Origin of the sequence: Pseudalkalibacillus hwajinpoensis (assembly GCF_039851965.1) — a bacterium.
Taxonomy (GTDB): Bacteria; Bacillota; Bacilli; order Bacillales; family Guptibacillaceae; genus Guptibacillus; species Guptibacillus hwajinpoensis_E.
The window spans coordinates 3629304-3686974 of sequence record NZ_CP156674.1 but is presented as its reverse complement, the minus strand read 5'-3'; the positions used below and the strand labels follow the sequence as shown (position 1 = coordinate 3686974).

Annotated in this window: 62 protein-coding genes and 1 riboswitch (2 of these 63 cut by a window edge); of the genes, 10 read left to right on the top strand and 52 right to left on the bottom strand. The window is 40.7% G+C overall.

Going from position 1 to position 57671, the window contains the following annotated elements; all coding sequences use genetic code 11:
- A protein-coding gene (gene metH, locus ABFG93_RS19005) for a methionine synthase (RefSeq protein ID WP_347549587.1) crosses the window boundary here: on the top strand, nt 1-206 show its 3' end. 3238 nt of this gene lie to the left of the window's left edge; 206 of the gene's 3444 nt are visible here — the last part of the coding sequence; the start codon falls outside the window, past its left edge; its stop codon occupies nt 204-206.
- 470 nt (nt 207-676) lie between these two features.
- Here metH and ABFG93_RS19000 read toward each other — a convergent pair whose 3' ends face one another.
- The 10 genes from ABFG93_RS19000 to ABFG93_RS18955 all read right to left on the bottom strand — a co-directional run bounded on the left by ABFG93_RS19000 (nt 677) and on the right by ABFG93_RS18955 (nt 8573).
- On the bottom strand, nt 677-1246 hold the full coding sequence (locus tag ABFG93_RS19000) for an NAD(P)-dependent oxidoreductase (protein WP_347549586.1): 570 nt from the start codon (nt 1244-1246) through the stop codon (nt 677-679).
- On the bottom strand, nt 1243-1986 hold the full coding sequence (locus ABFG93_RS18995) for a sirohydrochlorin chelatase (RefSeq protein WP_347549585.1): 744 nt from the start codon (nt 1984-1986) through the stop codon (nt 1243-1245). Before ABFG93_RS18995 ends, ABFG93_RS19000 begins: the two co-directional genes overlap by 4 nt.
- A 12-nt stretch (nt 1987-1998) precedes the next feature.
- On the bottom strand, nt 1999-2784 hold the full coding sequence (gene cobA, locus ABFG93_RS18990) for a uroporphyrinogen-III C-methyltransferase (RefSeq protein ID WP_347549584.1): 786 nt from the start codon (nt 2782-2784) through the stop codon (nt 1999-2001).
- A 40-nt stretch (nt 2785-2824) separates the two neighbouring features.
- On the bottom strand, nt 2825-3436 hold the full coding sequence (gene cysC / locus ABFG93_RS18985) for an adenylyl-sulfate kinase (RefSeq protein ID WP_347549583.1): 612 nt from the start codon (nt 3434-3436) through the stop codon (nt 2825-2827).
- Nucleotides 3437-3447: 11 nt separating this feature from the next.
- Nucleotides 3448-4596 (bottom strand): sulfate adenylyltransferase, encoded by a 1149-nt coding sequence (sat, locus tag ABFG93_RS18980; RefSeq protein ID WP_347549582.1) that lies wholly within the window; start codon nt 4594-4596, stop codon nt 3448-3450.
- 28 nt (nt 4597-4624) lie between these two features.
- A complete protein-coding gene (locus ABFG93_RS18975) occupies nt 4625-5689 on the bottom strand; it encodes an inorganic phosphate transporter (RefSeq protein WP_347549581.1) in 1065 nt (354 codons plus the stop codon).
- Nucleotides 5690-5694: 5 nt separating this feature from the next.
- Entirely contained in the window at nt 5695-6417 is a 723-nt protein-coding gene (locus ABFG93_RS18970; RefSeq protein WP_347549580.1) for a phosphoadenylyl-sulfate reductase, read from the bottom strand.
- An 84-nt stretch (nt 6418-6501) separates the two neighbouring features.
- Nucleotides 6502-6648, bottom strand: coding sequence for a YezD family protein (locus ABFG93_RS18965; protein WP_347549579.1), 147 nt, complete (start codon nt 6646-6648; stop codon nt 6502-6504).
- A gap of 97 nt (nt 6649-6745) precedes the next feature.
- Nucleotides 6746-6850, bottom strand: a riboswitch (SAM riboswitch).
- Between the two features lie 120 nt (nt 6851-6970).
- Nucleotides 6971-7627, bottom strand: coding sequence for an NfeD family protein (locus tag ABFG93_RS18960; RefSeq protein WP_347549578.1), 657 nt, complete (start codon nt 7625-7627; stop codon nt 6971-6973).
- Nucleotides 7628-7697: 70 nt separating this feature from the next.
- Nucleotides 7698-8573 (bottom strand): DUF1002 domain-containing protein, encoded by an 876-nt coding sequence (locus tag ABFG93_RS18955; protein ID WP_347549577.1) that lies wholly within the window; start codon nt 8571-8573, stop codon nt 7698-7700.
- A 171-nt stretch (nt 8574-8744) separates the two neighbouring features.
- Between ABFG93_RS18955 and ABFG93_RS18950 the strand changes: the two genes are divergently transcribed.
- Together ABFG93_RS18950 and ispG are read left to right on the top strand one after the other, a co-directional pair.
- Nucleotides 8745-9098, top strand: coding sequence for a hypothetical protein (locus ABFG93_RS18950; RefSeq protein WP_347549576.1), 354 nt, complete (start codon nt 8745-8747; stop codon nt 9096-9098).
- Nucleotides 9099-9239: 141 nt separating this feature from the next.
- Nucleotides 9240-10358, top strand: a complete 1119-nt coding sequence (gene ispG / locus ABFG93_RS18945) for a flavodoxin-dependent (E)-4-hydroxy-3-methylbut-2-enyl-diphosphate synthase (protein ID WP_347549575.1) — start codon at nt 9240-9242, stop codon at nt 10356-10358.
- A 54-nt stretch (nt 10359-10412) separates the two neighbouring features.
- Here the strand turns inward: ispG and ABFG93_RS18940 are convergent, their stop codons facing one another.
- On the bottom strand, nt 10413-10814 hold the full coding sequence (locus tag ABFG93_RS18940) for a DUF4190 domain-containing protein (RefSeq protein ID WP_347549574.1): 402 nt from the start codon (nt 10812-10814) through the stop codon (nt 10413-10415).
- A gap of 159 nt (nt 10815-10973) precedes the next feature.
- Here ABFG93_RS18940 and ABFG93_RS18935 point away from each other — a divergent pair, with 159 nt between their 5' ends.
- Nucleotides 10974-11552: a hypothetical protein gene (locus ABFG93_RS18935; RefSeq protein WP_347549573.1), complete on the top strand. Its 579-nt coding sequence runs from the start codon at nt 10974-10976 to the stop codon at nt 11550-11552.
- A gap of 24 nt (nt 11553-11576) precedes the next feature.
- Here the strand turns inward: ABFG93_RS18935 and ABFG93_RS18930 are convergent, their stop codons facing one another.
- The 3 genes from ABFG93_RS18930 to ABFG93_RS18920 are packed head-to-tail and all read right to left on the bottom strand — an operon-like array spanning nt 11577 to nt 13627.
- Nucleotides 11577-11993, bottom strand: a complete 417-nt coding sequence (locus ABFG93_RS18930; RefSeq protein WP_347549572.1) for a Fur family transcriptional regulator — start codon at nt 11991-11993, stop codon at nt 11577-11579.
- Nucleotides 11994-12010: 17 nt separating this feature from the next.
- Nucleotides 12011-12850 carry a metal ABC transporter permease gene (locus tag ABFG93_RS18925; RefSeq protein WP_347549571.1) on the bottom strand — a complete coding sequence of 280 codons (840 nt, stop codon included), beginning with the start codon at nt 12848-12850 and terminating at the stop codon, nt 12011-12013.
- Nucleotides 12851-13627, bottom strand: a complete 777-nt coding sequence (locus ABFG93_RS18920) for a metal ABC transporter ATP-binding protein (RefSeq protein WP_347549570.1) — start codon at nt 13625-13627, stop codon at nt 12851-12853.
- A gap of 156 nt (nt 13628-13783) precedes the next feature.
- Between ABFG93_RS18920 and ABFG93_RS18915 the strand changes: the two genes are divergently transcribed.
- A complete protein-coding gene (locus tag ABFG93_RS18915) occupies nt 13784-15319 on the top strand; it encodes a Ppx/GppA family phosphatase (RefSeq protein ID WP_347549569.1) in 1536 nt (511 codons plus the stop codon).
- A gap of 94 nt (nt 15320-15413) precedes the next feature.
- A complete protein-coding gene (locus tag ABFG93_RS18910) occupies nt 15414-17516 on the top strand; it encodes an RNA degradosome polyphosphate kinase (RefSeq protein WP_347549568.1) in 2103 nt (700 codons plus the stop codon).
- A 176-nt stretch (nt 17517-17692) separates the two neighbouring features.
- Here the strand turns inward: ABFG93_RS18910 and ABFG93_RS18905 are convergent, their stop codons facing one another.
- Together ABFG93_RS18905 and ABFG93_RS18900 are read right to left on the bottom strand one after the other, a co-directional pair.
- A complete protein-coding gene (locus ABFG93_RS18905) occupies nt 17693-18286 on the bottom strand; it encodes a lytic transglycosylase domain-containing protein (protein ID WP_347549567.1) in 594 nt (197 codons plus the stop codon).
- Between the two features lie 290 nt (nt 18287-18576).
- Nucleotides 18577-19443 carry a YitT family protein gene (locus tag ABFG93_RS18900; protein WP_347549566.1) on the bottom strand — a complete coding sequence of 289 codons (867 nt, stop codon included), beginning with the start codon at nt 19441-19443 and terminating at the stop codon, nt 18577-18579.
- 146 nt (nt 19444-19589) lie between these two features.
- On the opposite strand from ABFG93_RS18900, the gene ABFG93_RS18895 reads away from it, so the two are divergent.
- Complete coding sequence (locus tag ABFG93_RS18895) at nt 19590-19850, top strand: DUF2624 family protein (protein ID WP_347549565.1); 261 nt, start codon at nt 19590-19592, stop codon at nt 19848-19850.
- A gap of 25 nt (nt 19851-19875) precedes the next feature.
- Here the strand turns inward: ABFG93_RS18895 and ABFG93_RS18890 are convergent, their stop codons facing one another.
- Both ABFG93_RS18890 and ABFG93_RS18885 read right to left on the bottom strand, forming a co-directional pair.
- The gene (locus ABFG93_RS18890; protein ID WP_347552893.1) at nt 19876-20769 is read right to left on the bottom strand and encodes a deoxyribonuclease IV; all 894 of its coding nucleotides are present in this window, start codon (nt 20767-20769) and stop codon (nt 19876-19878) included.
- A 94-nt stretch (nt 20770-20863) separates the two neighbouring features.
- Nucleotides 20864-22141: a DEAD/DEAH box helicase gene (locus ABFG93_RS18885; protein WP_347549564.1), complete on the bottom strand. Its 1278-nt coding sequence runs from the start codon at nt 22139-22141 to the stop codon at nt 20864-20866.
- Nucleotides 22142-22331: 190 nt separating this feature from the next.
- On the opposite strand from ABFG93_RS18885, the gene vrrA reads away from it, so the two are divergent.
- Together vrrA and ABFG93_RS18875 are read left to right on the top strand one after the other, a co-directional pair.
- Nucleotides 22332-22934, top strand: a complete 603-nt coding sequence (vrrA, locus tag ABFG93_RS18880; RefSeq protein WP_347549563.1) for a VrrA/YqfQ family protein — start codon at nt 22332-22334, stop codon at nt 22932-22934.
- Nucleotides 22935-23027: 93 nt separating this feature from the next.
- On the top strand, nt 23028-23972 hold the full coding sequence (locus tag ABFG93_RS18875) for a 4-hydroxy-3-methylbut-2-enyl diphosphate reductase (protein ID WP_347549562.1): 945 nt from the start codon (nt 23028-23030) through the stop codon (nt 23970-23972).
- Between the two features lie 33 nt (nt 23973-24005).
- On the opposite strand, the gene ABFG93_RS18870 is transcribed toward ABFG93_RS18875, so the two are convergent.
- The 25 genes from ABFG93_RS18870 to rpsU form a co-directional block, all read right to left on the bottom strand.
- On the bottom strand, nt 24006-25127 hold the full coding sequence (locus ABFG93_RS18870) for a Nif3-like dinuclear metal center hexameric protein (protein ID WP_347549561.1): 1122 nt from the start codon (nt 25125-25127) through the stop codon (nt 24006-24008).
- Complete coding sequence (locus tag ABFG93_RS18865; protein WP_347549560.1) at nt 25124-25834, bottom strand: tRNA (adenine(22)-N(1))-methyltransferase; 711 nt, start codon at nt 25832-25834, stop codon at nt 25124-25126. Before ABFG93_RS18865 ends, ABFG93_RS18870 begins: the two co-directional genes overlap by 4 nt.
- A 142-nt stretch (nt 25835-25976) precedes the next feature.
- A complete protein-coding gene (cccA, locus tag ABFG93_RS18860; RefSeq protein WP_347549559.1) occupies nt 25977-26339 on the bottom strand; it encodes a cytochrome c550 in 363 nt (120 codons plus the stop codon).
- Nucleotides 26340-26707: 368 nt separating this feature from the next.
- On the bottom strand, nt 26708-28357 hold the full coding sequence (locus ABFG93_RS18855; protein WP_347549558.1) for an AMP-binding protein: 1650 nt from the start codon (nt 28355-28357) through the stop codon (nt 26708-26710).
- Nucleotides 28358-28405: 48 nt separating this feature from the next.
- On the bottom strand, nt 28406-29545 hold the full coding sequence (locus ABFG93_RS18850; protein WP_347549557.1) for an acyl-CoA dehydrogenase family protein: 1140 nt from the start codon (nt 29543-29545) through the stop codon (nt 28406-28408).
- 371 nt (nt 29546-29916) lie between these two features.
- Nucleotides 29917-31032: an RNA polymerase sigma factor RpoD gene (gene rpoD / locus ABFG93_RS18845; protein ID WP_224593706.1), complete on the bottom strand. Its 1116-nt coding sequence runs from the start codon at nt 31030-31032 to the stop codon at nt 29917-29919.
- A 47-nt stretch (nt 31033-31079) separates the two neighbouring features.
- Nucleotides 31080-32894: a DNA primase gene (gene dnaG / locus ABFG93_RS18840; protein ID WP_347549556.1), complete on the bottom strand. Its 1815-nt coding sequence runs from the start codon at nt 32892-32894 to the stop codon at nt 31080-31082.
- A 19-nt stretch (nt 32895-32913) separates the two neighbouring features.
- Nucleotides 32914-33405 (bottom strand): YaiI/YqxD family protein, encoded by a 492-nt coding sequence (locus ABFG93_RS18835; RefSeq protein ID WP_347549555.1) that lies wholly within the window; start codon nt 33403-33405, stop codon nt 32914-32916.
- Between the two features lie 259 nt (nt 33406-33664).
- Nucleotides 33665-34489, bottom strand: coding sequence for a pyruvate, water dikinase regulatory protein (locus ABFG93_RS18830; RefSeq protein WP_347549554.1), 825 nt, complete (start codon nt 34487-34489; stop codon nt 33665-33667).
- Between the two features lie 14 nt (nt 34490-34503).
- On the bottom strand, nt 34504-35145 hold the full coding sequence (locus ABFG93_RS18825) for a helix-turn-helix transcriptional regulator (protein WP_347552892.1): 642 nt from the start codon (nt 35143-35145) through the stop codon (nt 34504-34506).
- A gap of 173 nt (nt 35146-35318) precedes the next feature.
- The gene (gene recO, locus ABFG93_RS18820; RefSeq protein ID WP_347549553.1) at nt 35319-36068 is read right to left on the bottom strand and encodes a DNA repair protein RecO; all 750 of its coding nucleotides are present in this window, start codon (nt 36066-36068) and stop codon (nt 35319-35321) included.
- Nucleotides 36069-36110: 42 nt separating this feature from the next.
- Nucleotides 36111-36248, bottom strand: coding sequence for a YqzL family protein (locus ABFG93_RS18815; RefSeq protein WP_347549552.1), 138 nt, complete (start codon nt 36246-36248; stop codon nt 36111-36113).
- A 99-nt stretch (nt 36249-36347) separates the two neighbouring features.
- Nucleotides 36348-37256, bottom strand: coding sequence for a GTPase Era (gene era, locus ABFG93_RS18810; RefSeq protein ID WP_347549551.1), 909 nt, complete (start codon nt 37254-37256; stop codon nt 36348-36350).
- Entirely contained in the window at nt 37249-37647 is a 399-nt protein-coding gene (locus ABFG93_RS18805) for a cytidine deaminase (RefSeq protein WP_347549550.1), read from the bottom strand. The genes era and ABFG93_RS18805 overlap by 8 nt, the downstream gene beginning before the upstream one ends.
- A gap of 12 nt (nt 37648-37659) precedes the next feature.
- Nucleotides 37660-38049 carry a diacylglycerol kinase family protein gene (locus ABFG93_RS18800; RefSeq protein ID WP_347549549.1) on the bottom strand — a complete coding sequence of 130 codons (390 nt, stop codon included), beginning with the start codon at nt 38047-38049 and terminating at the stop codon, nt 37660-37662.
- A complete protein-coding gene (gene ybeY / locus ABFG93_RS18795; RefSeq protein WP_347549548.1) occupies nt 38033-38506 on the bottom strand; it encodes an rRNA maturation RNase YbeY in 474 nt (157 codons plus the stop codon). The genes ABFG93_RS18800 and ybeY overlap by 17 nt, the downstream gene beginning before the upstream one ends.
- A complete protein-coding gene (locus ABFG93_RS18790; RefSeq protein WP_347549547.1) occupies nt 38503-40629 on the bottom strand; it encodes an HD family phosphohydrolase in 2127 nt (708 codons plus the stop codon). Before ABFG93_RS18790 ends, ybeY begins: the two co-directional genes overlap by 4 nt.
- Nucleotides 40630-40777: 148 nt before the next feature.
- A complete protein-coding gene (locus ABFG93_RS18785) occupies nt 40778-41740 on the bottom strand; it encodes a PhoH family protein (RefSeq protein WP_347549546.1) in 963 nt (320 codons plus the stop codon).
- 6 nt (nt 41741-41746) lie between these two features.
- Complete coding sequence (gene yqfD, locus ABFG93_RS18780; protein WP_347549545.1) at nt 41747-42934, bottom strand: sporulation protein YqfD; 1188 nt, start codon at nt 42932-42934, stop codon at nt 41747-41749.
- A 46-nt stretch (nt 42935-42980) separates the two neighbouring features.
- A complete protein-coding gene (gene yqfC / locus ABFG93_RS18775) occupies nt 42981-43271 on the bottom strand; it encodes a sporulation protein YqfC (RefSeq protein WP_347549544.1) in 291 nt (96 codons plus the stop codon).
- 187 nt (nt 43272-43458) lie between these two features.
- Nucleotides 43459-43902 (bottom strand): hypothetical protein, encoded by a 444-nt coding sequence (locus tag ABFG93_RS18770; RefSeq protein ID WP_347549543.1) that lies wholly within the window; start codon nt 43900-43902, stop codon nt 43459-43461.
- Nucleotides 43903-43928: 26 nt separating this feature from the next.
- Entirely contained in the window at nt 43929-44918 is a 990-nt protein-coding gene (gene floA / locus ABFG93_RS18765; RefSeq protein ID WP_347549542.1) for a flotillin-like protein FloA, read from the bottom strand.
- A gap of 26 nt (nt 44919-44944) precedes the next feature.
- A complete protein-coding gene (locus ABFG93_RS18760; protein WP_347552891.1) occupies nt 44945-46228 on the bottom strand; it encodes an NfeD family protein in 1284 nt (427 codons plus the stop codon).
- A 351-nt stretch (nt 46229-46579) separates the two neighbouring features.
- The gene (locus tag ABFG93_RS18755; RefSeq protein WP_347549541.1) at nt 46580-47023 is read right to left on the bottom strand and encodes a GatB/YqeY domain-containing protein; all 444 of its coding nucleotides are present in this window, start codon (nt 47021-47023) and stop codon (nt 46580-46582) included.
- Between the two features lie 17 nt (nt 47024-47040).
- Nucleotides 47041-47217 (bottom strand): 30S ribosomal protein S21, encoded by a 177-nt coding sequence (gene rpsU / locus ABFG93_RS18750; protein WP_048312787.1) that lies wholly within the window; start codon nt 47215-47217, stop codon nt 47041-47043.
- Nucleotides 47218-47409: 192 nt separating this feature from the next.
- Between rpsU and ABFG93_RS18745 the strand changes: the two genes are divergently transcribed.
- Complete coding sequence (locus tag ABFG93_RS18745) at nt 47410-48345, top strand: Na/Pi symporter (protein ID WP_347549540.1); 936 nt, start codon at nt 47410-47412, stop codon at nt 48343-48345.
- Between the two features lie 39 nt (nt 48346-48384).
- Here ABFG93_RS18745 and deoC read toward each other — a convergent pair whose 3' ends face one another.
- From deoC to hemW, 9 genes are all read right to left on the bottom strand, one after another.
- The gene (gene deoC, locus ABFG93_RS18740; RefSeq protein ID WP_347549539.1) at nt 48385-49056 is read right to left on the bottom strand and encodes a deoxyribose-phosphate aldolase; all 672 of its coding nucleotides are present in this window, start codon (nt 49054-49056) and stop codon (nt 48385-48387) included.
- Nucleotides 49057-49109: 53 nt separating this feature from the next.
- A complete protein-coding gene (gene mtaB / locus ABFG93_RS18735) occupies nt 49110-50465 on the bottom strand; it encodes a tRNA (N(6)-L-threonylcarbamoyladenosine(37)-C(2))-methylthiotransferase MtaB (RefSeq protein ID WP_347549538.1) in 1356 nt (451 codons plus the stop codon).
- Nucleotides 50466-50469: 4 nt separating this feature from the next.
- Nucleotides 50470-51222: a 16S rRNA (uracil(1498)-N(3))-methyltransferase gene (locus ABFG93_RS18730; RefSeq protein WP_347549537.1), complete on the bottom strand. Its 753-nt coding sequence runs from the start codon at nt 51220-51222 to the stop codon at nt 50470-50472.
- Nucleotides 51223-51234: 12 nt separating this feature from the next.
- On the bottom strand, nt 51235-52179 hold the full coding sequence (gene prmA / locus ABFG93_RS18725) for a 50S ribosomal protein L11 methyltransferase (RefSeq protein WP_347549536.1): 945 nt from the start codon (nt 52177-52179) through the stop codon (nt 51235-51237).
- A 95-nt stretch (nt 52180-52274) separates the two neighbouring features.
- Nucleotides 52275-53384, bottom strand: coding sequence for a molecular chaperone DnaJ (dnaJ, locus tag ABFG93_RS18720; protein ID WP_347549535.1), 1110 nt, complete (start codon nt 53382-53384; stop codon nt 52275-52277).
- 255 nt (nt 53385-53639) lie between these two features.
- On the bottom strand, nt 53640-55478 hold the full coding sequence (dnaK, locus tag ABFG93_RS18715; RefSeq protein ID WP_347549534.1) for a molecular chaperone DnaK: 1839 nt from the start codon (nt 55476-55478) through the stop codon (nt 53640-53642).
- A gap of 31 nt (nt 55479-55509) precedes the next feature.
- The gene (gene grpE, locus ABFG93_RS18710) at nt 55510-56082 is read right to left on the bottom strand and encodes a nucleotide exchange factor GrpE (RefSeq protein WP_347549533.1); all 573 of its coding nucleotides are present in this window, start codon (nt 56080-56082) and stop codon (nt 55510-55512) included.
- 93 nt (nt 56083-56175) lie between these two features.
- Nucleotides 56176-57216: a heat-inducible transcriptional repressor HrcA gene (hrcA, locus tag ABFG93_RS18705; protein WP_347549532.1), complete on the bottom strand. Its 1041-nt coding sequence runs from the start codon at nt 57214-57216 to the stop codon at nt 56176-56178.
- Between the two features lie 133 nt (nt 57217-57349).
- On the bottom strand, nt 57350-57671 hold the 3' end of the coding sequence (gene hemW, locus ABFG93_RS18700; RefSeq protein ID WP_347549531.1) for a radical SAM family heme chaperone HemW. The gene runs 821 nt beyond the window's last position; the window shows 322 of its 1143 coding nt (coding positions 822-1143); its start codon lies off the right edge, out of view — the gene reads right to left on this strand; its stop codon occupies nt 57350-57352.

Below are 57671 nucleotides of genomic sequence, written 5' to 3'. Positions count from 1 at the left end.
GATTTTCAGCGAAATATCAGGGGCAGCGTTTTTCGTTCGGATATCCAGCGTGTCCGGAACTCGACGATCAGAAAAAGTTATTTGAGCTCATTCACCCTGAAGAAATAGGGGTTGAATTAACAGACGGATGTATGATGGAGCCTGAAGCTTCCGTTACAGCAATGGTGTTCGCCCATCCAGAAGGAAGGTATTTTAACGTCTTATAAGTGACAAAGGAGGATCATTCGAAAGTTCGAATGATCCTCCTTCCTCTATTAAGGTCTAACGGGTATATTCACATCATCAACATTAATGTTCCCCAATACCCTCCAACACCTCCCAACCCATAAGAGTACCTGATTCAAAGTCGTGGTAAACGAGTTTTTCTTGATTTGGGTCATAATTTACTTCATTAAAGAACGATGACCCATCCCACACATTTAAACCCATTTTGCAACTAGTAAATGAATCGTCTTGTTGTTGAACAGGCATCAAACGAATGATGATTAATAATGCGAAAGAGACATTTCTACTTACTGATCATAGCAAAATCGGAAAATCAATTTTGCTAACGTAGCTGATATTAAAGAAATAGACACCTGTATTATTGATCAACAGGTGCCTTCAACTTTTCACGAACAGATGGTTCAATATGGCGTTAAATGTCATTATGTCCAACAGAGAACTAATGCGTAAACTATGATTCTAGAAATTCCTTTTCGAGGGCTTTTTCTAGAATCTTTTTCCGTTTATTCTCCTTTAGGTTCATTTGCTTTACTATTACCCTTAGCTGATAAAGCCTTTCTACATAATCTCTGTAAGTATAATCATACTTCATTGCAAGCTCGTCTCTAATTTTCTTAGCAAGAAGAGGACTGGCACCACCTGTTGAGACAGAAATATTGAGTCTTCCCTGTCTAAGAGTAGCCGGAAGTGAAACATTACCAGCTCCGGACTCGTGCGAAGCATTTACGAGCTGATTCTCACCGGCGTGCTTCACAACGAAATCGTTCACTTTGCTTGAGTCAGCAGTCGTAATGATTAGAAAAGCATCTTTTAAATCATCAGCTGTTACTTCACGCTCAATAAGAGTGATGTGATGGTCACTTGCAATGTCTCTTATATCTTTGTCAATAGATGGACTGACGACTGTAAGGAGTGCACCACAGCCTAATAAGCTGCTGATTTTCCTTTTAGCAATTTTTCCACCACCAACAATCAGAACACGTTTACATGTTAAATTTAGCGTTACTGGAAATTCGCTCATTGTCTACTCCCGATTTGAACCGTTTCAGCAACTCGTTCTATCAACACTTCTTTTAGATAAGGATGGTAGCCCAGGTAATCGCATAAGACAACTTCTTCATCGACATTTAATGCAGAGATTTTCTGTTCCATTTCGCCCATTAAAACACCAGTAAATAAAAGGTAGGGAAGAACAAATACCTGACTGTTCCCACTCGAGAGAGCAAGTTCTAATCCTTCCTCAAAAGACGGATTGGCTGCTGCCAGGAAACAAACCGACACGTTCTTAAATGGCATTCTATCATTAAGCATTCCTGCCACCCGTTTCATCTCCTGTTTGATTTCGGGGTCACTACTTCCTCTGCCTACAAGAAGAGCCAATGCATCAGACTGGAGCGTTACATTCGTTTCCTGAACACGATCTGATAGAACATTTATCACTTTTTCATGGACGCCAAAGGGATCGCCGACTTGAAATGCCACGTCTGGAAAGGCCTTTTGCGCTTGCTTGATCTGATCTGGTATATCTTTTTTCACATGAGTCGCTGCTAGCAATAACACAGGGATAACGGAAATTTTTGTAGCTCCCAGTCGAACACACGCCTCAATTCCCTGTCGAATTGTAGGCTCTGATAGTTCAAGAAAACACGTTTCTTGAATAGGAAAAGGTATATCAGATTTGCATTTTTCCACAAAATCCACAGCTTGATTTCTACCTTTTTCAACACGACTACCATGACAAATATAAAGGACGGCTTGCATGAACGACCCCTCCTACAAAGCACTAACTGCGATGGATGGCTTCTGCTTCTCCTCAGATAATTTCTCAAACCAGCTGAGTTTTGACCGCAGGTTTACAACCTCCCCAACCACAATCATACTTGGATTTTGAATTCTTGCTTTCTCCACTTCTTCTGTTATACTCTCAAGCGTTCCTGTAACGGTTTGTTGTGTCTGGGTGGTTCCCCAATGAATGAGAGCAACCGGTGTATCTTTCTTTTTACCGTACTTTCTGAGCATTGAACAAATATAAGGCAAATTCTTCACACCCATGTAAATAGCAAGAGTGTCTATTCCTTTTGCAAGACTTTCCCACCTTAATTCTTCTTCCTCACCCTCTTTACGATGCCCGGTAACAAATGCGAATGTTGAGCTTAGCTCCCTGTGCGTAACCGGGATACCAGCATATGCTGAAGCAGCTATTCCTGAAGTAATGCCAGGTACAATTTCAAAGGGAATTCCATGATTAGCAAGGGCCTCTGCCTCTTCACCGCCCCTACCATAAACAAAGGGGTCGCCACCCTTCAACCTTGTGACGACTTTTCCTTTTAACGCATGCTTTACTAGAAAGCGATTAATCGTTTCCTGTTTGAGGGTGTGATAGTTTGGTAATTTTCCGCAATAAATTAATTCTACATCCTCTTTCGCATAGTCCAAAAGATCTTTATTAATTAAGCGGTCATACAAAATGACATCCGCCTTCTCGATACATTTTAACCCCTTTACAGTAATCAGATCAATATCCCCTGGTCCTGCCCCAACTAAATAAACTTTCCCCATCCTATATCCTCCTCTAATCATTATATCAATCACCCTATGGTTAGCTTTTTTTTGAAATCAGCTCTTTCTCAACTAAATAATCCACTAATTTCTCTGCACATACATCAGGTGTATCATGATAAGAATCAATGACTATTTCAGGATGTAATGGTTCTTCATAAGGTGAGGAGACCCCTGTAAAGTTCGGAATCTCACCACTTCTTGCTTTTTTATATAGTCCTTTAGGGTCTCTTTGCTCACATTCATTTATTGGGCATTTCACATATACTTCGATAAATTCGTCTTCTCCTAGTAATTCACGCACCATTTGGCGATCACTTCGAAATGGAGAAATAAAGGCTGTTATTGCAAATTGTCCGCTATCAACGAACAACTTAGACACCTCACCAATACGTCTTATATTCTCTTTTCGGTCTTCCTCATTAAAACCTAGACCTTTATTAAGCCCTTGTCGGATATTGTCTCCGTCAAGCACATAACTTTGAACACCTAATTCATGTAGCTTAAGTGAAACAGCGTTTGCGATTGTTGATTTACCAGAACCTGATAACCCTGTAAAGAAGAGCACAGCACTCTGATGTTTGTTCTGTTCCCTGCGTAATTCTTTTGTTACAACCGTATCGTGCCATGTTAGATTTTGATTCGCACTCATTGATATGCCTCCTATGCCTTTACTGTATTTTCGCTCATACCTCTAATCAATACTTCTACCACTTCAGGACGGCTAAATGTTTCTGGTGGCTGCTCACCATTTCTAAGGAGAGCACGAACCTTTGTACCTGAAAGAATAACGTGATGTTCTTTCCCATGTGGGCACGTTTTTGCCGAAGCCATGCTGCCACATTTCTCACAATAGAAACTGTGTTCAAAGAATAGCGGAGTAATTCCTAACTCTTCCTTCGTAAATCGATTAAAGATCTTCTGTGCATCGTAAGTTCCGTAGTAATCGCCTACACCAGCATGATCTCTTCCTACTATGAAGTGAGTGCAACCGAAATTCTTCCGAACAATCGCATGGAAGATCGCTTCTCTTGGTCCGGCATAGCGCATAGCGGCTGGAAATACCCCTAGATGAACACGATCAGCTGGATAGTATTTTTCAAGTAGTACTTCATAACTTTCCATTCGAATTTCTGCAGGGATATCATCTGATTTTGTTTCACCTACAAGCGGATTTAGAAAGAGCCCATCAACCGTTTCAAGAGCGGTTTTTTGAATATATTCATGTGCGCGGTGAACTGGATTTCGTGTTTGAAAACCTACTACCGTTTTCCACCCCTGTTTCTGAAAGTACTCCCTGGTTTCTGAAGGATCGAAATGGTATTTATTGAATTGACCTTTGTCACTTCTTCTAAGTAGCTCAATCGCCCCCCCAATATAAACATCGGGTCTTTCATAGACTTTTTTCACTCCCGGATGCGCCTCGTCTTCTGTCAAATAGACATGACGGGCTTCTACTTTCTTATCAGGTGAATAGATTGACTCAACTTGAATAGTTCCATAAACAAGACCATTATTCGTTAGCTTTACTTTTTCTCCGATTGTAAGATCATCGGCTACACCGCTATTCACCGGCAATGTGATTGGAATACTCCATGGCAATCCATTTTCGAGCTTAAGATCATGAACAACAGACTCATAATCATTTTCATTTAAAAAACCCTGTAGTGGACTATAAGCACCAGTCCCAATCAGCTCGAGGTCACTTAATGCTGTCTTATCGAGCTCTATTTCATTTCTAATTCCGGCTACTTCTGCATCTGGTTTATAAAGGTTAATCAAATTACCACCATGTGGATTAATTGTTGTCATATAAATCCCTCCAATTGTTTAGTAAACGTTACATGCTTCCTTCATCCTGAACCGCTTGTTTCTGCGTTCGAATCGTTTTTATTAGACTGCCCGACCCAATCGTTGCAAGAATAACACTGCCAATTGCAATTAATGTGTATAAGTCACTTTCTAGAAATAATTTAATCATGCTATACGAAATCACTAATGAAAAAACTGGTGAAACTACCCAGACTTTCAACATTCGTGTAATGACATCTTTTTGCCAGAGTTGAAACCCATCTTTTGCAGTTCCGATTCCAATAATAGATGAAGTTGTAATCTGTGTGAGCGGAACTGGAATACCAAAGAGCGATGCACCGATTACAAGACCAGCACTTGTACTCGACACGGCAAAACCCTCCCCAAGTGAGAAGCTGGTTATCCGATAACCATTTGTTTCAATAACCCTGCTGCCGAAAACAAGCGCTCCAAGCGCAACAAACGCTCCGCCTAACAATGCTCCAGTTGATAGTGAGAGTAGCCCCGCTCCTACAAGAGGTCCTACTGCGTTTGCAACGTTGTTCATTCCTGCAGAGAAAGCCTCCAGAAATCCTGCTACAATAAGTAGTACCCCCAATACACGTTGCCAGCCTGGAGTCACTTTTCTCCGCCTTTTAAGAATTAATACGAGCTTTCCAGCGAGGAGCGCCATTACAAAGGCGACAACCGGTATTACCAGCCAGAGTAGCATAATAACAATGATGTTTGAGAAATAAAGTGCGCGATAGGCAATCCCAACACCGACAACTGCACCTACTGTGACTTCACTTGTAGATAACGGAATGCCCATCATATTCGCTAAAAACAGCGCTGTTGTCGCCGCTATAAAGATAATAAGGATTACTTTAACACTTAGAATCGAAGAAGGAATAATCCCGCTCCCTATCGTTTTAATAACGTCTCCTCCACCAAAGGCTGCCCCTGCAAGAATTCCTATCGCACATATAGATAAGGCTGTCGTTCTCCGTTTAATAGCACCTGCTCCATAAGCTACCCCCATGGAAGCAGCCGCCCCGCTTGCCCCGATATTCATGGCAAAAAACATAGCAACGATAATAACAAGAATGCTCATGAGCGTCACCTATTTGAAGCAGAATCAAGGTGCAATCCACATTCCGTTTTCTCCTGATTTGCCCATCGTCCCGACCTGGAGTCACTTCCTTCTAGCACTTTAGCTGTACAAACCTCACATCCAATGCTCGGGTACCCTTGATCATGTAATTGGTTATAAGGTAAATCATTCTCATACACGTAACGCCAGATCTCTTTCCAGGTCCAATGAATAAGTGGACAAACTTTAATAGCTTCAAATTTAGAATCTTTATTCAAGAATTCAGTCGATTGTCTCAAGGGAGATTGCTCTCTTCTAAGGCCTGAAATCCAGGCGCTAACTCCCTGTAATTCTTCATTCAAAGGAATAATTTTTCTAAGATTACAGCACTGAGAAGGATTACGCTCCCACAGTGCCTCACCATATGTCTTTGCTTGTTCATCAACTGATTGCTCTGGTTTCTTTAATTTGATCCGTAGATTTGGGTATCTTGCTTTCACCTGCTCAATGAGTTCATATGTCTCATCGAAATGTAGACCCGTATCAAGGAAGACGATTTCAGCCTTCTCATTTACTTGTGAAATTAAATCAATCAATACAACGCCTTCCACCCCAAAACTACAGGCATAGACAATATCGTCTTGATACGTAGCATAAGCCCAATCAAGGACCTCAAGTGCTCCTTTAGTTTTTGAGTTACTGTCAAAAAAAGGAATTTCCCCTGACCAATTTTCATATAACCATTCCATACCAAAACCTCCTTTTGAAACATATAAAAAGACGATTCTAACGAGTATCGTTAGAACCGCCTCTAGTTTTTCTAGTCAGCGCTTTTAGTAAATCCGTTCCTTCTCCTGTCTCTCAAGCTGTATGACTTTTCCATCCTGTACAACCAGAGTAATGGATCCATACTTAAGTGTACTGAGCATCTTCTCAATTCGCTCGGCAACATCTTTAAAATTCTGTTTCTCATTTTTCATTTAGAAACCCCCCTTAATTACATTTGATGAGTAGGAGAGGCTTAATAACTAAAAAAGCCTTCCCAAATTGGAAAGACAGATCAGGTTACCTTGATTCACCTTATCTTCCAAAATGGACTCCATTTTGCTGGAAGTAGCACCTTGCCTGGTGGCAGGTTGCTGGACGTCATCGGGCCAGTCCCTCGGTCTCTCTTGATAAGTTATTTTCTAAATCTTAACTATTATCTAACAATATGTCAACCCTAGTTTAGAGATCGGGATAAACGGATTAGAAAAAGTTAATAATTTAAGCCTCGGATCCATGACCCGAGGCCTATATCCATTAGACTGGATGTCTTTTACTTTTCTCTTTTTGTTCTTCGATTACAATGCGTGTTCCATCAACAGATGTAATTACAACCTGGACATTTGAATCGATCCAGCTTCCTGCTGAGATAGCACTATATTTATTCTCATTCAATTGAATTGTACCGCTCGGTCTGAATGGAGTAATCGTCGTAGCGGTTTTACCAATTAATTCTTTGTACCCCTCATTCATAGAATTATACCCCATATCACTGCTCAATCGGTCCTTCAACGTCATTTTAGTCCACATTGAACGCGCTGGAAAAACACGTAGAAATAGAAAAGAAGCAGCCGTACCCATCAAAAAGCCACTCGAAACAAGCAGACCGTATAGAAAAGATGGAGAGGGAATCGCGACAGCCGTGACCATCATTAATAAACCGATTAACCCAAAAGTTCCATCATTCAATAGCTTTCCATCGAGAATGACTAAAGCGAGACCAACCGCAAAAACAAGCCCCATCCATAGCATGGAAGGTAATGACGTGAGATGGAAACTAAAGTAGAACGTTAACATGAGAATCCCAATGACACCAAAAATCCCTTTTACACGAACAAGCAATTCACCAAACAAAAAAAGTACGCTAAGCAGTACGACTAGAAAACCTATAGCTGGCAACGATAGAATTTCCATCTTCGCTCCCTCCTTTTTCCTTCTCTCCTTATACGATTACAAGCAGGAAAAGTTTCAGTTCAATGTCACTTTACGATTTAAATACCCCTTTTATACCATCAATAAGCGCGATAAAGAAATCAATAATTTTTTGAATAAATGATTGTGTTTCTTCTTTATTCAAGAATTCATCAAGGTTTTCCCTTGCGTTCTCTAACTGACCTTTCATTTGATCCCAATCGATGTCAAGATTCTTCATTCGATTAAATAATGCCACTAGTCCATCAAGCTCCTCCCCGGTTAATTCAATGCCAGAGTCACTTGCAATTTGTTTGATTCGTTCCCTAAGATCTTCTTCCGTTTCAGGGGGATTAGTGGCGATATCATCTTTAATCTTTGTCATTAATTCTGTTGCTTTATCAGCACCGATACTATCACTTAATTTCGCAGTTGTTACAAGCTCCTCATTTGCTACCTGCTTTTGTTCTTCAGGAATCACTTCATCCGAGCTTAGCTCATACGCTTTAATCAATCCTGTAAGGGCAGCTGTTCCTGAAACTTCAGTAGGAGCCGTTACATAGATATCTGCATCCTTCACACCTGCTGTAATCAAAGCATTGGCATACATATCATCAGTTACCCAATTAATGTTATTTGTTTCTACGCTTAAACCAGCATCTTTCTTTGCAATTGTAATAGAAGAAGACGATAAAGCGCGTGTTCCGATTAATGCTTTACTTATATAATCTCCAAGATATTGATGTTCTTCTTCATTGGTTACAGGTACTGTCATTACATCTTTTGGAGCTTCCATTTCCTCTAACAGTTTTTGCTTCTGATCTTCTGTCAAATCCTCACCTAGAGTGACGATGACATCACCTACAGCAGCATCTGCATATGCAACAATTGGCAGGATAGACACCACCAACAACATAGACAAGAAAAACGGCATAACTTTTTTAAACATAGTTTGATCTCCTTTTTTCTCTTTAAGTCGTCCTGATAGAGAAACTTTCGTTGCCTCTCCATCTCTTTGCTATTTTACTCGACACGCACTGGAAAGAAAAGATAATTTCACAGGAGGCACAGGAGGTTTGTGTCATATTCTAGATGGACAAGCATACAGTAGAATTAAAATATGATTCAAGGAAGAGCGGTGAATGATATGCGCAAGCTACTAACTGTAGCACTTTTTCTGCTTGTCCTTCATACGACTTACTACGATTTAACGACCGGTACTCTTGCCACTTATGACGTTTCTAACGATATCGAGGCACCACCTGAAGAAAATGCTAAGACACCTTATGTGATACATAATACTAAGGCCGGGGATACAGTACTCTCATTAGTCGAAAAAGAAAATGGAACGATCCCTGTCTCAATAGATACAATCGTGCATGATTTCGAAACATTAAACAAAATCCCACCTACTCAAATTCAAATTGGGCAACAATATAAAATCCCTACCTATACCGATACGTCCTCACAGTGATTATTTCTTGTCAATAGCCTTCCAATGTTGCTACAATGGGATAGTATTAAAGAAGAGTTCAATTCCCTCGTTCGGGAACATATACAAAGCGATCTAAATCATGAGGCATGCAATCCTACATGTAAAAGGAGCGATTTTCGCATGAATGAAATTACTCACCGTAGTAAAACGAGACCGGTTAAAGTAGGTCCATTAACAATAGGCGGTAACAACGAAGTTATTATTCAAAGTATGACAACAACAAAGACACACGATGTGGAAGCTACTGTAGCTGAAATTAATCGTCTGGAAGAAGCAGGATGTCAGATCGTACGCGTAGCATGTCCAGATGATCGAGCAGCAGATGCTATTCCAGAAATTAAGAAACGGATTAACATTCCACTCGTTGTTGATATTCACTTCAATTATAAGCTAGCTTTAAAAGCAATTGAAGGCGGCGCTGATAAAATCAGAATTAACCCTGGTAACATTGGCCGTCGCGAGAAAGTTGAAGCTGTTGTAAAAGCTGCTAAGGAAAAAGGCATCCCGATTCGAATTGGTGTAAATGCCGGTTCACTTGAAAGAAAAATCCTTGAAAAGTACGGTTATCCAACTGCTGAAGGGATGCTCGAGAGTGCACTGCACCACATCAAGATTCTTGAAGACCTTGATTTCTACGATATTATCGTATCAATGAAGGCTTCCGATGTTAACCTCGCTACAGAAGCATATGAACTTGCGGCGCGTTCTTTCGACTACCCGCTTCACCTTGGTATTACTGAATCAGGTACTCTTTTTGCTGGTACTGTTAAGAGTGCCGCAGGTCTTGGAGTAATTCTCTCTAAAGGGATCGGGAATACTGCACGTATATCACTTAGTGCTGATCCAGTTGAAGAAGTTAAGGTTGCACGAGAGCTTCTTAAATCATTCGGTCTTGCAGCAAATGCAGCGACATTAATTTCCTGTCCAACATGTGGACGAATTGAAATTGATCTTATTTCAATCGCTAATGAAGTGGAAGAATACATTTCTACCATTAAAGCCCCAATTAAGGTTGCTGTTCTAGGCTGTGCAGTAAACGGACCTGGTGAAGCACGGGAAGCAGATATAGGGATTGCTGGTGCACGTGGAGAAGGACTATTGTTCCGCCATGGCGAAATTATTCGGAAGGTTCCGGAAGAAACTATGGTAGAAGAGCTGAAAAAAGAAGTCGATAAAATTGCTGAAGAGCATTATAAAAAGATGGAAGAAGAAAAGGCAAATGCAGAAGCAAATGCCTGATCTAGTTGAAAAGCCTGACATCCAGTGGATGTCAGGCTTTTTCACACTCTTCAGCTAAAAGAACGGGGCGAAGAATAAGCTGATGATCATTGAAGCGGCACCGACACCGATCGCCCATGAGCCGAGCGTGGTCAATCCCTTTCTCCTCGCAACAAATCCTACGATAATTCCCGCTGCTCCAAAAATAACGGGAAGAATAAACAATGATAGTACCGATAGAGCCAGAGCAACCACACCAACTCCGACACCGGTCTTTTCCTGTTCCTTACTTTTAGCTTCTAAATGCTCTTGACGCTCCTCAGATGTTGGACGTTCATTTTCAGGCGACTGCAAATAAGGACGGTCCAATACACCGGGGGCTACTTCAGCCGCAGCTTCTTCCAGGTATTCCTCTTCACTGCGTACTTCACGTTCCTCCGTAAGATCCAGTTCCTTATCATGTCTGTCTTCTGTCATATACATCCCTCACTTTACTTGTTGTGGAGCATGCTTAGTATTCGTTAATAAGCTAAAGAATATGTTTTTGACGGCAGTAAGATACTACCAGTTTCCACTTTAGCATGTACCTGAATATGATATGATAAAGGAAGAGCAAACTATAAAAGGGGTTTTATTATGCCAATACAAAGACTCGGCCTGGATATTGATGGGACCGTGACTAGTCCACAAACATTTCTTCCCTACTTAAATTCTTCTTTCAATCGAAAGCTATCGCTTCCTGATATTACCCAATATAATCTAGCCAACCTTCTTAATATTTCACAAACAGAGTTTTTTGAGTGGCTCAAGAAGAATGAAGAGAGCATTTATGCAAATGCCCTGTTAGCTGAGGATGCCCACCCCACTCTTGAAGATTGGAAAAGCGATTACGAACTTTTCTACATTAGTGCAAGGGGCAATCATTTACTGGATACAACTAAAAACTGGTTTACACTAAATAAAGTGCCTTACCATCACATCGAGTTAATTGGAAAGCACGATAAAATTGATGCTATTATCGAGCACAATGTTGACGTGTTTTTTGAAGATAAGCATGATAATGCCTGCGCCATTGCAGAAGAGTGTAACATCCCCGTCATTTTATTTGATACCCCTTATAATCAGGGACCCGTCCCAGCGAGAGTTGAACGCTTAAACAACTGGTCAGAAGCTAAAAGCTGGATCCATTTCTATACCAAAAACGGAAGAGCATAACGCTCTTCCGTTTTTGGTTTCATTTTAATGGAACTGACACTCTCCGCATTTACCATATACTTCAAACTTATGGCCCGTAACCTGAAATTCAGAATCACTAACCGGAATATCTTCCATCGGACATGATTCAATTTGACGTGTTTTTCCGCAGTCCAGACAGATGATATGGTGATGGTGACTCGTTGTTGAACAACTTAATCGATAGCGCTTCTCTCCATCCCATTCTGTTTCTTCTAGAATGGTCAGCTCCCTAAAAAGTGTTAAATTGCGGTAAATCGTATCAACACTCATGCCTGGATAGCTTTTTTGCATGTGAATCAAAACATCTCTTGCTGAAAGATATCTCTTCTCTTTAGCAAAAAGCGTCACAAGATCCTCGCGCTTCTCGGTATACTTAAACCCTTCGTCTTTTAATATTCGCAATGCTGTAGATACATTCACGCTTCCACCTCATTATATTAAGATTTCCTTTGCTTTAATTGTTTAAATAAAAGAACGGCTACAAGGATTAGCGCAGATAACAGTACAATTGTGCCACCTGGCGCAATATCGAGATAATAAGCTAGAACCAATCCACCAAGAACGGCTACCTCACCAAATAAAATGGAAAACCCGATTGTTTGTTTAAACCCTCGCGCTATTCGAATACTTGCAGCAACAGGAATTGTCATCAAAGCAGAAACAAGCAACACACCAACGATTTGCATGGAAACGGCAATCACAAAAGCGACGAGTAATATGAAGATGAAGTGAATCAGCTTCCCTCTAATGCCTGAAACGATCGCTTGCTCTTCATCAAATGATAGAAAAAATAATTCCTTGTAAAGAATAGTGACTACCAATATAACAACCACCGTGATAACAGCTACCGTTAATAAATCTCCACGACTAATCGCAATAACACTTCCAAACAAATAATTAAAAAGGTCTGAATTAAACCCATCAGCAAGGGATAGGAAGACGACACTCAAACCAATCCCACCCGAAAGTGTAATCGGAATAGCAAGTTCTTCAAAATGCTTGTAGACTTTTCGAAGCTGCTCAATGAATAAAGACCCAACAGCAGAAAAGCCCATTCCCATGTAAACCGGGTTTATTCCCTGCCAGAAGGTAACATACTTTCCAAGGAGGAGACTTGCTGCAATCCCAGCAAGAGTAATATGAGAAAGTGCATCAGCAATTAGAGCCTGCCTCCTCACCACAATAAACACACCAAGTAGTGGCGCGATAATGCCAATTAATATTCCAGCCATAAAGGCATTCTGTAAAAACTCAAATTTCCATAAAGCCTGAATCATTTATAATCCTCCATGACCATGATCGTGATTTAAAACATGAACATGATGCCCATAAAATCCTGACAGTTCATGATCATTAAACTGTTCGAATTCCTTCGTTTCCCCATGGAAATGGAGTGTCCTGTTTAAGCAGGCTACATGTGACACCTTATCCGTAATCGTTCCGATATCGTGTGTAACAAGGAGCAGCGTTATTCCATTTTCCCTGTTAAGCTTCCCTAGAAGCTGGTAGAAGTCACTTGTTGAATTTGCATCAACACCTACGGTGGGTTCGTCTAAAATCAGAATTTCCGGATTACTAACAAGCGCTCTTGCAATAAATACTCGTTGTTGCTGTCCGCCTGAAAGCTCACCAATATTACTTGATGCAAAATCCGTCATTCCTACAAGCTTTAGCGCATCCATGACAGCTTTTCGATCACTCGCCTTCATAAATCTGAATAGCCCGAGTTTACTTGTTAACCCCATTGACACGACTTCAAACACAGAAGCTGGAAAGCCTGAATTGAAGCTATTGGCTTTCTGAGAAACATAACCAATCTTACTCCAGTCATGAAACTTATTGATTTTTTTACCAAAAATATGCACATGTCCTTTTTGAGGCTTAAGAAGACCAAAAATGATTTTAATTAAAGTGGATTTCCCAGAACCGTTTGGTCCTACAAGCCCCACAAAAGCCCCTTTCGGAATAGAAAAAGTGATATCTTCAAGAACATAACTATCTCCATAATGAAAGGAGATAGTTTGAAGATCTATGATATTGTTCGAATTTGTCATAATTAAAACCCGCCATTTATTAAGAATGATTACGATTTACAGTATATAGTATACCCTATATCGTCGCAATTTGTAAATTTCCTTATCATGTTTCCTTACCCTCCTTCTTTTCGTGTATAATTAAAAGAAAATTTCGACTCAGAAAGGATTTTCATCGTGTCACAACAACCATACTATGCCGTGATTGATATAGGTTCCAATACGATCCGACTTGTTATTTATAAAATGAATGCTTACCATGTATTATTTGAAGAGCAAAACTTAAAATACACTGCTCGACTTCGATCATACTTGGATAAAGACAATACAATAAATAAAGAAGGAATTAACCAAATTTTAACAACACTGCATCTGTTTCAAACCGTAACACGTTCTTATGAACTTAGTTCTATTAATGTCATTGCAACTGCAGCCATTAGGCAGGCTAAGAACAGAGATGAGATTGTGAAAATGGTGGAAAAAGAAACCGACTATCACATGACGGTTTTAAGTGAAAAAGAAGAAGCCTACTACGGTTACTTATCCGTTATTCAATCGACGAATCTTGAGGAAGGTTATACCATTGACATTGGTGGCGGAAGTACGGAAATTACATACATGGAAAATCGCAAAATAAAGCATTATCATAGCTTTCCTTTTGGAGCTCTCACTCTTCAGCAGGAGTTCATCCATAATGATAAACCTACGACTCTAGAATTAGAGAAACTGAATAAATTCGTATGCGACCAATTCAGGGAAATTCCCTGGATTAAAAAGCGTAATCTGCGTGTAGTCGGAATTGGAGGAAGCGCACGTAATCTTTCTCAAATCCATCAGAAACAATGTCAATACCCACTTTCTGGCATACACCATTATGAATTCCCCTCTGAAGAAATCCTTGGAGTTATAAATCAACTTAAAGAGCACCCTTTAAGTAGTCGAAAAAAAGTAGAGGGATTATCGAAGGAACGCGCAGACATTATTATCCCGGCTATTCAAGCGATATTTTCATTTACTCACTATGTAAAAGCTCCTTCATTCTTGATGTGCCGTAAAGGGTTACGGGAAGGATATATTTACGAAACGCTCATTTCCAATCAAGTTACAGATCGCTTCCCAAATATTACAGAAAAAAATATTGAAGCTTTATCGGTCAAATACAACATTAACAACATGAGGATAGCCTCACTCAAAAAAACGGCCTTCTTGCTTGCTGAACAGTTTAATAGCGCTGGTTATTTAACCCTTACTGGATGGCAGAACTTTTTACAGCAAGCAGCACAATTAAATTACCTTGGTGATCATATTGAAAGCGAATCTGTCAGTCAGCATACGTTTTACATTCTATCCAATACCGCTCTAAATGGTATGAACCATAAAAATCGAATCATTCTTGCTCTACTTGCATCGTTTAAAAACAAATCAACCTTTAAAGATTTTGTGTCGCCTTACGTTACATGGTTTACGGATCATGAATTAGAACAATTTGAGAAACTGGGTGCGATACTGAAATTTTCGTATTTCTTGAATACGACGAACCGAAACGTCGTTGACCAGGTTAAGCTAATGAACTCAAAGCATGAAAATAAATTCACTTTGAAAGTGATGTGTCATAAGGATTTTGTCTTCGAAAAGGAAAAATGCGAAAAACATGTCAAGCATCTGGAAAGAGCCTATGGTATAGAAATAGAGCTTGATTTCCAGAACATTTAGACATTCTTTACAATTTCATTACACTCACAAACCCACACCATAAATACTTTTTTGATAGAATAAAGATAAGCGTTCTAAAAAGGTAGGTATGTCTATGGAAAAGTCACAAAATAACCTCAACCAAATAAATATTGAATCATCTGCTTACTATAACAACCGAGAACTAAGCTGGCTTGGCTTTAATAAAAGAGTTCTTGAAGAAGCAATCGATACACGTAATCCATTACTAGAACGATTAAAGTTTCTTGCAATTTTCAGCTCAAACCTGGACGAATTTTTCATGGTAAGGGTCGCCGGGTTGACGGATCAAGTTGCTGCTGGGTTTAACAAGCCTGAAAACAAAGCAGGTTTGACCCCTAAAGAACAGCTTTCCGAAATCTTTCGTATTAATCATGAGCTAGTTAATCGTCAGTACGAGACATTCACGCATGGACTGTTCCCCTCTCTTAAGGAAGAGAACATCCATTTACTTAAAATACAGAACCTTTCAGTAGAGCAACTTTCATTTGTAACGAATCACTTTGAAAATCAAATATATCCTAGCCTTACGCCGATGGCAATCGATGCTTATCGACCGTTCCCTGTCATACCGAATAAAGCCTTAAATCTTGCTGTCATGCTTGAGAAAGAACGAGAAAGTAATTCAGAGAATTACCTTGCGATTGTACGAATTCCGCCTGCACTTGATCGTTTTATTGAACTTCCATCCAATGATGGGAACCGCTGTTTTATTCTACTTGAGGATGTAATTAGCCAAAATTGCCACAAACTTTTCGAAGGTTATCGTGTGATTTCTACATCACAATTTCGCATCACACGAAATGCAGACCTTCCGATTCACGAAGAAGGTGCTCGAGATCTACTTGAAGTCATAGAGGAAGAATTAAAGAAACGGAAGTGGGGATCAGCGGTACGGCTGGAAATTCGTCGCGACTGGAATGACAAGGAAGCAACGAAGTTTTTAATTGATAATTTGGAACTGCACGAAAAAGATGTCTATGTGGTTGATGGCCCAATTGACCTCACATTCCTTTTCGGTTTTTATAAAACGCTAAGTCCGTCACATGAACACCTTTTATTTCCTAAATTACTTCCAAAAACCCCTAGAGATTTGAACAATGATCAACCGATTTTCTCTACACTTTTAAAGAAAGATGTGTTACTTCATCATCCTTTTGAATCCTTTGATCCAATAGTGGAATTTATTACTCAAGCATCGAATGATCCAAAAGTACTCGCAATTAAACAAACACTATACAGAGTTAGTGACGATTCTCCCATTATTAACGCGTTAGCGAAGGCTTCAGAAAACGGAAAGCTTGTTACCGTTCTTGTTGAATTAAAGGCTCGCTTTGATGAGGAGAATAACATTCAGTGGGCAAAACAACTCGAAAAATCAGGAGTTAACGTCATCTATGGCATGACTTCTTTAAAAACCCATAGCAAAATTACTCTCGTCGTACGGAAAGAACGGAACGTTATTCAACGCTTCGTCCATCTTGGTACAGGCAATTACAATGATGCCACTGCAAAAGTTTATACGGATATGGGGCTTATAACTTCCAACCAAAAACTTGGTATAGACGCAACAAATTTCTTTAATTACTTGAGTGGATATCGCACGAAGCCAGATTGGTACTACTTCTCAATCTCACCAGGAGAAATTAAAGATTCTTTTATTCACTTGATTGAAACAGAAATTGAGCATCATAAAAAAACAGGTAGAGGACGTATCATTGCCAAAATGAATTCATTAACGGATAAAGACTTAATCGTACAGTTCTACAGAGCTTCACAGGCAGGTGTAACGATTGATCTAATCGTTAGAGGCATTTGCTGTCTTCGTCCTGGTATTGAAGGGATCAGTAGCAATATTCGCGTTAGAAGTATTGTTGGCGAGTTTCTGGAGCATACGCGTATCTTCTACTTCCACCACAGTGGTGAAGAAAATATGTATCTTTCATCAGCTGACATGATGACAAGAAACATGGATAAACGGATTGAAATTCTCTTTCCTATTCTTCAGCCGAACCTAAAAAGAAAAATCAAAGCCACTCTTGACCTTATCCTAAGAGATAATGTTAAAGCTCGAGAGCAGGATTCGGACGGCATTTATCATTACGTCGAAAAGAAGAAGAGCGACGGATTAATCAATAGTCAGGAAAAATTGATACAAAACCCTTTCTCTAATTTATAACGTGATGCTTCTATCAACAGAATTTACTACCGTTTAAGAGCTGAGTCAATATTCCGATTTCTAGTTGGAGCACCACGTACAGATACTAGGATTACAAAACCCCCGCTGGTCTCCTATAACCAGTGGGGGTTTCTTTACGCTTCTGACTAAGAAGCGAAGGTGCTATTTAGCGGCAATTACATCTCATGAAGACTCGCCATCTCCTGAATTTCTTCTGAATAGCTGCTTTTTGGCGTACCTTCTCGTGATACATAAGTCTGCAGGCCACCAATACCGCGATTGTAAGCTGTCAGAGCTTCATCCCAGTTATCATACTTGTTATAGAGAAAATCAAGGTATGTGACTGAGAGCGTCATTGAGAAATAGGGGTCAAATAACTTTTCCTCAGAATAATCAATACCTGCCATATCTGCGATCCAGGGTGCTGTATTTTTCATAAACTGAGCCATACCATAAGCATGTCCATATTTTGTTTCCGGACCGATTAGATCTGGATTAAACGTATTACCTGTCTCTACTTTAAGAAGTTCATACGCAATGGCTGGATCAATATTTACTTTCATCGACTGATAGGAAAGGAAAAGTCCCCATTTCTTTTTGAACTTTCCTTCGCTGTCCTTATAGAATTGTTCCGAGTAGGCTTTCGCTTTCTTCCATTCTTCTACACTCACTGAACCGGCATCCAATGAGTAACCTGTCTTTTTTTCTAATTTAGTTAACGCTGTCTGTGTTTTCACCTGATCATCGATAGGTGATGTTTTATGATCCAAATCCCCTACTCTAGTTTCTGCATCAGCCACCTGCTCAGTAAATAAATGAGATTGAACGAGAATTACTGCTAGAACAAGTGTTAGAACAATAGCTGAGAGTACTGATAGCGATTTTTTAAGATTGTTTTGAATAAAATTGATAATCTTGCACTCCTTTTCAACTGGTATTTATGAAGCTGGAGAGCACCAGTTAAGAATATACCCTATCATGTTATTCTAAAACCTTTTTACTATTTTGCTCACTATTTACCTTTTGGATCTAAGAAAAAAGGCCCCCTGAATCAGGGAGTCTAATGAATTGGGGACTTAAACTTTGCACCCCTTGTTTCTTGTGTATTCATGATCGTAATGAATGCTTGAGTGTCTATATCATAAATAACACTTTTCAGTTTTGTAACTTCAAGACGAGTAATGACGACGTAGATGACCTCTTTCTCTTCATCCGTATAACCACCTTTTCCTACAAGCTTTGTTGTTCCTCTTCCTAGGCGATCAAGAATCGCGTCAGAGATTTCTTCATAATGATCAGATACAATGAGAACGGCTTTCGTCTCATCCAGCCCCTGGATCACCGTATCAATCGTTTTAAAAGCAATATAATAAGCCATCACCGAATACATAGCATTTTCCCAGCTAAAAACAAAGCCAGCCCATGTAAAAATAAAAATATTAGTAAACATTACGAATTCTCCGATGGAAAATGGAATTTTCTTAGTTAAGAGGATACCCAGTATTTCAGTTCCGTCCATCGACCCACCGTGGCGGATAACTAGCCCGACACCAAGACCTAATGTCAGACCACCAAACACTGTTCCTAGAATGGGCTCTGTCGTAAATGGAGCAGTGTGATGTAGCTTAGTTTCAAAGGCAGCTAGGCCAATAATGCCAAATAAGGTTGAAAAAGCAAATGTTTTTCCAATTTGTTTGTACCCGTAATACATAAAAGGAATGTTTAGAACAATGACGAGAACCGCAAAATTAAATGGGGTAAGATGATCTAGAATTAGTGAAACACCAATAATACCACCATCGATTAACTGATTTGGCACCAAAAATAGTTCAATAGCTGCTGCAGCTAGAAAAGCCCCAATCATAATCATTAACAGCCTGTAAATCAGGTGCGTCTTACTTTCTTTTCGATGTTGTTTTTTTTGCATGAAGCCCCCCTAGGCAAGATGGAATAGTTAACTAATATTATATAGAAAGTTCAACCATCTATAAAGGCGTCAACTCTATTAACATGAATTTCGAACACCTCAGTGAACAATGTGCATAGTATGAGATAGGCAAAGGAGGCATCGTCATGAATCCAATACAGCTTCAACTGGTTAACTTTAAATTAAACCGTATCACAACTGAGGAATTGCTTCAGCTTTCTACTCAATATGGCATCACACTAACTGAAAAGGATGCTAAGAAAATCATTCAAATATTGAAGCAAGAAAATATTGATATTTCTAATCAGGAACAAAGAAAGCGGATTTTGATGAAAATTAGTCGTGAAGTAAGCCCGAGCGTAGCCTCAAAAGTAAACAAGTTGATTCTTTCATTTCTTAATGCGTAAAAAAAACCGCGATTGCGGTTTTTTGTTAGATTGCTGTGAGTTTGTTTTTGAGATCTTCGTCGAATTTCTGATTGCGGAGCATTTCGATTTCTAGCTTGTAAGGTGCTTTCTTGTTTTTCTTATCTTCACCTACATATGGCGTTTCCAGAATTTTAGGAATTTCCTTCAACTGGTCATGGTGAATCACTTTATTCAACGCGTCAAATCCAATATAGCCAAATCCGATATTCTCGTGGCGGTCTTTCGAAGCACCACATTCGTTTTTACTATCATTCACGTGGAGAACTTTTAATCGATCAATACCAACAATTCGGTCAAATTGATCGAGAACGCCATCAAAATCATTAACAATGTCATATCCTGCATCATGGGTATGACACGTATCAAAACAAACAGAAAGCTTTTCGTTGTGTGTCACACCATCAATAATTTGGGCAAGTTCTTCGAAACTTCTTCCGCATTCAGAACCTTTACCCGCCATTGTTTCAAGTGCAATTTGAACTTCCTGCTCCGCTGTAAGAACCTCATTAAGCCCTTCGATAATTTTCTTAATTCCCTGTTCAGCTCCTGCTCCTACATGAGCTCCTGGATGTAAGACGATTTGGCGTGCACCAAGGGCATGAGTACGCTCAATTTCAGATCTCAGAAAATCAACGCCCAATTGAAACGTCTCTGGTTTCGTTGTGTTACCGATATTTATAATATAAGGAGCATGGACAACAATATCCTTCATACCATGTTCTTTCATATGTGCCGTCCCTTTTTCAATATTAAGCTTTTCAATTGCTTTTCTTCTTGTATTCTGTGGTGCTCCTGTATAAATCATAAAGGTTGTAGCGTCATATGAAGCAGCTTCTTCACTAGCACCAAGGAGCATCTTATCTCCACTCATTGAAACGTGCGATCCTATTTTTAACATTCTATTCATTCCTTTCCTATCCCACTCATGATAGCACAGGCGCTTTATCAAGGTAAATCAAATAAAAGTCCTCTTTATAAAGAGGACTTAAACCTTACTTTCTTCCACGCTTTTGTTGAATTCGATCACGTTCCTGCTGCATTTTCTTTTTGTATCCCGGTTTTACTTTTTTCGGTTTCGGTACGAATACTTCCGGCTTTGAAGAAGTTGGTTTCTTACGAGGAGTTACTGGCTTTGCTTCAACCCACTCCCCATTCTTCACTTCTTTGTATTCAATTTGAATCCCTTTCGCAGCTAGCTTCTGAACAGCCTCTTGATCGGAAGGTTCAGCAAGTGTATAAGCAATCCCGTCCAGACCTGCGCGAGCCGTACGGCCGACCCGGTGAATATAGAAATCCAGATCTTTCGGAAGCTCAAAGTTAATCACGTGAGATACACCCTTGATATCAATTCCTCTTGATGCAAGGTCAGTTGCTACGACGTACTGGCATTCCGCCTGTTGGATTTTCTTCATAATTTGTTTCCGCTGGCGTGCCTGAACAGCACCGTGCAAACGCTCAACGTTGTGACCATTCTCAATTAGAAAATCAGCCACTTCATCCGCCGTTTGTTTCGTGTTAGTAAAAACAAGCGCTAGATAAGGGTTAATTGCTTTCGTTACATTGAGAAGCAGCTCTTTCTTCTCGCGGTATTTTGCAGGGATGAAAATATTTTCTACTTTATCCGCAGTTACCTGTTCCGCATTAACTTCAACGAATTTCGGATTGTCCATGTATTTCTTCAAAAACGGCTGCAGGCTTTTAGGAATAGTTGCTGAAAAGACTAGCATTTGTAAATCTTTCGCCATTCTTGAAGCAATATAATCAACATCTTCAATAAAGCCCATATCAAGCATTTGATCAGCTTCATCGACCACGAGCATCGTAGCAGGAAATACGCTAAGTGCCTGCTCTTCAACAAGATCCTTAATTCGTCCAGGTGTGCCGATGACAATATGAGGCGTGTTTTTCATTCTGCTAATCATTCGTTTACGGTCCGTTCCACCAACGGCTTTTTTGATTGAAATAGTTTCTTCCTCAGGCAGCCCTGCAATTAGCTTGAGTGCTTCCGTATAAATTTGATCTGCAAGCTCTCTAGTTGGAGCCGTAATAACAGCCTGACACTCGTTTTTACCCTGGTCGATTCTATGAATCAACGGTAATAAAAAGGCAAGAGTCTTACCAGAGCCCGTTTGGGACTGTCCAATGGCACTGTCACCGTTTCGAATTGCCGGTACTAAACGTTCTTGTATCTCAGTAGGTCTTGAGAATTTTTGTGCTTTAAGAGCTTCAATTAAAAAAGGCTTAAGCCCTAATCTATCAAAATGTTTCATTTTTGTTCCTCCATCCATTAATCCACCTTATATTATAGCCCAATTTACCTAAAAGCGCCATACGTCAAAAAAGACCATTCTCTATCTTTAATGCCCAATATGAGAAGTTCTCACACCTTCGATTTTTTTAGCATATTGTAAATAGTAACGACAGCATAAAAGGGTCAAGTTATGGAAAGGAGGGCATCACATGAACCAATTTCCTCCCTCCCCTCAAGGCGGACCTGGTCCTGGAATGGGATTTCCATTCTCAGGCGGAGGATTCCCTGGACCTGGGCCTGGCTTTTCACAGCCGCCACAGACAGGGACAGGTGGACTGCTATCTAGAATTTTAGGAGGTGGAGGGGCTTCACCAACACTTCCATCGCCTCCAGGCTCTTTCCCTGCACTGCAACCTGGAGTTACACCCGGGCAGACTGGAGGAATGTTATCCAGACTACTCCCGGGCGCTGGTCAGGGTGGAATGGATATGATGGGTATGATTCAAAACGTCCAAAAAGTCATGCAAGCTGTTGATACAATCAAGCCGATGGTCCAGCAATACGGACCAATGGTCAAGCAACTTCCTGAAATGATCGCGCTTTTCAAAGAGTATCAAAAATCCTCTAGCAATTCTGATGAAGATGAAGATGAAGATGATGCTGAGAAATCGGATGAAGGAACAGCCAAGGTGAAGAAAAATACAGCTAAGAAAAAAAGTCCGAAACCTCCGACAGGTTCATCGCAAAAAAACAAAAAGAACGCATCAACTGAACAACATGCAAGAAAATCGACACCAAAACTCTACGTTTAGACGACTCGATTCATTGAGTTATCACGTTAACTCCTTTATAATTGTGATAGATCAGTTATACAACAATCCATTTTTGGATTGAGGAGGTACTCGATGAACGTAACTAAAATATCACCTAGAGGCTACTGCTATGGCGTTGTTGATGCTATGGTCATTGCACGAAATGCAGCTCTTGATAAAACATTACCGCGACCGATATTCATACTTGGAATGATCGTTCATAATAAACACGTTACTGATGCTTTTGAAGATGACGGCATCATCACACTTGATGGGCCTAATCGGATGGAGATCTTAAAAAATGTCGATTCTGGTACAGTCATTTTTACAGCACATGGCGTTTCACCTCAAGTGCGTGAACTTGCAGAGAAAAAGGGTCTAACCGTTTTGGATGCGACCTGTCCCGATGTGACTGTTACACATGATTTAATTCGTGAAAAACAAAAAGAAGGTTACCATGTTATTTATATAGGAAAAAAAGGTCATCCCGAACCTGAGGGCGCAATGGGGATTGCTCCAGATATAGTCCATCTAGTCGAGAAACCTGAAGAAGTAGATGAGCTTTCAATCGATTCAGAACGTATCATTATCACTAACCAAACGACTATGAGCCAGTGGGATGTTCAGGAAATTATGGAACGCGCGATGGAGCGTTATCCTCACGCTGTTATTCATAATGAAATTTGTAATGCTACACAGGTACGCCAGGAAGCTGTCGCTCAGCAAGCTGGTGACACTGATCTTGTTCTAGTCGTAGGAGATCCTAAAAGTAATAATTCCAACCGTCTTGCACAAGTTTCGATCGATGTGGCAGGAACCCCGGCATATCGAATCGCGGATGTTTCAGAAATTGAGCTAGAATGGTTGCATGGTGTTGAAACCATAGGTGTAACAGCAGGTGCTTCTACCCCGACGCCAATTACGAAAGAAGTCATTCGTTTCCTTGATCAATATGATCCAGAAAATGAAGATACATGGACTCGTGAACGAAATGTTCCGGCTTCTAAAATACTTCCTAAAGTGAAAGTGAAAAAATAACGAAAACCCCACCTTTCCGGTGGGGTTTTGTCATTATCTAAACTGAAACGGATCTGTTATCTCCTGAGAGGCGATAATTTCAATTGTGTAATTTTTCTTGTTAATGAACGAAAGTAACTTCTTTCGAACACCTTCGATCATAATTTTTTCGATATTATGACCGGCGTCGATGATTTGTAATCCTTCCATCATAGCATCATGAGCAACGTGATAATATATATCACCAGAAACAAAAACATCTGCCCCACTAAAGCGGGCCGCATTAATAAATTTGTTCCCATCCCCACCTAGAACAGCTACTTTTTTAATGGTAGAGCTTAAATCGCCAACGATACGTACGCCGCTAGCTCCCAGCTTGTCTTTAACAAAATCAGCAAATGCATCTAGTTTCATACCGTTTTCCAAGTAACCTACTTTACCTAGACCAAGCTTTTCAGGTTCGTTATCTAATGAATAGAGATCATATGCTACTTCTTCATAAGGATGGGCTTTCATTACTGCACGAAGTACCTTTGGCTGTTGCTCTGCAAGAAAGATACTCTCTATTTTCACTTCTTCAACTGTCTCAAGCTTGCCCTGTTCTCCAAGAAACGGATTTGTTTCTTCTGCTGGTTTGAATCTTCCAGTGCCTTCAGAGCTAAAGGTGCAATCACTATAATCCCCAATAGAGCCAGCACCAGCATTTGTCAGTGCTTCCCTCACTTCTTTCTGATGTGTTCTCGGGACATATACCGCAATTTTCTTATAGTGGTTCTTTACTGTGTCAACGAGCACTTCCGTATCTACGAGACCAAGTGCTTCTGCAAGCATATCATTTACACCACCTGGAGCTACATCTAGATTAGTATGGGCCGCATAAACTGTAATGTCATTTTTAATAAGCTTTTCAATCATCTTTCCTTGTTCAGTGTCTAAATTAATCTTTTTAAGGGGCTTATAAAGAATAGGGTGATGAGCAATTATTAAGTCAACTTCTTCCCGAACAGCCTCCTCCACAACATTTGGTAATACGTCAAGTGTTGTCATTACTTTTGATACTTTTTTATTCAAACTTCCTAATTGAAGTCCAATTGGATCGCCTTCTTCTGCATATTTCCTTTTTGACCATGACTCGAATTCTTGAATAATGGCCTGGCCAGAAACTTGCTTACTCATGACAGAACCTCCTTTATTAAATCTCGCTCGTTCTTTATTTGGTCTGCTCTCTCTGAAATGGTTTCAGCTTGTTCCATTGAACGAAGAATTCCCTCGCGTTTTATCAATTCACTTTCCCATTTCTTCTTAAACGCACTATTTTGTTCTTTAATCAACATCGGTCCTGCGAGTAAATTCTTCTGCAGTTCCATTCCATCTAACCCTTCATATGGTCGACTGCCATTGCCCGCATCGAAAACGAGCACCTCATAAATTTTTTCATCTTCCTCTAGAATCGTTTCTTCTACTAGTTCCCAGTCTAATTCAGCCAATCGTTTCCGAAGAAGGTGAGCAGCGACGTTAGGTTGGAGAATTAACCGCTTCACACCTAGGAGCTCCTCGAGTCCGCCGAGAAGAATATCTCGAATGAGCTGTCCCCCCATTCCCGCAATCGTAATTACATCCACTTCTCCCGGTTCGATAACTTCGAGTCCATCACCCTTGCGAACGGAAATGACATCTTCAAATCCGCTCCTTTTCACCTGGTTTAGAGCAGATTGATAAGGGCCCTCATTAACTTCTCCTGCTACAGCAAATGTAATTTGCTTATTGTTCATTAAAAAACAGGGAAGATAGGCATGATCAGATCCAATATCTGCCACCCGGCTGTTGTTTGGAACAAAACGGGCCACCATTTTCAAACGTTCTGATAATAATTTATCGTTCATTTTTCACCACTACTTATCTCATTTTCTTTTATTTAAGTTTACCCGTTAAAGACATCCACTAACAGGAAATCGAAGGGCATAATTCTTATCTAAACTACAAATAGAAAAGCCTTCTGTTCTCACAGAAAGCTTTTTTCTCATCTTATTTTTTCTCAGAAAGCCACTGAGCTACTGCTTCAGCCTGTTCTCCTTGAATAACTCCCGCAGGCATTCCACTGCCTTTACCATTTTTAATGATGTCGAGAATTTCATCTTTAGAGTACTTTCCACCAACTGCATTAAGAGCTGGTCCTACCTGGCCACCAAGGTCGCCACCGTGGCAGGATGCACAGTTTTGAGCGTAAATATCTTCAGGTGCTGCTGCTTCAGCTTGCTCTTTCTTTTCGCCTCCACCTTCAGCACTCTCCTCGCCGCCCTGTTGCAATGCCCAGAAAGAAACACCAATTATGAGAATTAATCCGATGACTGCTGTCCATGCAAATGGAATTAGCGGATTCTTTTTCATTTCTTTTCCTCCTTGTACCGATTCGCTGATGTCGTTTCCCCAATTATGTAAGAGTAAACAAATCATAACTTATTTTACTTGAAAACGCTATAAAAGGAAAGGGGAAGCGTGGTAAATCACATATTTGTCACTGTTTTTCAATCTCTTTCTATCATAGCAAATATTACCGATAAAGTGAAACTTCCATCAGAGGGCGCTTCATTCTCCCCTCTGATGGTTAGTTGAACCAATTGGATCTTTAAGGGCAGTTGAACACCACCTATCGTCTTGTTTGACCTACGTTTTGAGTGGGTTTTACTTCCCCTTATGTGTAGGATAAAACAAAATGACATCAGCCTATTCACTGATGCCTCTTTGTCTTATCCTAGTTACTTTCTAATCTCTTTCTCTACCCATTCAAGAGCAGACTCCCTCAGACGATATTTTTGAATTTTGCCAGAGGCGGTCATTGGATATTCCTGAATAAAGAAGATATGAGCTGGTACTTTATACCTCGCAATTTTACCTTCACAGAAGGTGAGTATATCAGTTTCTGAAACTATTCCCCCTTCTTTCAGCTGAACGCATGCCACAACCTTTTCACCGTATTTCTCATCTGGTAGTCCGATGACCTGGACATCCAGAATAGCGGGATGCGTGTATAGAAACTCCTCAATCTCACGTGGATAGACATTTTCTCCTCCACGAATAATCATATCTTTCAAACGTCCTGTAATCTGAACGTAACCACTGTCATCCATTTTTGCAAGGTCACCCGTATGAAGCCATTCTTCTTTATCAATCGCTTCACTCGTCGCCTCAGGCATATTATAATAGCCTTTCATAACGTGGTAACCCCTTGTACACAGTTCACCCGTCACTCCATGTTTCGCTTCTTCCCCTGTAAGCGGATCGATAATCTTCACTTCTACCCTTGGCAACGCTCTACCAACTGTGTTTACTCTATACTCAACCGGATCATTTGTTCTGGTTTGAGTAATAACAGGGGAAGACTCGGTTTGACCATAAGCAATTGTAATTTCAGACATATTCATTCGTTTCATAACGTTTTTCATAACTTCGATAGGACAGGGACTTCCAGCCATAATTCCCGTACGAAGGGAACTTAAATCAAATGTATCAAACGTCGGGAGACTAAGTTCAGAAATAAACATGGTTGGCACGCCATGCAAGGCTGTACACTTTTCATCCGACACCGTTTGGAGGACTAGTTTCGGGTCAAATTCTATAATTGGGTAGATGGAAGAACCTGATGATAATGCAGCGAGCGTTCCAAGAACACATCCAAAACAATGGAAGAAAGGTACTGGAATACACAGCCGATCGTGCTCACTAAGCTCCATACACTGTCCTATTTGATAGCCATTATTTAGAATATTAAAATGCGTTAACATGACTCCTTTTGGAAACCCAGTTGTGCCTGAAGTATATTGCATATTAATAACGTCATCAGGGTGGAGTTCTGCTCTTCGATTTGAAAAGTCTTCATTGCTAACAGAGTTCCCTCCTTCAATAAATTCTTCCCATCCAATAAATGAAGGTGGGGGATCATCTCCAATATAAACTGCGTCTCTCAGGTTTGGTAATGCAGAGAGTGAGCACTTCCCTTTGGTAACTCTATCTCCAGTTTTTTGAAGGAGCAAAAAGGCTTCCCGATAGGATGTACCTTTAAAGCCATTAATCAAAAACAAGCGTTTCGCTTCAGACTGTTTTAGTACATATTCAAGCTCGGTTGTCTGGTAGTTGGTATTAACCGTAACCAGCACAGCTCCTACCTTCGCTGTAGCAAACTGTAGCAGTAACCATTCGGGCACGTTTGTTGCCCATACAGCAATATGTTCCCCTTTTTCTACACCAAGTTGTAAAAGTGCCTTTGCTGTTCGATCAACTTCCTTATTGAACTCGTGAAACGTATAACGAATACCTTCTTTCGAGTAGACAACAGCTTCTCTGCTACCATATTGACCCGCCTGTCTCTCAAGCATCGAACCAATTGTCTCATGAAGCAGTTCACTCATAGACACACCCCTTATTCGTAAAATCTTCTAATCGAGCGCTCGTTCAGTTTAACAGCCAATTTCTCGAGCTATAACCATGCGCTGGATTTCAGACGTTCCTTCGCCAATTTCAAGAAGCTTTGCATCTCTAAAATACCGTTCCACATGGTAATCACGCATATATCCATTGCCGCCGTGTATTTGCACTGCCTGGTCACAAACTTCCATACAAATTTCAGATGCATACAATTTACAAATTGACGCTTCCTTCGTGAATTTCTTTCCCTGATCTTTTAACCATGCCGCCTTGTAAACCATTGTTCGAGCGAGTTCTATTTTCATCGCCATATCTGCAAGTTTAAATTGAATGGCTTGAAAGCGAGAAATAGCGCGTCCAAACTGCTTACGTTCATTCGCGTACTGTAGCGCTTTCTCATATGCCGCCTGAGCGATTCCAACACCCATAGCGCCTATTCCTATACGTCCACCATCCAATGTAATTAGAAACTGCCTGAAGCCATCTCCGCGCTTTCCTAACAGGTACTCCTCTGGAACTTTCACATCTTCCATCACAAGTTCCGTAGTATTTGAAGAATGGAGACCCAATTTCTCGTAATTATCGACAACCCGAAAACCAGGCGCAGATGTTGGAACAATGATTGCACTGATTTCCTTTTCTCCATTTTTCCGGTCAGTAATGGCAGTTAATGCAAGGTGATCCGCATAGGAAGCATTTGTAATATAGCATTTGCTTCCATTGATAACCCATTCTCCATTGTCAAGAACAGCTTCTGTCTCTGTACCACCAGCATCTGACCCAGCATTTGGTTCCGTAAGTCCGAATGCTCCGAGAGAGTCTCCCGAACAAATAGGTGCTAAGTACTTTTGTTTTTGTTCTTCTGAACCAAATAAATGAAGGGGAGCCCCTCCTAATGACACATGAGCGGAATACGTAATACCTGTCGATCCACATGCCCTGCTTAACTCTTCTACAACGATTGCAAAACTAATCGTATCTGCCCCGCCTCCACCATACTCCTCAGGAAACGGTAAACCCATTATGCCAAGCTCACCAAGTTCTTTAAAGATTTCTTTAGGAAAACGTTTTTCCTTGTCCCTTTGTTCTGCGGCAGGTGCAACTTTTTCATCTGCAAACTCCCTGATCATCTTCTGAATCATTTTCTGCTCTTCTGTTAAGTCAAAATGCATTTCTAGAAAACCTCCTGTAAAATGCCGCTATTTTGAATGCGCTTACATTTTATTATCTCGTTTAAATGTGATTTTTTCAACATTTTAGAAAATAAAAATAATTTTTATGTTATTTTTTCGTTAATGTTGTAAAAGATTCCTATAGCTACAGCCATAGCCTATTTTTTATGGCCATCGGCCATTTGCAAAACGAAAGAAAAATCAGTAAAATAAATTACAAGAAATGTATTCTTGTCTGAGTGGGGCTGAATTTCCATGTCTGACATTGAGACAACCGCTCCCATTCTTCCTTTTAACAATTAAATTTCTAATTTTCTGACCAAAATACGCAAAAAACTCTGTCTGCAAAAGCAGACAGAGGGAATAGAATTCTATTCAAGAAAATCTTTTAATCGTTTGCTACGGCTTGGATGACGAAGTTTACGTAGCGCCTTCGCTTCTATTTGGCGAATTCGCTCACGTGTAACGCCAAATACACGCCCTACTTCTTCAAGAGTTCTTGTTCGGCCATCATCGAGTCCAAAGCGAAGTCTAAGAACATTCTCTTCACGATCAGTAAGAGTATCGAGGACATCTTCAAGCTGTTCTTTAAGAAGCTCATATGCTGCTGCATCTGATGGTGCCAATGCATCTTGGTCTTCAATAAAATCTCCCAGGTGCGAATCGTCTTCTTCACCAATAGGTGTTTCAAGTGAAACAGGCTCCTGCGCTATTTTCAATATTTCACGGACTTTTTCCGGTGAAAGATCCATTTCCTTACCAATTTCTTCAGGAGAAGGCTCGCGACCGAGATCCTGAAGAAGCTGACGCTGAACACGAATCAACTTGTTAATGGTTTCAACCATATGAACCGGAATACGTATTGTTCTAGCCTGGTCAGCGATCGCACGCGTGATGGCCTGACGAATCCACCATGTTGCATACGTACTAAATTTATAACCTTTACGGTAATCAAATTTCTCAACTGCTTTAATAAGACCCATGTTACCTTCTTGAATAAGGTCTAAGAATAACATACCTCTACCAACGTAGCGTTTTGCAATACTAACAACGAGTCGAAGGTTTGCTTCCGCAAGACGGCGCTTTGCCTCTTCGTCGCCTTCTTCAATTCGCTGCGCTAGGCTGATCTCTTCCTGAGCTGATAGAAGATCAACTCGACCAATTTCTTTAAGATACATTCTAACAGGGTCATTTATTTTGACACCTGGAGGTACACTTAAGTCATTTAAATCAAATTCCTCTTCTTTTTCAACTTCTTGAGGTGAAGGGTTGTCTGAATTATCTTCTATTACTTCAACACCCTGTTCCTCTAGATATTCAAAGAATTCATCCATTTGATCTGAATCTTGTTCAAACGGCGATAACCGTTCAACGATCGTAGAGTAAGTAATTAAGCTTGTTTTTTTCCCAAGCTCCACTAACTGCTCTTTCACTTGATCGATGGTTAATTCACCTTCCGCCGGTTGGCGTGTCGGTTTTTCAGCCATTCGATCCCCTCCTTCCATACATCTCAACAATACAGATATTCAATTTCTCAAAATGAATTTTTAAGGTTCTTTTTCATTTCGAGAATTTCCATGGCGATCTTAGCTGCCTGGACAAAATCATGCTTCATTTCCGCTTCTTTCTTTTCTTTTTCTCTCTCTTCTATCTTTATCCATTCTGGATAATTTAACACCTGTCGGATATAATCCTGTAACTCTTTGTCCGACACGTCTTCATTTAAATCCATCATGGCCAGTTCAGAAGCAATTTTGACGAGGTTTGGATCTGTAAGCTGTTCCATGAATTGACTAACGTCCGGATCATGGCCATATGCATAGAAGCTATACAAATACGCAGCGATCGCACTATGCTCGTCAATGTTAAACGAACCGCCAACCTCTTCCTGTACTTTTTCTGCTACATCCAGATTGCGCATCATATAGGCAAGCAGGATACGCTCAGCATTATGGAAGGCAGGCAGGAGCTTTTTCTTCACATAGAAATTTTTCCTAGCATTATTATCCCTTTTCGGAGGAGACTTATCCTTCTTATTGTTCCCCTCCTTATGAAATTGGAATACTTGCTGCTTTAACGCATCGAGTGAAAGTGAGAACTCTTCTGCCAGCTGTCTGAGATAATGATCCCTTTCAACTGCTTTCGTTAAGCCGCTAATTTCTTTAAGTACTTCTTCGATGTAGCGGATTCGTTCTCCTTCATCCGATAGGTTTTTTCCTGATCGGAAAACCTCCATTTTAAAAGCCATTACAGTTGGCGCTGCCCCTATTACATCCTTTTCAAAGCGTTCCGCTCCATATGTTTGGATATAGTCATCGGGATCCATTCCGTCCGGCATTTTTGCAATTCTTACATAACATCCAGCTTCAAGGAGTTCATCAGCGGCCCTTGTTGCAGCACTGATCCCAGCTTTATCTGAGTCATAACAAATGACGACTGATTCCGTTTGTCTTCGAATCAGCTTTGCTTGGTCCTTTGTTAAGGCCGTTCCAAGACTGGCTACAACGTTTTGTACCCCATTCCCATACGCTGTAATCACATCAGCATATCCTTCAAGAAGGATTGCTTGATCTTTCATTCGAATAGCAGAACGAGTTAGATGGAAACCGTACAACAATTTCCCTTTCTGAAACAGTGCTGTTTCAGGGCTATTAAGGTACTTGGGCTCGCCTTCTCCTAATATTCTACCGCCGAAAGCGACAGGTCTACCTTTAGGGTCAGAAATAGGAAACATGATACGGTTACGAAAGCGATCAAAGTACTTTCCATCAAATTCCCTCTTAGCTAAAAGACCTGCTTCAGCTACTTTTTGCAATGGGTAATTCCTTTTCGCTAAATAACTCGTTGCATAATCCCAAGAATCAGGGGCAAAACCAAGCTGAAATTGCTCAATGACTTCCTCTGTAAAGCCTCGATTCTTAAGATAGTCTCGTGCTTTACTTCCTTCAGGGGTTTTCACCATACAGTGATTATAGAGTTTTGCAAGAAAATCATGTGCTTTGTATATAACCTCTTTATCCGATGATGCTCCACTACTCTGGTTATCTTGAATTTCCGGCAGTTCAATCCCTGCTTTTTGTCCAAGCGCCTGAACAGCTTCTATAAAATTGTATCCTTCTATTTCCATTAAAAATGAAAAAGCGTTACCACCCGCGCCGCATCCGAAACAGTGATAAATTTGTTTATCAGGTGCTACTGAAAAGGAAGGGGTACTTTCTCCATGAAACGGACAAAGACCAAAAAAGTTCCTTCCCTGTTTCTTCAATTGTACGTAATCGCCAACCACATCAACGATATCTGTGGAACGGCGAATTGCTTCAATTTTCTCTTCGGGGATTCTGCCACTCATTAGTTATCACCATCAGGTTCTATAATTTCGACGAATGAAAGTATTCTCCTTCATAATTCGACAAAATTCTTATTAATTCTTTTCGAAAGCTCATTCGATCCTCATCAGTAAACTTCCGGGGACCTTTAGTATGCTTACCAGCTCTTCTACTTTTGGATGCAAGATAACGCGTATGGAGAAGCATTGAAATATTTTCCTCTGTGTAGCTTTTCCCTCTTGGTGATAGAATAAATACACCTTTTGGAAGCAACAAGCTAGCAAGACCGTAATCTTGAGTAATTGCAAGATCACCTTTACGACAATGACGATGAATGTAAAGATCGGCTTCTTCTTTCTCAGAGTCTACCATAACCCATTTAGCTTCACGGAATGTTGTGCTCATGTGAGCATATGAAGCAACAAAAATGATTTCAACGTTTGTTAAAGCCTGTTGAAATGACATGATTTCTTCTTTAACTGGCACAGGACATGCATCGGCGTCGACAAAAAGCGTCAGTTTCTTTTTCGTCATAATTCTCTATTCTACATCTCCCTGAGTTATCCTTCTTTTGAAATTTATGTTTTAACTTTCAGAATTTTAATACGTCCTGATTCGATAACATCATTATACCTCTGAAAGCGCTACTTTATGATTATAGACAATTTTTATTGACAATATTTGATTATATACTAAATTTATTAAATTGAACAGATAAAAAGCATAAAAAAACACCATCATCTCATGTCTTTTTTCTGCAATCAGATGATGGTTATTGGATAAACTCATTCCATTATGATGAGTGCTTCCCTTTATATAGACTTAAGATTAAATTTGCTGTTTCTTCAACTGCACGATTTGAAACATCAATGACGTGACAATTCATTTTATTAATAATCGTATCGAAATATTCCAGCTCGTCTTTAATTCGAGTCATGTTTGCATAGCTTGCTTCTGAATTAAGCCCTAGTGCAATCAAACGCTCTTTTCGAATGTTGTTTAATTTTTCAGGACTAATTCTCAGAGCGTAGCATTTTCCTTCTGCTACTTTAAAAAGCTCCTCTGGAGGATCTACTTCAGGGACAATTGGAACATTTGCTACTTTTAATCGTTTATGAGCAAGGTATTGCGATAAGGGGGTTTTCGATGTTCTCGAGACACCAACAAGAACGACATCGGCAAGAGCGATACCTCTAGGGTCTCTACCATCGTCATATTTCACGGCAAACTCAATTGCTTCCACTCGACGAAAATAATCTTCATCAAGTTTATGTACAAGACCAGGTTCGTTGCGTGGCGTTTTTCCAACCACACCCTGCATATGACCAATCATAGGGCCGATAATATCAACTGCCTGAACGTTTTCTTTCTGAGCAACATCAAGAAGAAATTCTCTGAGCTCTGGAACCACAAGCGTAAAAGCGACAATGGCTTTGGTTTCTTTTGCGAGTGTCATCACCTCATGAATTGTGGCTGTATCCTCTACGTATGGCACCCTGCGCACATCAAAAGCATTCGGATCAAATTGACTTGCAGCAGCTTTGACAACCAATTCAGCTGTTTCTCCAACTGAGTCGGATATGACATAAACAATCGCGCGATTAACAGTATTTGTCATAAAAACCTCCTGTACTAAATAATTTCATCCTTGGCCAGATCTACAAGAGATCTTGTAATATTCGTTTTCGTAATTCTTCCGATCACTTCAATCCCATCTTCTACTTCCTTAACAATAGGTAGTGCATCGATCTGCTTTTCAATTAGCTGGTTAGCTACTTCGATTAGGAGGTCGTCTTTTGAACAAACAGTAATATTCGGCATCCTTGTCATAATAATCGTAACTGGGATACTTTCAAGGTCCTGTTTTCCCAGCGCAGCTCTTAGTAGATCTTTCCGAGATAAAACACCGACTAGATGTGCTCGTTCGTTCACAACAAAAAGGGTGCCGACGTCTTCTAAAAACATTGAACAAATCGCATCATAGACACTTGCATTTTCCTGAACCACAACAGGGATAGATTTATAATCATCAACTTTGATTTTTTTGATTTTCTCTGTAAGAAGCTGAGAACCTGTTTTTCCAGTATAAAAATACCCTACTCTCGGTCTTGCGTCAAGGTAGCCAGCCATCGTAAGAATTGCCAGGTCTGGCCGAAGCGTTGCACGCGTTAAACTAAGCTTCTCTGCTATATGTTCTCCTGTGATGGGTCCCTCATTTTTAACAATTTGAAGAATCGTTTCCTGCCGTTTGTTAAGTTGGATATGACTCACCACCTTTTCCAATAATGTTATACTATTTTTTCATTATTATATACGATTATACCATCACCTTGAAAGGGTCCGAACTTATTTTAATGGCGAGTGAAACTAAGGAGTACTCTCTAATCTTCATTCATAAAAGCTAGGTCAGGTCTATTAAACGAATAAAAAGCCCTCTTTTGGGCTTTTTATTCAAGTTTAAAACGTTCTAATTGATCTAAGAATCGTTTTGACTTTAGATTGAGACCTGAGTAGGCCTCAAAATACATATTAAGAATCTTTCTAATTTCTTTCTTTGACTCTTCTTTTAACGAAATGTTGCCTAATCTCCTAAGGTCAATATGGACGAAAAGGTGTAGAAGCTCTGCGGCACGTTTTGTCATCGGTATGTGATAAGGGTCAACTGATAAACAGCGGTGACACAGTAAACCTCCTTCATTAATGGAAAAGTGAAATTTTCCGTCAGCTAATCCACAGTTAACACATCGATCAAGCTGAGGGGTTATGCCTGCTACGCGAAGCATCTTCAATTCAAAAATAAACAGCACAACTTCCGGGTCTTTCTCCTCATCAAGTGCATGGAGAACCTGGTACAGCATTTCGAATAAGTAAGGATTTGACTTCTGTTCTTCTGTTAATTTATCTACAAGCTCAGCAGCATAGGCTGCATACGACGTAAGGAATAAATCATTACGGATCGAACGGAAGGAATCAATGATCTCTCCCTGGTTTAATCCACCGAGACCCGAGGTATGGCGATAGAGATATTGACCATACACAAAAAGCTGAGAAACAGCAGAAAGACGGCTTTTTGGTTTTTTTGCGCCTCTTGCCATGACGCCAACCTTACCCGTCTCTCTTGTATAAAGCGTTATTATTTTATTTGTTTCACCATAGTCCACGGTTCGAATTACAATTCCTTCAACCTTTTTTAACAAGAACTTTCACCAACCGTTTCCTGTCAATCATCCATCAAAAGGTCAAGTGAGGCGAGTTACTTCTTCCACATCAGCGTGAGAATCAAATTCTTCATTGTTCGGTGTTTCCATTTCCTTCAGAAGAAGATAAGTATCGATGTTTCCTGTCTCACAAAATATTTTCCAGGTAAACTCTAACACCTAGATCCCACCTTTCATTTTGTCAAAAGCTTTCCTCTTACCTCTAGCTTGACCTGACATATGGCGGTTTATGTGATGGAATATTTAACAAAATTTCTCTTAATAGTCATCTTCTCGGTAACCATAATCACGTAAAGAAGATGGTTTATTGCGCCAGTCCTTCACAACCTTAACCCAGATTTCCATAAAGACCCGAGAACCAAGAAGTGCTTCAATGTCCTGCCTTGCACGCTTGCCAACTTCTTTAAGCATTTTTCCCTGCTTACCGATGATAATTCCTTTTTGGGAAGATCGCTCGACAACCACCGTAACATGAATGTCAATGACATCCGAGTCTTCACGCTTAATCATCTGTTCCGTCACAACTGTGACCGAATGAGGGATCTCCTCACGAGTTAAGTGGAGCACTTTTTCTCTCACCAGCTCAGCGACTATAAAGCGTTCAGGGTGGTCCGTCACATGATCACTTGGATAATATTGCGGTCCTTCATCAAGGTACCTAATAACTTGATCAAGAAGGGTATTTACATTATTACCCTGGAGAGCGGATATTGGAATAATCTCAGCAAATGAATACTTTTCTTTATAAAAATTAATCATTGGAAACAACTGGTCAGGATGGACCTGATCAATTTTATTTATAACAAGGAAAACAGGACTATCGACATTTTGAAGTCGGTCAATGATATACTGATCCCCGGCCCCATAGCCTTCCTCAGCATTAATAACGAATAAAATTAAATCCACTTCATTTAAGGAACTTTGCGCCATTTTAATCATAAAGTCGCCAAGCTTATGTTTTGGCTTATGAATCCCTGGCGTATCAATAAAAACAACCTGCGCGTCGTCTGTTGAATAGACGCCCTGTACTTTATTGCGAGTAGTTTGAGCTTTATCACTCATAATCGCAATCTTCTGGCCAATCACCTCGTTCAAGAGGGTTGATTTCCCAACATTAGGTCTACCAACAATCGATACAAAACCTGACTTAAAAACTTCTTTACTCATTCAAATCCTCCGGTGAAAATGCGCCAGGAAGTAGCTCACTGACGGTTAATTCATGTATTTTTCCATCTAAATTCGTTAAAATAACTTGCATATTTGGATCACAAAGCTCTGAGATCACCTGACGACAGGCACCACATGGTGGCACTGGACGTTTAGTATCTGCAACTACTGCAATAGCTTTATACGTTTTATGACCTTCTGAGTACGCTTTAAATAAAGCTGTACGTTCGGCACAGTTACACATGCTGTATGCCGCATTTTCAATATTACAGCCACCAAATACAGTGCCATCTTCTGAAAGCAGCGCTGCTCCAACTTTGAAGCTGGAATAGGGTACGTACGCCATTTCTCTTGCTTTTTTAGCTTCTTCAATCAACATTTGCTTATCCATAATATATCCTCCTTATGACTGAAACAATTGGATAATCGGTTCGAAAAAGAGAAGGATACCGATTATAACTGAAATAATAGCAAAAAGAAATACTGCTGCCGCTGATACATCTTTTGCTATTTTTGCAATCGGATGGTCTTCTTCTGTAATTAAATCGATCGCTCTCTCAATTCCTGTATTTAAGGCCTCAAGACTAAGCATAACTCCGATAACCCCAAGTAAAATAGAAAATTTAATGAGTGACAAACCGAGTATGATGCCACTGATCAACACCATACTTCCCGCGATAAGATGAAATAAAAAATTTTGTTCATTGCGGACTAAGTATCGAAATCCTTGAGAAGCATAATTGAAGCTATTCAAAAAGCGGGATAGCCTGGAACTGTTACCTCGTGAGGCCATACTGCTCCAGGTAAACCTTTTGTTTTCCAAACATTTCTACTTCATCTTCTTCTGTCATATGGTCGTATCCAAGCAAATGAAGAAAGCCATGGACCGTTAAAAAACCTAATTCGCGGTCAAAGCTGTGTGCATACTCTAATGACTGCTCAGTTATTTTCTGAACAGAAATCACGATTTCACCAAGTAGATGAGGAACTTCTTCTCCGAGATTGAGGGGTACCTCTCCTTCTTCTTCGTCGTCCAGCGCGAATGAGATCACGTCCGTTGCCTGATCTTTGCCGCGATACTCGCGATTAATCTCAGTAATACGATCGTTGTCTACAAACATAATCGATAACTCGCTACCGGCATCAACGCCCTCTTCGATTGCTGCGTGATTCACTAACTCCAGCAGCATGTTGAGTTGCTCCTCTGTAATAGTATTCGTTTCGTCATAAAAATCAATTGCCAGGCTCATGAAGTCACCTTCTTTTTAATTTCTGTGGGGTATTCAATACGACTATGAAAAATCCCATTAAGTGTTTCTAAAATTGTTGTAGCTACAATATCAAGCTCTCTAAGCGACAAATCACATTCATCAAATTGCCCATCTTCCAATCGTTCGGTGATTATTTTTCGAACAAGAGATTCAATAGCAGTTGGATTTGGTTTAGTCATCGACCTGACAGCAGCCTCAATACAATCTGCAATCCCTACAACCGCCGCCTCTTTCGTTTGTGCTCTTGGTCCAGAATAGCGAAAATCCGTCTCCGGAATTGGCTGATCAGCCTGATCATTCGCTTTGTAGAAGAAGAACTTTAATAGCGTTGTCCCATGATGCTGTTCTGCAATATCTACGATTTCTTTCGGAAGACGATTCTTCCTTAGCATATCGGCCCCATCAGTCGCATGAGAAATAATAATCGTTTTGCTCAACTGAGGCGAGATTTTATCATGGGGATTATCCATATTCATTTGATTCTCAATAAAGAAATGGGGCCGCTTTGTCTTTCCTATGTCATGGTAATAAGCTCCTACTCTTGCCAGTAAGCCATTGGCACCAATTGACTCACAGGCTGCCTCTGATAAATTAGCGACCATCACACTATGATGATAAGTGCCAGGTGTTTCTACAAGAATTTTTCGTAAGAGGGGATGATTGGGATTGGATAGCTCGATCAATCTTGTTGTTGAGATAATTCTAAAACCCGCTTCGAAAAATGGCATCAGTCCGAGAGTTAAAACGGATGATAAAAATCCTGATAAAAACGCAAATCCAAGATGATATGAAAGCTCAATTCCACTATATTGGCCATTCTTCATCATTAATAATATAGCCACCGACACAATGTTTATTAAAGATACTAGTAAACCTGCTTTTAGAATATTGGACCGGTGGTTTCGCCTTCCAAGGAAAAAGACCCCTGATAATGAACTCATTAACACGTAAAATCCAACTGATGCGTTCATCGGACCAGTAATTTCGCCATTAAAGAAAACTCCGGCACAAACTGCAAAAAGCAGGCTTGAAGCAATCGCAATTTGTTCACTGAATAGCATTTTAATAAGCATCGATCCAACCGCTGCTGGAACAATATAAGCAATGCCTGGCAATTCTTCTAGGCTCTGTAGCAGACTAGAAAGCTTAAGAACCAGGAGGGTAGCAAAGTAGACCAGTACAATAATAAGTAAGTTCGTATTGGAAGAGCGTACTCGCGACGGAATGTCTTGAAAGAAATAATACAGATAACCAGTCAGTAGCATTACAAGAAGCGCAAGTCCAACATATGGAACAGCATCAAAGCCATCATCAAGCAACCCGGCCAAGCGCAGCTGCTCGAGCACTTCTCGATTAATCATATCGCCTTCTTCTACGATAATCTGGCCTTCTCGAATCATAACAGGTTGTACAGCTTCAATCGCTTCCTGGCGACTTTGCTCTGTTTGCTCCGGATCCAGAAAATAGTTAGGTACGATCGATTGTTGTGCGACCATAATCATGGCCTGCTTCTGATTATTCGGTAGAGACGTTAATGATAATCGATCCTCAACATCACTCTTAGACTGCTCTAAATTATCAATAGAAACTCTGTCAGTCATAACTTTCATCACTTCAGAGAGGGTTAGTTCTTTAATTAAGTTAACTTGAGACATCTCGGTTTCTAAAAGAGGAATAAGCGTCTCATCCGACATCTCATCAGCCATGGAAACTGATAACAAAGCTCTAAGATCAGCTAACTTTTCCCGCGTGGTTTCATCATTACTGCTTTTCTTAACCTGCTCTATACCAGAAAACAAATCATTCAGCTTATCTACCTGAGACTGAGACACCTCATCACGATAAACATACTTTGCCTCAACCTGAGCTGCTTTTGAGCGTTCATCTTCAGTTGCCGTTTTATGCTCAATCGTGATCGGTGATGCAATATCGCGTTCAGCACTCGAATAAAGGGAAACATCAAGAGATTCTGGCATAACATTAGAGAGCATTGTCAAATACATAATTAGTGCTGCCAATCCATAGAGGGACCACTTGATCATTTTTATACGTTCAATATTACGGAGATTGGCTTGCATGAGACGTTTCATCTTCACAACCATTTCTTGCTCCACCTCACAAGTTCTGGCCTCTACTACTCTTCTTCACATTTTATCAGAATTTCCTTATAAAAGGAGAATAATTCCTGAATAAGTTCACCTGTAGAGCAAAAGAAGACCCGTTTCATAACGGGCCTTCAGACGCAAACGCTTATTTCGTTTCATGCTCGTATGCATCAATGATTCTCTGCACAAGCGGGTGTCGGACCACATCCGTTTGCTGAAGATAAATGAAGGATACATCCTTCACTCGTTTAAGAATTTTCTCAGCTGCGGCAAGACCTGACTCTTTTCCTCTTGGAAGGTCAATTTGGGTGATATCACCTGTGATCACCATTTTAGACCCGAATCCTAACCTCGTTAGAAACATTTTCATTTGCTGTGAAGTCGTATTTTGTGCTTCGTCCAGGATGACATAACTGTCATCAAGCGTTCTTCCTCTCATGTAAGCAAGTGGGGCAATTTCAATCGTGCCACGTTCAATTAAACGTGTTGTTTGCTCCACTCCGAGTACGTCATGAAGGGCATCATATAATGGACGTAAGTAAGGATCTACTTTTTCTTTTAAGTCGCCAGGTAAAAACCCTAAACTTTCTCCAGCTTCTACGGCTGGCCGTGTTAACACGATTTTCTTAACTTGATTGTATTTTAATGCCGTAACCGCCATAACGACAGCAAGATACGTTTTACCTGTTCCTGCTGGACCGATCCCAAATACTAAATCCCTCTTCTTCATAGCAGAGACATAGTGTCTCTGACCAAGTGTTTTAACCTTAATCGGTTTTCCCTTAGCATTCGTAGTGATCTCTTCCTGATAAAGCTCAAGAAGTTGATCAAGCATACCTTGCTGTACAAGCTGGCAGGCATACACGACGTCTCGGCCTGAAATACTTGCACCTCGCTTAATAAGTGAATGAAGCGTGTTTACAACGTCCTTCACCATGGAAATCGCTTCTTCATCGCCTCTAACTGATATGCCTTCGCCACGTGTAACAAGCGACACACCGAGAGCCTCTTCAATTATTTTTAAATGCTCGTCTCCAGGACCAAACAGAGTTTGAGCTTCATTTGAATTCTCTAACTGTAATGTAAGATCAACATAACGTTCTGCCAATAGACCTCAATCTCCTTGAATAATTGGAATGTCTTTCCCGATTTGCTCGATCACTTCAAAGTGAATCTTTACGTTTACTTTACCATTCTCTACCTCCTGGTGCAAAATCTTTTCCTTTTTAATTTCCGCTTCATCGGAGGTTTTGTTGGCAATATCTTCACGAGCGACAGTGCGGGCTACTTTGAGGGCCTCACTTTTAGTATATGTTCGGATCACTTCGGCAGTTTGAAGCATTTTATTTGTTTGAACTGAAAAAGGCAACTCCCATTTAAGGAATCTGAAATTTATTTCTCGTTCGAGTGTTTCATATTCCTTGAAATCAGGTGCACCGATGCCCCAGACAGGAATATGAAAACGAAATAACCCTATCGCATAGGTGGTTTTGGCTTCTCCAGTATTGGTTTTAAATTTTGATTCTAAAGGGATCGACACATTGGATACATACCATGTTTTCCCATAAACCTCTCCCCGAGCAGGAACGAGTTGACTTTTGTTCTCCTTTCCAATAAACCCAGAGATTAATAGCTGGCCAGGCTTTACATAGGCATTTTCCTCAACCTGAGCTTGACCTTCTTCCACATACATCTTCGTAACGATTGCTTTTTTATCCGCTACGATGTGCCTCGGACTAAGGGCTTTTTGTTTTTCCGGAAGCTGTTTTTGAACCACTTCAAAGTGATATGTTGTACCATTTCTCTTTACGCCAACCCACGTGATTTCAGTAAGACTTTCCGTAAGCGATTGTTGAAGCTCCTGATTTGATGGCAATTGAAAAATAAACTTTCCTTTCTTTAACCCAAGCTCGATGGCTGCCTGCTTCAGTTTGTGTTCAACTTCAGGAGTAGCCCCGTTCACAGAGATCGACCATACCATATTCGAAAGAATAAAAATAAGCAACAGGCAGCCAATCACACCGGCTAGAAAACCTCTTGAGTGGACGATCCTCCGCATAAGAAATGGAAAACCCCTCCTCTCATGTATTCGAATCTTGCACCTTGTCCGCTTTAAATGCGATCGAATTCGTTTCACATCATTTATATAGAGTGAAAGTAGTATCGTTTGGTTATCAATTCGCATAATGTCCCAGATCGGGATGTGGTATTCAATGCAACGATTGATAAACAGCTCTGTATAGGACCCAACCACTTTTATGCGAACGTATCCTGAAAAAAGTTCTCGAATATATTCCTTCATAGTGACCCCCTGTATAGTTAGCCCCTGGATTAGTAAGGCATTTGTATCAACTTTCAGGTCTATCAAGATAAGAAACGTGTTCAATCTTACCTTCTAGGAGGATTTCTTCGGGTAAAATCGTCTTAAGCATAAAATCTTTACCTCTTATCAGAAGCTGACCCTGTTTAAGCAACAAGCGAACTTCCTCATTGGAGAACATGAGGACTCCCTGATGGTTCTCTATGTATATATGAAGCTGTCCCACCATTGTTATACGCGGTAAGTCCATGACCGCATCTGCGGGAAGCTCTAATCTTCGAGTTAACCAATTTTTAAGATTGTGCTTCCACTTTGCCATGGATACTCCCCCTCTCATCTCATCTTTATGAAGCTTAACGAGAAACTATCACCTTTACATTTTATTGAAGAAAGAGATGACTGGATAATTCAACGCTCAAAATTAAACGTGATGGCTCTGTTAGTAAATGTATCCTCCCAATAAATATATTCCTTTCAGAAACAAAAAAAGACGCACAATGGCGTCTTCATGACTTTCTTTTCACTTGTAACGATGACATGGAGGGATGTGACTTCCTTGAGCGAGGTGGCCCAAGAATTTCAGCCCAGATGACTCCATTTCTTACGTTCTTTTTGCTCACCGAAATGCCTTTCGGATTCTTTTTCACATTTCGTGGTTTCTGTACTTTCAATTCATCATACTGTGATCGATCACGACCTGATATTCGCTCAAGAGCTTCCTGATATGAGCTAAGCGTATCAGATGTAAATTCATCTGCCGTTTCATGAACTTCCTCTACAGATCTAGATAGTGGTTCTCCAATTTTCTTTCCAGATTGACGACCAGTGGTTTGCTTCTTTTCATCCTTATTTCCCATCCGCTTAAAGAAGCTGAGGATTCCCCCTATCGCAATCACAATAAAAACAATATTGTTTAGGATCAGCTCCAGGATATTTTCCAATGCTGCCATCACCTCTACTTCATTTGATTAGTAAATCAGCGGTCATCCTCGTCTTCTTCCTGATCAGGTTTTCCGATCATATCACGCATATCAGTATCTGCCTCAATATTCTTAAGGTTCATGTAGTCCATAACACCGATATTACCTGAACGAAGTGCTTCAGCCATCGCCATCGGAACTTCAGCTTCAGCTTCCACAACTTTCGCACGCATTTCTTCTACGCGAGCGCGCATTTCTTGCTCCTGAGCAACAGCCATTGCACGACGTTCTTCCGCTTTCGCCTGTGCTATGTTCTTATCAGCCTCAGCCTGATCTGTTTGAAGTACAGCGCCAATGTTTTTACCGATATCAATGTCCGCAATATCAATAGAAAGAATTTCAAACGCCGTACCCGCATCAAGCCCTTTTGAAAGGACAGTTTGTGAAATCATATCTGGATTTTCCAGAACCTTTTTATGGTTTTGAGAAGAACCAATTGTACTAACAATCCCTTCACCTACACGGGCAATAACAGTATCTTCACCCGCACCCCCTACTAGACGATCAATGTTTGCTCGAACTGTAATTCTTGCCTTTGCTTTTACTTCAATCCCGTCCATCGCAACACCGGCAATAAATGGCGTTTCAATTACTTTAGGGTTTACACTCATTTGTACCGCATCAAGCACGTCACGACCCGCAAGATCAATCGCAGCACAGCGCTCGAAGCTCAGTTCGATATTCGCACGGTGCGCCGCAATTAGGGCGTTAACAACCCGGTCAACGTTACCACCAGCAAGGTAGTGGCTTTCTAGCTGATTTGTATTTAATTCAAGGCCTGCTTTAACAGCTTTAATTAAAGGATTGATGACGCGTGATGGAATAACACGACGTAGGCGCATTCCCACAAGATTGAAAATACTTACTCTAACTCCTGCTGCAAGTGCAGAAATCCACAGCATAACAGGTACGAATGTGAATAAAATCGCGAGACCAATAATTACCAGTCCAACAATAACGAGTAATCCAAGTGTTCCAGTATCCATAATATTCCTCCTATTAGTTCATGTAATTAACGTGTTCGAACCACGATTCTCGAACCGTTCGTTTTAACTATTTTCACTTCAGTTCCAGCAGGTAAGTACCCACCTTCTGTTACAACATCAAGACGCTCGTCTCCGAAATCAGCGATTCCAGATGGGCGAAGTGGCGTGACTGTTTTTCCTTCAAGTCCAACCAATTGATCGCGAGTTGCATTTGAAACATATCCCTGATCAGTTTTAGTAGAATCTGAAAGAATAATTTTCTTGAACACACCTCGATATCCAAAGATCCTGATAAATAAATACGAACCCCCAACCGTTACAGCAACTGCAATCAGGACCGCAAATAGAGCGAATTGAATCGTTTGTCCGGATGCAAGGACTATACTTGCCACTATGCCAACAGCCCCCAGTACTCCAAAAATACCGAATCCGGGTATAAAGATTTCTACAACAATTAAGACTATTCCTGCGATAAGCAAAAATAAGGATTCCCATCCAGCAAAACCGGCAATCATATGACCGAAGAAAAAGAGTACCAACGCACTTGCTCCCATAAATCCTGGAATGCCAAACCCCGGTGAATACAATTCAAGAACCAAACCAAGACTTCCAATTGATAACAGGATTGGAATAATGATTGGATTTGTCACAAACCGGGCAATTTTTTCGGCCAGGCTAACCTCCGCATCGGTTACTTCTGCATCCTCAAGATTTAGAAACTTCAAAAGTTCAGTGCGATCATCGGCAGTTCCTTCTGCGTATCCCACCTCAACTGCTTCCTGATCATTAAGCGTTAACAATTCACCTTCAGGAGCATTATAATCGGGAAGATCAACATCAGGGTCTGCCATAGCAAGAGCATATTTCGGATCCCGGTCATTTAATTCGGCCGCTGACTTCATTGCAGCATGCCAGAAAGATTCGGCTTTCTTACCTGCCGCATTTCCTGACTGGTCAATGATCGCAGCAGATCCCATTAATGCTCCCGGCTCCATGATAATTTGATCTGCATTCAAGGCGATATAGGCACCTGCTGATAGAGCTCGATCAGATACATAGGCGGTTATCGGTATGTCTGATCCCTTAATAATCGTTGCAATATTATCTGCCGCATTAACTGCCCCACCAGGCGTATCAATTTCCAACACAATATGGTCAGCACCTTGATCTGTTGCATCCTGAATGGACCTCTTTAAAAAGGCTTCCAGCCCTCGCTCTACTTCTTGCTCAATGGGGATGATGGATACTAACTTACCTTCCCCTTCACCTGAAGCAGTTTTTCCTAGAAGCGGAAGAACAACCATTACCATCAAACATATGGACACGAAAAGTCTGATTGTATATCTTCTGATTAGGGATCCCTCCTTCCAGCTTCCTCTTAATACGAATGAAATTAGGAACAAGTTTCACTTTATGTATCTGTTTCTTTTTAGTATGACAAACTAGTGACTAAAATACTAGTTTGAAATGATTTATTGCGGAAAAACGAAAAAACACGTCCTGTTAAAACAGGACGTGTTTGCGCTTGATCATATTTATCCCACGCTTTAGATCCGCTATAACCTGTCAATTAAGACGTGACGTCAGGTTATCCTAATCTAAAGGTTCGAATGGTTCAACTAATCAGTGGAGAATCATACCACACTAATAGAAGTTGCACTTTATGATAAGTTCTTTTGTACAATTCGATTAACAAGTCCGCCATCTGCTTTGCCTTTGACACGAGGCATTAGCGCACCCATTACCTTACCCATATCTTTCTTCGAAGAAGCACCTGTTTCAGCTATGACTTCCTGAACAATTTGCTCCACTTCTTCTTCAGAGAGTTGTTTTGGCAGGTAGACAGATAAAATCGACAGCTCTGCATCGAGATTCTGCACAAGATCACTTCGACCAGCTTTTTCAAATTCAAGGAGGGAGTCTTTACGTTGCTTGACTTCGCGAGTGAGAACGGTAAGTTCTTCCTCTTCAGTTAGCTCATGACCCATCTTAATGGATTCATTTTGAAGAGAAGATTTCACCATCCGAATAACAGATAGTTTGTTTTTTTCTTTGTTCTTCATCGCTACTTTCATATCTGCTGTTAAACGGTCATTTAGACTCACTGACCTAACACCCTCTCTTAGAACTTACGCTTTTTCCTTGCTGCCTCAGATTTCTTTTTACGCTTTACACTTGGCTTTTCATAGTGCTTCCGCTTCTTAACTTCAGCCATAGTGCCTTCTTTAGAAACCGTTCTCTTGAAGCGACGCAGAGCATCATCGATCGACTCGTTCTTACGCACGCGAGTTTCCGCCATCTCTATCCCTCCCTCCAAAACATAGACAATCATAACACATGACTTTCTAACAAAGACATGTCACCTGCAATTATAATACATCACGTCCCTTTTATCAACATCTCTTTCGCTAATTTTATTCCACAATAAAAAATAAGCATGCTCTTCTATTCTTGTCCATAAACTTTCTTTGGAAGGGAGATGTCTTAGCTAATGAATCCTCACATAGCCTCATTCATCGTATTTATTAGTATTTTCTTATTTGGTATGACTATCCTGCGCGTTGGCTTAAAATCTTTATCCAGTCGCAAGATGCAGCATCTCCTTTACACCGCTTCATCTACACCTCTTCGTGGGCTCCTAACAGGTATGATTGTGACCGCCCTGTTACAAAGTAGTTCTGCCGTAATGGTCATCACCATTGGGTTAATCGCCGCAAAGGCACTGACGTTCAGACAATCGATTGGTATCATTCTTGGAACAAATATTGGAACTACTATAACAGCAGAATTGATGACGCTCAATCCAGATCAATTCACACTTCCACTTCTAATCACAGGATTTGTATTACTTCAACTAAAACGTCCAATCTTATTTAGTTCAGGAACTGTCCTCTTTGGACTTGGATGCATATTCGTTGCCATGCATGGGCTTGAAGCGATGGCGGTACCCCTTTCCAGTCTCTCTCTTTTTGATCATATCATTACTGAAACAAATTCCAGCCTGGTATACGGCATTGGAGTAGGAACATTACTTACAGCGCTAATCCAATCAAGCACCGCCACAACTGGTATTACGATGGGTTTTATCAATCAGGATCTTCTTTCCCTTCCATCAGCGATCGCCATTCTTTACGGTTCAAATATTGGAACGTGTGTGACGGCCCTTATCGCAAGTATCGGAAGCTCAAAAGACGCGAAACTCGCAGCTTATGCGCACGTATGGATTAACTTGATAGGAGTATTGTTATTCTTCCCATTTATCGAAAGTTTCGGGAACCTTGTGGCGTACGTTACCTCACTACCCGATGTGCAGCTTGCACACGTTTCAATTCTCTTTAATGTATTTTCATCCCTGTTGTTTCTACCCTTTACCGGGTTCCTTGCAAGGATTTTAGAAAAATTACATAAAGGAAGTGCTCCAATATGAAAAACAACCGCTCCAATTAGAAGCGGTTGTTTCGTTATTTTAATAGTCAGTATCAGCTGTTTGGCCTTGAACAATTTTCACTCCTGCACTTGCGCCAATACGCGTTGCACCTGCATCAATCATAGCCTGTGATCCTTCAAGATCACGAACGCCACCTGAAGCTTTTACACCGATATCAGGACCGACAGTTTCTCTCATTAATTTAATATCCTCCACCGTAGCGCCACCAGTTGAGAAGCCAGTCGATGTTTTAACGAAGTCAGCTCCAGCTTTAACTGAGAGCTCACATGCGCGCTTTTTCTCTTCATCTGTAAGAAGGCATGTTTCGATAATAACTTTAACTAGCGCACGACCTTTTGCAGCATTAACGACAGCTTTGATGTCTTCTTCTACAAGTGTGTCGTTTTTGTCTTTAAGCGCGCCTATGTTAATGACCATATCAACTTCTGTAGCGCCTTTTTGAATTGCATCATTTGTTTCGAAAGCTTTAGTTTCAGTTGTTACAGCCCCAAGTGGGAAACCGATAACTGTACAAACTTTTGCTTCAGCACCTTTAAGCATGTCCGCTGCCAGGGAAACCCATGTTGGATTAATGCAAACCGAAGCAAAATTGAATTCTCTTGCTTCTTCACAAAGCTTTTCAATTTGTTCACGACTTGTATCGGGTTTTAGAGCTGTATGATCAATCAAGTTTGCCAATTTCTTGTTCATTTTATTCATCCCTTCAATACTGTATAAACATTCTTCATAACGTGGCATTTCAATTAAAATGATGCAACTGCAGCAGTTGGTTCATCTTCATTCATTACGCGGACAAATTGTCCCTCATTATAAGGGTATCCAGATTTGGTGATTTTTGTCTTCACAATTTTTCCAATCATCTCTTCTGAAGTCTCAAAAATGACTTTCATATAATTTGCAGTATATCCTACATACAGATTCGAGTCTGGAGCGTCCTTGAATTTTTCTTCAGGAATCACTTCTAGAACTTCTCCTTCATAGTGAGAGGCGTACTCTTTTGCTAGTTGATTAGAAAGTTCAATGAGATGATGAACGCGCTTATTCTTAACCTCATCGTCTACCTGATCTTCCATTCGAGCAGCCGGTGTGCCTGTGCGTTTTGAGAACGGGAAGACATGTAACTCAGAGAACTTATGGCTTGCTATGAAGTCGTACGTCTCCTGAAACTCTTCATCCGTTTCACCAGGAAAACCGACAATCACATCTGATGTAATGGCCAGGCCAGGAAGTGCCTCTTTCAGACGATCGAGACGTTCACCAAACATCTCCATTGTATATTTTCTCCTCATACGCTTCAGTACAGTATTTGAACCTGATTGAAGAGGAATGTGGAGGTGCGGCACAACTCTTTCGGATTGATTTAATACTTCAATTACTTCATCGGTCACCTGGCTAGCTTCAATAGACGAGATACGAATACGCTTAAGGCCGTTCACTTTTGCATCAAGATCACGAAGAAGCTGAGCAAAATTGTAATCCTTTAAATCTTCCCCGTATCCTGCTGTATGAATACCAGTTAACACAATTTCCTTATAGCCTGCATCGACAAGCTGCTGGGCCTGAGTAATAACCGCTTCCGGTTCGCGTGATCTCAAGAGTCCTCTAGCCCATGGGATAATACAGAACGTACAAAAGTTATTGCATCCTTCTTGAATCTTGAGGGACGCTCTCGTCCGATCAGTAAAAGCAGGGACTTCTAACTCCTCGTATACACGAGCTTTCATGATATTTCCTACCCCGTTAACCGGTTCTCTCTCACGCTTATATTGTTCGATGTAATCAAGCATTTTCACGCGATCCTGCGTGCCAACAACAACATCTACTCCCGGAATTGCCATAATCTCTGCAGGAGAAGTCTGGGCATAACACCCTGTCACACAGATAACAGCATCAGGGTTTTTTCTAATAGCACGTCGAATTACCTGTCTGCTTTTCTTATCACCAGTATTAGTAACTGTACATGTGTTAATGACATATACATCAGATGCATGATCGAATTCAACGCGTTCGTAATCATGATTTTTAAACAACTGCCATATCGCTTCCGTTTCATAATGATTCACTTTACAACCTAATGTATGGAAAGCAACTGAAGGCATATAATCACCCCATTAATTCAAAATGATACGAGATCACTGCGAGGACATACATCGCAGCCGTCTCAGTTCGCAAGATTCTAGGGCCCAAACCGCAGGACGAAAAACCAGCTTCTTTCAAGCGATTTACTTCATTCTCTGACAGTCCCCCCTCGGGTCCGAATACAATCATGAAGCGTTCATTCACGTTTGCCTCGTGAAGCGTTTGAACGAGCCTAGCAGATTCTCCTGCTTTCGCCTCTTCTTCAAAAGCAATTAATTTATGGTCATAGTACTTTCCCAGTTCAATAAGTGTTGAAATCGTGTAGGGTTCATAAATGTCAGGAATCGTTGTTCGATGGGATTGCTCAGCTGCTTCTTTTGCAATTTTCCTTAACCTGAGCACTTTTTTACTACTTTTTTGATCATCCCATTTTACAACAGATCGCTCAGCTTTAAAAGGTATAAACTGATCAGCACCAAGTTCGGTCCCTTTTTGAACAACGGTTTCGAGCTTGTCGCCCTTTGGCATACCCTGCACGATTGTGACATGTACCGGTAATTTCTTCTTCTCTTCAAGCCACTCGATTGGGACTGCATTGATAAAATCGGGCTCAACCTCTTCAATTCGACAGATCGCTGATCTACCATCATCCGAACAGCAAATAATATGATCGCCAGGAGTCATTCTCATTACCTTGTAAATATGCTTTACATCTTCACCATCAATCTTAATCTGGTTTTCACTCATATTCGATTCCGGAATAAAGTATCGTTGCATATTCTTATCTCCTTATTTGCTGGGCTTTCTAGCGATAAATGCAACCCAATCTTCCATTTGTAGCGTTTCTTCAATTTCCAGACCCTGCTCCATAATGGATTGCTTAACCTCCTGCTTTTTAGCAGTGATAATACCCGATGTGATAAAAGCACCGCCGGGCTTAAGCACTCTTGCAACATCGTCAGTAAAGCTCATGATAATTTCAGAAAGGAGATTTGCGACGATTACATCGTACGTTTCGTCTACATGATCAAGAAGATTGTTTTGGCGCACATCAATTTTATCATGAACTTTATTCAGCTTGGTATTTAACGCAGCGCTTTTCACCGCGACTTCATCTAAATCAAGTGCATCCACTGAATCAGCTCCAAGGCTTGCTGCAGCAATACTCAACACACCTGAACCTGTTCCAACATCAATAACGCGCTGACCTGGTTTGATGATTTTTTCAAGCGCCTGCACACATAAGACAGTTGTTGGATGTGTCCCTGTTCCAAAAGCCATTCCAGGATCAAGCTCAATAATAATTTCATCTGTTGATACCGGCGTATACTCTTCCCATGTAGGTGTAATCGTAATGCGCTCTGAAATTTTCACAGGTTTGTAGTACTTCTTCCAAGCAGTTGCCCATTCTTCTTCATTCACTTCACTTATTTGGACAGTATTATGGCCTAAATCAATGTCATAGACGAGTAGTCCATTAATTGCTTCTTTAATTTGTTCAACCGTTTCACCAAGAAAACTATTGACTGGCATATAGGCTTTAAGAATAACGCCTTCCTTAGGGTAGTCATCTGGATTCAGCTGATAAACCTCTCCGAAAGTAGTATCCCAAACTTTCACAAGATCCATAGGGTCTTCAATAACTACCCCACTGGCACCCGCTTCATGCAGGATATTTGATACCGCTTCAATCGCTTCGTTAGTTGTATGAATGCTAATTTCAGACCATTTCATTCATTGCCCACTCCTCTTTGAATCCTTTTTTCTCGGAAAGGAAACAGGCAGGCCTGTAATCCAGGCCTGCATTCTGTTACCAGCTTTCACCTTTATTATTCCCCTTTAAACGCCTTTTTCACTTTTGAGAAAAAGTTTTCATGCTGCTCATCAGGTATCTGTCCGGATATTTCGCTAAATTCACGAAGAAGATCTTTTTGACGATCAGTTAAATGCTTCGGTGTGATCACTTGAATTTTAACATGCTGATCTCCCTGACCGTATCCTCTCACGTTCTGAATTCCTTTTCCTTTTAATCGGAAATTGGTTCCACTTTGTGTTCCCGCAGGAACTTTAAGCTTTACTTTTCCATGTAGAGTAGGCACTTCAATCTCGTCTCCCAGTCCTGCTTGAGAAAAAGTGATTGGCATCTGACACAATACATCATCACCATTGCGTTCATAGAAATCATGTGATTTCACATAAACGACTACAAATAGATCTCCCGGAGGGCCACCATTAACTCCTGCTTCACCTTTACCTGAAATACGAATCTGTTGACCTTCGTCAATTCCAGCAGGGATCTTAACATGAATTTTCTTTTTCACTTCAACTTTACCTTTTCCACGGCATGTTTTACACTTGTCTTTAATTAATTTACCTGTACCTTCGCAATGGTGGCAAACACGTCGATTAACGACACGGCCAAATGGCGTGTTTTGCTCTACATTAAGCTGTCCAGCTCCACCACAATGGTGGCACGTCTCAGGTGAAGTTCCTGGCTTTGCGCCTGAACCGTCACATGTCGAACACTCCTCTTCTTTTGGAATAAAGATGTCCGTTTCTTTACCAAAGGCAGCTTCTTCAAATGTTAATTCCATAGAATATTGAAGGTCTGCACCCTGTCTCGGAGCGTTAGGGTTTCGTCGCCCACCTCCACCAAAGAACATATCAAAAATGTCACCAAAGCCACCGAAGTCAGCTCCACCACCGCCAAAGCCCTGGTTCGGATCTGCATGACCAAATTGATCATATTGAGCTTTCTTCTGAGAATCGCTAAGAACTTCATAAGCTTCTGTAACTTCTTTAAACTTCTCATCAGCCCCCGGTTCCTGATTTATATCCGGGTGGTATTGTTTGGCAAGCTTCCGGTAAGCCTTCTTCATTTCGGCTTCAGAAGCATCCCGGCTAACGCCTAACACTTCATAATAATCTCTTTTACTCATCGTATCCACTCCCGATTCTCTTCACATAACGTTTATCATATCATTGAGTTAATACGCTCTGCAATACTATACTAACTACCTAGCACCAGTGAACGTTGAATATTGTACATTCAAAAGCTTTCCCACCGTACCTATACCTATCACAGTGGAAGAAAAAGCTATTTCTTAAGGTCATTAATTTAGAGTGAGCCCTAAAGTATGAAAAAAGTCAAAGCCAAGATGCGCCTGACTTTGACTTTTTTCTGTATCATGTTCTTACTTTTTGTCGTTTTCGTTTACTTCTTCATACTCTGCATCAACTACATTGTCATCAGCCTGACCTTCAGCATCGCCTTCTTCGCCTTGCTGTGCAGCTTGAGCTTGTGCAGCCTGTTCATATACTTTCATAGAAAGGGCTTGAACAACTTCTTGAAGTTCATCTTTCGCTGTGCGAATTTCTTCGATGTCGTCTTTTTCAAGAGCTGCTTTCACCTTATCTTTAGCTTCATTAGCTTTCGTAACTTCTTCTTCCTCTACCTTACCTTCAAGGTCTTTTAGAGTTTTCTCAGTTGTGAATACTAGCTGATCAGCTTCGTTACGAGTTTCAACTTCTTCACGACGCTTCTTGTCTTCTTCAGCATTCGCTTCAGCGTCTTTTACCATGTTTTCAATCTCATCATCGGAAAGACCGCTGGAAGATTTAATTGTAATGGACTGCTCTTTGTTAGTACCAAGATCCTTCGCACGAACATTCACGATACCGTTTTTATCGATATCAAATGATACTTCGATTTGCGGAGTTCCTCGTGGAGCTGGAGGAATATCAGTTAACTGGAAGCGACCAAGAGTCTTGTTGTACTGAGCCATTTCACGCTCACCCTGAAGGACGTGAATGTCCACTGAAGGCTGGTTGTCAGCCGCAGTTGAGAATGTCTGTGACTTACTTGTTGGGATCGTTGTGTTACGCTCGATGAGTTTTGTAAATACGCCCCCCATTGTTTCAATTCCAAGAGACAGTGGAGTTACGTCAAGAAGAACAACGTCTTTCACATCACCAGCAATAACACCAGCTTGAATTGCCGCACCAAGAGCAACAACTTCATCAGGGTTTACGCCTTTGTGTGGATCATGTCCAGTTTCTTTCTTGATTGCATCCTGTACTGCAGGGATACGAGTTGAACCACCCACAAGAATAACCTTATCAAGTTCAGATGGTGACATGCCAGCATCTTTAAGAGCCTGACGAGTAGGTCCCATTGTGCGTTCTACAAGATTTGCAGACAGCTCTTCAAATTTAGCACGAGTCAGGTTAAGCTCAAGGTGTTTAGGTCCTGAAGCATCTGCTGTGATAAATGGAAGAGAGATTTGAGTTTGTGCTACTCCTGAAAGATCTTTCTTTGCTTTTTCAGCAGCGTCTTTCAAACGTTGAAGCGCCATTTTATCCTGACCAAGATCAACGCCAGTATCTTTCTTAAATTCAGCAACAAGGTGATCGATGATTACCTGGTCAAAATCGTCACCGCCAAGACGGTTGTCGCCAGCAGTAGACTTAACTTCAAATACGCCCCCACCAAGCTCTAGGATGGATACGTCGAACGTACCGCCACCAAGGTCAAATACAAGAATTGTTTGATCTTCATCTTCTTTATCAAGGCCGTAAGCAAGCGCTGCAGCTGTTGGTTCATTAACAATACGCTCTACTTCAAGACCTGCGATTTTACCAGCGTCTTTTGTAGCCTGACGCTCTGCATCATTAAAGTAAGCAGGAACCGTAATAACAGCTTTCTCAACACCTTCACCTAGATAATCTTCTGCATAAGATTTAAGCTTTTGAAGAATAATTGCTGAGATTTCCTGTGGAGAGAAGGTTTTGCCTTCAACATCCACTTTGTGGTCTGTACCCATATGACGCTTGATGGATTGAATTGTGTTAGGGTTCGTTATTGCCTGACGCTTCGCAACCTCACCTACTAGACGTTCTTCATCTTTAAATGCAACAACAGATGGCGTTGTACGGCTACCTTCCGGGTTAGGAATAACTGTTGCTTCGCCGCCTTCCATAACTGCGATACAAGAGTTTGTTGTACCAAGGTCAATACCAATAATTTTACTCATTACATTCTACCTCCTATTTCTTAATATGTAGTTATGAGCTCACTTTCACCATTGCAGGACGAAGGACACGATCGTTTAACCGATATCCCTTTTGCAAGACTTCAACCACCACATCTGAATCATGCTCATCTGATTCAACTTGCATAACAGCCTGATGAAGATGCGGATTAAACGCTTCTCCTACAGTGCCAATTTCCTCAATACCTTCATTCGCTAGTGCTTCTTTTAACTGGCGATAAACCATTTCCATCCCAGTAAGCAATGATGTTACCTGTTCATTGTCACTTTGTACAGCCAGAGCTCGTTCAAAGTTATCGATAGCTGGCAGTAGTTCTTCAGCAAGCTTCTGGGAACGATATTTTGCGTCAGCACTACGTTCTTCGCGTGTTCTGCGGCGGAAGTTGTCGTATTCTGCCTGTGTACGCATATATTTATTCTCAAGCTCTTCTACTTGCTTCTGCAAGCTGTCAAGCTCTTCATTTTCATTGGTTTCAGATACTTCAATCACTTCAGGTTCTTCATTCTCTTCAGCATTTTGCTCAAGATTCTCTTCCTCTTCAGTTAGAAGTTCTTCTCCCTCTTGATGACTGTTTTGTTTTTCCATGAGTTTCACCTCCCTATCGAAATATACCAAATTGTTCTCTCATAGAAAAGGATGGAAGAAATAATTTCTCCCACCTTCTTCACTATTACCAAATTACCAGTGTTTGAAACTTTGATATCGATCAGTTAGCGTTTTTGTCAAATCACTTGCCAGAAAATCAAGTATGCTCATCGATCGATGATATTCCATTCTAGTCGGGCCAAGCAGAGCGATTGATCCCATCCGCTTGCCTTCTATGAAATAGTCTGCGGTAACGATACTGCAATTTTGCATCGCTTCAAGATCATTTTCCTGACCAATCTTCACTTCAATTCCTTTCTTCTGTGGCCGAAGCACATTATACATGACATCGTCCTGTTCGAAAGTATTAAGTAATAGCCTCACCTTATCAATATCTTTAAATTCAGGCTGAGTCAGAATATTTGTCTTACCGCCATAGTACACCTTTTCTGCGTTGGTATAGAGAAAAAGATTTTCAAGCATTGTATTAACCTGATTGTAATTCTCAATATGCTTCTTCAGTACAGTCGCCATTTCTTTCATCATAGTCGACTTCAAGGAAATCAAGGGAACATCCTTCAAGCGCTCATTCATGATGTTAACAACTTTTTCAATATCAGACATGCTAACCGAAGGCGGAATTTTCATTGTGCGATTTTCAACATGGCCGCTATCGGCTACTAAAATCACAACAGCCGTATCCTTGGAAAGAGGAATAATCTGTACCTGACGAAGCTTTGTTTCAAATACTTCAGGACCAAGAATAATCGAGGTATATTGTGTTAGCTCAGAAAGGATCCCGGCAGACTGTTGAATCACCTTTTCTACCTCTACCATTCGCTCTGCAAAAAGCGATTGAATGTTATTAACATCGTTTTTTGAGAGAATGGGTGGAGATAGCAAATGATCAACATAAAACCTATAGCCTTTTTCAGATGGAACACGCCCCGATGAACTGTGCGTTTTTTCGATATAACCCATTTCCTCAAGATCCGCAAGTTCGTTACGAATCGTCGCAGAGCTAAAGGTCACATCTTCTCGCTTCGAAATCGTGCGTGAACCAACCGGCTCAGCAGTTTGGATATAGTCGTTAATAAGTAACTGTAAAATGAATAGTTGACGTTCTGTTAACATCCCCTCATCACCTCTGTTAGCACTCTCAATGATTGAGTGCTAAATCTAATAATAAGGTAACAGAAAATTATTTTAGTTGTCAATCATTACGTTACTGTAAAGTTGAACTCACTCCTCATTGATGAAAATTCATTTACACTGCAAGGAATTCCTGAAACACTTCATTTCCGAGGAAGAATCCCTCCTCCGATAAAGCGATGTGAGAACCAGTATCTCTTAATAGCCCTGTATTAATCAGCTTGTTTAGCTGTTCACCAAAAACAGCTTCTACTGGCTGCCCAAACTTCCGTTCAAATGTTTCTTTTGAAATGCCCTCTCTCATGCGGAGCCCCATAAACATCTCTTCTTCCATTCTTTCGTCTTTTGTTAACACATTCTCTTCCATGTAGGGAAAACCAGTCTCATCAATGCGGTTCATATATTGTTTCAGTGGTCCTGAATTGGCTCTTCTAACG

Coding starts and splice junctions, on each gene's coding strand:
- ABFG93_RS19000 (WP_347549586.1), bottom strand. CDS start 1,246: ATGAGCGAATTTCCAGTAACGCTAAATTTAACATGTAAACGTGTTCTG.
- ABFG93_RS18995 (WP_347549585.1), bottom strand. CDS start 1,986: ATGCAAGCCGTCCTTTATATTTGTCATGGTAGTCGTGTTGAAAAAGGT.
- cobA (WP_347549584.1), bottom strand. CDS start 2,784: ATGGGGAAAGTTTATTTAGTTGGGGCAGGACCAGGGGATATTGATCTG.
- cysC (WP_347549583.1), bottom strand. CDS start 3,436: ATGAGTGCGAATCAAAATCTAACATGGCACGATACGGTTGTAACAAAA.
- sat (WP_347549582.1), bottom strand. CDS start 4,596: ATGACAACAATTAATCCACATGGTGGTAATTTGATTAACCTTTATAAA.
- ABFG93_RS18975 (WP_347549581.1), bottom strand. CDS start 5,689: ATGAGCATTCTTGTTATTATCGTTGCTATGTTTTTTGCCATGAATATC.
- ABFG93_RS18970 (WP_347549580.1), bottom strand. CDS start 6,417: ATGGAATGGTTATATGAAAATTGGTCAGGGGAAATTCCTTTTTTTGAC.
- ABFG93_RS18965 (WP_347549579.1), bottom strand. CDS start 6,648: ATGAAAAATGAGAAACAGAATTTTAAAGATGTTGCCGAGCGAATTGAG.
- ABFG93_RS18960 (WP_347549578.1), bottom strand. CDS start 7,627: ATGGAAATTCTATCGTTGCCAGCTATAGGTTTTCTAGTCGTACTGCTT.
- ABFG93_RS18955 (WP_347549577.1), bottom strand. CDS start 8,573: ATGTTTAAAAAAGTTATGCCGTTTTTCTTGTCTATGTTGTTGGTGGTG.
- ABFG93_RS18950 (WP_347549576.1), top strand. CDS start 8,745: ATGATTCAAGGAAGAGCGGTGAATGATATGCGCAAGCTACTAACTGTA.
- ispG (WP_347549575.1), top strand. CDS start 9,240: ATGAATGAAATTACTCACCGTAGTAAAACGAGACCGGTTAAAGTAGGT.
- ABFG93_RS18940 (WP_347549574.1), bottom strand. CDS start 10,814: ATGACAGAAGACAGACATGATAAGGAACTGGATCTTACGGAGGAACGT.
- ABFG93_RS18935 (WP_347549573.1), top strand. CDS start 10,974: ATGCCAATACAAAGACTCGGCCTGGATATTGATGGGACCGTGACTAGT.
- ABFG93_RS18925 (WP_347549571.1), bottom strand. CDS start 12,850: ATGATTCAGGCTTTATGGAAATTTGAGTTTTTACAGAATGCCTTTATG.
- ABFG93_RS18920 (WP_347549570.1), bottom strand. CDS start 13,627: ATGACAAATTCGAACAATATCATAGATCTTCAAACTATCTCCTTTCAT.
- ABFG93_RS18910 (WP_347549568.1), top strand. CDS start 15,414: ATGGAAAAGTCACAAAATAACCTCAACCAAATAAATATTGAATCATCT.
- ABFG93_RS18900 (WP_347549566.1), bottom strand. CDS start 19,443: ATGCAAAAAAAACAACATCGAAAAGAAAGTAAGACGCACCTGATTTAC.
- ABFG93_RS18895 (WP_347549565.1), top strand. CDS start 19,590: ATGAATCCAATACAGCTTCAACTGGTTAACTTTAAATTAAACCGTATC.
- ABFG93_RS18890 (WP_347552893.1), bottom strand. CDS start 20,769: ATGTTAAAAATAGGATCGCACGTTTCAATGAGTGGAGATAAGATGCTC.
- ABFG93_RS18885 (WP_347549564.1), bottom strand. CDS start 22,141: ATGAAACATTTTGATAGATTAGGGCTTAAGCCTTTTTTAATTGAAGCT.
- vrrA (WP_347549563.1), top strand. CDS start 22,332: ATGAACCAATTTCCTCCCTCCCCTCAAGGCGGACCTGGTCCTGGAATG.
- ABFG93_RS18875 (WP_347549562.1), top strand. CDS start 23,028: ATGAACGTAACTAAAATATCACCTAGAGGCTACTGCTATGGCGTTGTT.
- ABFG93_RS18870 (WP_347549561.1), bottom strand. CDS start 25,127: ATGAGTAAGCAAGTTTCTGGCCAGGCCATTATTCAAGAATTCGAGTCA.
- ABFG93_RS18865 (WP_347549560.1), bottom strand. CDS start 25,834: ATGAACGATAAATTATTATCAGAACGTTTGAAAATGGTGGCCCGTTTT.
- cccA (WP_347549559.1), bottom strand. CDS start 26,339: ATGAAAAAGAATCCGCTAATTCCATTTGCATGGACAGCAGTCATCGGA.
- ABFG93_RS18855 (WP_347549558.1), bottom strand. CDS start 28,357: ATGAGTGAACTGCTTCATGAGACAATTGGTTCGATGCTTGAGAGACAG.
- ABFG93_RS18850 (WP_347549557.1), bottom strand. CDS start 29,545: ATGCATTTTGACTTAACAGAAGAGCAGAAAATGATTCAGAAGATGATC.
- rpoD (WP_224593706.1), bottom strand. CDS start 31,032: ATGGCTGAAAAACCGACACGCCAACCGGCGGAAGGTGAATTAACCATC.
- dnaG (WP_347549556.1), bottom strand. CDS start 32,894: ATGAGTGGCAGAATCCCCGAAGAGAAAATTGAAGCAATTCGCCGTTCC.
- ABFG93_RS18835 (WP_347549555.1), bottom strand. CDS start 33,405: ATGACGAAAAAGAAACTGACGCTTTTTGTCGACGCCGATGCATGTCCT.
- ABFG93_RS18830 (WP_347549554.1), bottom strand. CDS start 34,489: ATGACAAATACTGTTAATCGCGCGATTGTTTATGTCATATCCGACTCA.
- era (WP_347549551.1), bottom strand. CDS start 37,256: ATGAGTAAAGAAGTTTTTAAGTCAGGTTTTGTATCGATTGTTGGTAGA.
- ABFG93_RS18805 (WP_347549550.1), bottom strand. CDS start 37,647: ATGGATAAGCAAATGTTGATTGAAGAAGCTAAAAAAGCAAGAGAAATG.
- ABFG93_RS18800 (WP_347549549.1), bottom strand. CDS start 38,049: ATGGCCTCACGAGGTAACAGTTCCAGGCTATCCCGCTTTTTGAATAGC.
- ybeY (WP_347549548.1), bottom strand. CDS start 38,506: ATGAGCCTGGCAATTGATTTTTATGACGAAACGAATACTATTACAGAG.
- ABFG93_RS18790 (WP_347549547.1), bottom strand. CDS start 40,629: ATGGTTGTGAAGATGAAACGTCTCATGCAAGCCAATCTCCGTAATATT.
- yqfD (WP_347549545.1), bottom strand. CDS start 42,934: ATGAAGGAATATATTCGAGAACTTTTTTCAGGATACGTTCGCATAAAA.
- yqfC (WP_347549544.1), bottom strand. CDS start 43,271: ATGGCAAAGTGGAAGCACAATCTTAAAAATTGGTTAACTCGAAGATTA.
- ABFG93_RS18770 (WP_347549543.1), bottom strand. CDS start 43,902: ATGGCAGCATTGGAAAATATCCTGGAGCTGATCCTAAACAATATTGTT.
- floA (WP_347549542.1), bottom strand. CDS start 44,918: ATGGATACTGGAACACTTGGATTACTCGTTATTGTTGGACTGGTAATT.
- ABFG93_RS18760 (WP_347552891.1), bottom strand. CDS start 46,228: ATGGTAATGGTTGTTCTTCCGCTTCTAGGAAAAACTGCTTCAGGTGAA.
- rpsU (WP_048312787.1), bottom strand. CDS start 47,217: ATGGCGGAAACTCGCGTGCGTAAGAACGAGTCGATCGATGATGCTCTG.
- ABFG93_RS18745 (WP_347549540.1), top strand. CDS start 47,410: ATGAATCCTCACATAGCCTCATTCATCGTATTTATTAGTATTTTCTTA.
- deoC (WP_347549539.1), bottom strand. CDS start 49,056: ATGAACAAGAAATTGGCAAACTTGATTGATCATACAGCTCTAAAACCC.
- mtaB (WP_347549538.1), bottom strand. CDS start 50,465: ATGCCTTCAGTTGCTTTCCATACATTAGGTTGTAAAGTGAATCATTAT.
- ABFG93_RS18730 (WP_347549537.1), bottom strand. CDS start 51,222: ATGCAACGATACTTTATTCCGGAATCGAATATGAGTGAAAACCAGATT.
- prmA (WP_347549536.1), bottom strand. CDS start 52,179: ATGAAATGGTCTGAAATTAGCATTCATACAACTAACGAAGCGATTGAA.
- dnaJ (WP_347549535.1), bottom strand. CDS start 53,384: ATGAGTAAAAGAGATTATTATGAAGTGTTAGGCGTTAGCCGGGATGCT.
- dnaK (WP_347549534.1), bottom strand. CDS start 55,478: ATGAGTAAAATTATTGGTATTGACCTTGGTACAACAAACTCTTGTATC.
- grpE (WP_347549533.1), bottom strand. CDS start 56,082: ATGGAAAAACAAAACAGTCATCAAGAGGGAGAAGAACTTCTAACTGAA.
- hrcA (WP_347549532.1), bottom strand. CDS start 57,216: ATGTTAACAGAACGTCAACTATTCATTTTACAGTTACTTATTAACGAC.